This window comes from Bradyrhizobium sp. 17 (genome assembly GCF_023073515.1).
Lineage (GTDB): Bacteria > Pseudomonadota > Alphaproteobacteria > Rhizobiales > Xanthobacteraceae > Bradyrhizobium > Bradyrhizobium canariense_D.
Map to the genome: position 1 here is coordinate 1 of NZ_JADPJQ010000036.1, position 55,167 is coordinate 55,167.

The window sequence follows — 55,167 nt, forward strand, 5'->3', positions numbered from 1 at the left end:
GCCATTGGCCGAAAGGCGGGCAATCTCGCATCGATCGTCAAGGGAGAGCTGTTTGTAAGTCCGCCCCATGACAACACCTCCAGATGGAAGTGTTGCACTTCGTTTGTGAACTCAGGGGACCCATTACCCCAGCGTTTGTAGCGCGAGCTGGCCACCACAAGTCTTCGCCAAACGACTTCTGGGGTCATGGGTCCTGGATCTGCGCTGCGCTTGTCCAGGTCAATTGCCTATTGCCGCGGCGCTCGCCGCTTCTTCGTGGACTGCGTCGGGACGTCGGCCGGCTCGTCCTTGAGCGCGCCGATCTTGCGCAAGGCCGCGTCCGCGGCGCGCTCGCCGCTTTCCCAGGCGCCGTCGACGGTGCCCCAGAGCGTCTCGTGCGTGGCTTCGCCGGCGAGGAACATGTTGCCGATCGGCTCGGCGAGGATTCTTCGCGAGAACTGACCGCCGGGCGAGGCCGCCGACATCGCACCCATCACGAACGGCGAGGCGTTCCAGCGCGTCACGCTGGCTTTCTGCACGGCTGCGGCGACCTCGCTGCCGAACAGCTTCGTGATCCATTCTCTGGCGAAGGCCGTCATCGCCTTCTCGCCTTGCTGGGTGAGATCACGGCCGAACGAGCCGCCGACATCGATCGAGCACAGCGAGGAGCCGCCGATATTGGCGAACATCAGCGCCGTGCGCGTCGAGTTGCTCTGCTCGATCAGGATGTCGTCGCGCGACAGGCCGAGCGGATTGCCCGGTAGCTGCAGCACGATGTGATCGTAGCTCCCGAGCGTGAGCTTTGATGCGGCATCGAGCGTGCGCTTCGGAATGTCAGGCCCGAACTTGATCGCGCCCGAGGTCAGGACATTAGTCGAGACCGTAATGATGGCCGCGCGGGCGGCGATCCTGCCGGCCTGTGTCTCCACGCTGACGTCGCGATTGCTCCAGACGATCCGGCTCGCCGGTGTCGACAGTGCGACCGGCGCCTGCTCACCCAGTTTGGTGATCAGGGTCCCCAGGCCCTGGCGGCAGGCGATCGCGGCGTTGCGATCCTGTGCACGCGCCTTGTCGATCACAGACAGCTCCTTCAGGTCCTTGCCGGCGAAGCTCGCACCCAACATGAACTCGGCCGCCCCGGCCCAGTCGCCGAGATCCTTCGGCAGCACCGAGGCGCAGGCGGTATCGAGCTTGCCGCGCGCGGCCTCGTCGATGGCGCGGTTGGCCCGGACCAACGCCGCCAGGAACTCCTCGGTCTCGCCGGCCCGTGCGTTGCGGCGGCCGATGCGCATCTTCTGGCCTGAGGGCGCCGGCAGAACGTCGAGCCCGGCACTGCGCGCCAGCCGGATCATCGGATTGGTGTCGGGATTGTGCATCCAGCGCGCGCCGCGATCGAACGGCGTGTCGAAGGTGGTCGTATCCGTGATGCAGCGGCCGCCGATCTGCGACGCAGCCTCCACCACCACGACCTTGCGATTGGCCGCCATGATACGCCGCGCCGCGGCAATTCCCGCCGCGCCCGCGCCGATCACGACAATGTCAGCCTCGCGCGGCAGGGTCGCGGCGGTTGCGCGCAGGACCGGCATCGCGGCAAGGCCCGCCGACGCCGATAGGAAGCTGCGGCGCGTGATTGTCATGTCATGGTTTCCGGAGACTTGCGGCAAACGGGAACAGCTAGCGAACCTTGCCGTATCTGATGTTGCGCGGCAACCATCATGGTGAATCAATCGTGCTTGATGTCACAAATCGATGAACCGAATTGCAACACGTTCCGACCATGGTAGAGAAGAGAAAAAGACGGCCGGAAAAGGCCGTGGGGGAGTTTTGAAATGGGGACGGTCCTGGACTCAGTCGGCAAGCTGATTGCCGCGTACCTCTCGAAGGAGGTGCCGGGCTATGAGCCGTTCACGCCGAGCGACCCGGAGCATCTGCGCGGCGTCATCGAGCCCGGCGACGTGCTGCTGGTCGAGGGCAACAACCGCATCTCTGGCATCATCAAATATCTGACGCAGTCGACCTGGTCCCACGGCGCACTCTATGTCGGCCCGATCGAGGGTGCGGAAGAGCCCGACGGCGAGCCGCACGTGCTGATCGAGGCCAATATCGGCGAAGGCGTCACCTCCGCGCCGCTGTCGAAATATTTTCCCTATCACACCCGCGTCTGCCGCCCGGTCGGGCTGTCCTATGAGGACCGCACCACGGTCTGCCGCTATGCAATCAACCGCATCGGCTTCGGCTACGACACCAAGAACATCGTCGACCTGATGCGCTTTCTGTTTCCGCTGCCGATCCCGCAGCGCTGGCGGCGGCGCATGATCTCGATCGGCTCGGGCGATCCCACCAAGATCATCTGCTCGGCCCTGATCGCGCAAGCGTTCGACGCCGTGCGTTACCCGATCCTGCCCAAGATCACCAAGGCCGGCAGCCGTGCTGCCCGCCGCGAGATCCTGCACATCCGCGATTCCTCGCTCTACATGCCCCGCGACTTCGACATCTCGCCCTATTTCGAAGTCGTCAAACCCACCATCGTGCACGGCTTCGACTACACCGCCTTGCACTGGGCCGACAAGCAGAAGCCGCTCGAGGAGGTAGCCGGCACCTTCGGTGTGTTTCCAGAAACGTTCCGTGCGCCGCCGCTCGTTCCTGAAACGATTGACGAAGAGGCGCCGATTCCGGCTGAAGAAGTGAGCGCGCACCCAGCGGAGACGGTCGATCGCGTCACCGTCTCGGAGCGCTTCCGGCGGCTGAAGAAGCTGGCCATGGACCGCCCAAGGCGGCGCGGTCGGGCGCGCGAACGGGCGGCGTAGCCGTCGCTCCACTATCGTCATTGCGAGCGCAGCGAAGCAATCCAGGTCTCTGCCTGAGCAGTCTGGATTGCTTCGTCGCTACGCTCCTCACAATGACGGCGATCTACCGCTCCGCCCGCCCAATCACCGCCATCAGCTCCGCGATCTTCTCGCGCTGGTCCGCCTTGTCGCCGCTCGCGATCGCATGCTCGACGCAATGGGCGACGTGATCTTTCAGAACCTCTTCCTCGACCCGGCGCAGCGCGGCGCGCACCGCCGAGATCTGCGTGACGATGTCGATGCAATAGCGGTCTTCCTCGACCATTTTCGAGAGGCCGCGAACCTGCCCCTCGATCCGGCCGAGACGTTTTCCGACGGATGCCTTGATGTCCTTGCGCATGCGGACTATATACCCCCCTGGGGTATCACTTTGCAAGGCCGGAGCGTGGCAATGAACGACGCCGAACACGAGCACCATCGCAAGCCGGAAACACATTCCGGCTGCGGCTGTTCCAGTAAGGCTGTCCCGGTCGAGAAGCCCGCGGCTGCCTCATGCTGCGGCGCGCACGGCTATCACGCGCATGACCACCGCGCCGCGGCAAAAGTCCGCGATCCCGTCTGCGGCATGACGGTCGATCCCGCGACGTCCAAGCACCGCTTCGATCATCACGGCGCGACCTTCCATTTCTGCTCGGCCGGCTGCCGCAGCAAATTCGCCGCCGACCCCGCAAAATATCTCGCCAAGGACAAGACACCCGAGCCCGAGATGCCCGCAGGCACGATCTACACCTGCCCGATGCATCCGCAGATCCGCCAGGCCGGACCCGGCACCTGCCCGATCTGCGGCATGGCGCTGGAGCCGGAAGTGGCGAGCCTGGAGACCGGTCCCAATCCCGAGCTTGCCGACATGACGCGGCGGTTCTGGATCGGCGGCGCGCTGGCGCTGCCGGCCGTCGTGCTGGAGATGGGCGGCCATCTCGCGGGCCCGCACAATTGGATCGATGCGACGCTGTCGAATCGGATCCAGCTCGTCTTTGCAACGCCAGTGGTGCTGTGGGCCGGCTGGCCGTTCTTCGTCCGCGGCTGGCAGTCGCTGCTGACGCGCAACCTCAACATGTTCACGCTGATCGCGATGGGCACGGGCGTCGCCTATGTCTACAGCCTGATCGGCACCATCACGCCGCAGATTTTCCCGGCCACCTTCCGCGGCCATGAAGGCGCGGTCGCGGTTTATTTCGAGGCCGCGGCGGTCATCACCGTGCTGGTGCTGCTCGGGCAGGTGCTGGAGCTGCGCGCACGCGACGCGACCTCAGGTGCGATCAAGGCGCTGCTGCAGCTCGCTCCGAAGACCGCGCGCCGCGTCGATGCCGACGGTAGCGAGCATGAGGTCGAAATCGACGCCCTTCATGCCGGTGACAGCCTGCGCGTGCGGCCGGGCGAAAAAGTGCCGGTCGACGGCGTCATTCTGGAAGGCCGCTCCTCGCTCGACGAGTCGCTGGTAACAGGCGAATCCATGCCGGTCACCAAGGAGACGGGCGCGAAGGTGATCGCCGGCACGCTCAACCAGTCCGGCAGCTTCATCATGCGCGCCGAGAAGGTCGGGCGTGAGACGCTGCTGTCGCAGATCGTGCAGATGGTCGCGGACGCGCAGCGCTCGCGCGCGCCGATCCAGCGTCTCGCCGACCAGGTCGCGGGCTGGTTCGTGCCGGCGGTGATCGCCGTTGCCGTCATCGCGTTCGCAGCCTGGGCCTGGTTCGGACCGGAGCCGCGGCTGGCCTTCGGCCTCGTCGCCGCCGTCAGCGTGCTGATCATCGCCTGCCCCTGCGCGCTTGGCCTGGCGACTCCGATGTCGATCATGGTCGGCGTCGGCCGCGGCGCGCAGGCAGGCGTGCTGATCAAGAACGCCGAGGCGTTGGAACGGATGGAGAAGATCGACACGCTGGTGGTCGACAAGACCGGCACGCTGACCGAGGGCAAGCCGAAGGTGGTCGCGATCGTGCCGGCGGCCGGCTTTGCGGAAGATGACATCCTCCGCTTGGCCGCCAGCGTGGAGCGCGCCAGCGAGCATCCTCTGGCCGACGCGATCATGCGCGCGGCGAAGGAGAAGCAGCTCGCGCTGGGCCAGGTCGAGCAATTCGATTCGCCGACAGGCAAGGGCGCCACCGGCAAGGTCGACGCCAAAACCATCGTGCTCGGCAATGCCAAATATCTGATGTCGATCGGCATCGACACCAAAACGCTCGATGGCGAGGCCGAACGGCTGCGCGGCGATGGCGCGACCGTGATCAACATGGCCGTCGACGGCCGGCTCGCCGGCCTGTTCGCGATCGCCGATCCGGTCAAGGCTTCCACGCCGGAGGCGCTGAAGGCACTCGCGGCCGAAGGCATCAAGGTCATCATGCTGACCGGCGACAACCGCACGACGGCGGAGGCTGTCGCGCGCAGGCTCGGCATCGCCGATGTCGAGGCCGAGGTGCTGCCGGATCAGAAGAGCGCGGTGGTGACAAAGCTGCAGAAGGCCGGCCGCAGCGTCGCGATGGCTGGCGACGGCGTCAACGACGCGCCAGCGCTGGCCGCAGCCGAAGTCGGCATCGCCATGGGCACCGGCACGGACGTGGCGATGGAGAGCGCCGGCGTCACCTTGCTGAAGGGCGATCTGACCGGCATCGTGCGTGCGCGAAAATTGTCGCAGGCGACGATGAGCAACATCCGGCAAAACCTGTTCTTTGCCTTCATCTACAACGCCGCAGGCATTCCGATCGCGGCCGGAATCCTTTATCCAACGTTCGGCGTGCTGCTGTCGCCGATCATCGCCGCGGCCGCGATGGCGCTGTCCTCGGTCAGCGTCGTTGGAAACGCGCTGCGGCTACGGGCAACGCGGCTGTGAGCGAGCGCCTTCTCTCTCGCACCGTTCACGAAACGCGGTAAGATGCGCGTAGCCTGGACGAAGCGGAGCCGACGAAGGCACGCCAGCACGCGCACCGGCATGAGTAGATTTGCCGCGCAGGCGGTGCGTTCCCCTCTCCCCTTGTGAGAAAGGGTGGCTCGCCGCGAAGCGGCGAGACGGGTGAGGGGTATGTCTCCGCGACTACTTTCCTTCGAGCTTGCGGAGAGAGACCCCTCATCCGGCGCTTCGCGCCACCTTCTCCCGCAAGGGGGAGAAGGGAAGGGCGTTCCGCTTGCGGATTTAAGCCGCCTTCGCCGCGCTCCCACCCGGCAATCCCGCCCGAGCGAGGCCGCCGTAGAGCTGCTCGTTCGGCATCTCCTCGCGCAGGATCCTGCGCACCGTGATCAGCTTCTCCAAATCGATGCCGGTCGCAAAGCCCTTGCTCTCGCACAGGAACACGAGATCCTCGAACACGACATTGCCGGTCGCACCGGGGGCGAAGGGGCAGCCACCGAGGCCGCCGAGCGAGCCGTCGAGGATCCGCGCGCCTTCGTCGAGCGCCGCGGCCGCGTTCGCGATGCCCATGCCGCGGGTATCGTGTAGATGGATGCAGATCGGCTTCGACCCTGCGAGCTTCACCGCGGCGCGCGTCAGCTCCGCCACCTGCTTCGGCCCGGCATAGCCCACGGTGTCGGCGATGCCGACGAAATCGACACCGGCTTCGAGGCATTTGTCGACCAGCCGCAGCACTTCTGCAGGGTCGACCGCCCCGGTGATCGAGCAGCCCAGCGCCATCGAGATCGCCGCGTTGACGAGCGGCTTGTGGCTGGTGGCATCGCGCATCTCGCACAGGCGTTTCAGATTGGCGATGGCGGACTCGCGCGAGCGGTGCGCATTGGCCTGGCTGTGCTCTTCCGTCGCAGAGACCACGGAGGCGATTTCGCCGACGCCGGATTCCAGCGCCTCGTTCACGCCGCGTTCGTTGAGCGCAAGCGCGATGCCATGCGCGCCGGACAATGAAGCGACGGTCGCGACGACATCACGAACATCGACGAATTGCGGAAAAGTCTTCGCCGGCAGGAACGAGCCGACCTCGAAATGCCGCACGCCAGCGGCATATTCCTCGCGCACCCAGCGTTGCTTGGCGTCGGTGGACGGAATTTTCTTCACGAGCTGGAGCCCGTCGCGCAGGCCGACTTCGCGCAGGCTGACGCGTTCTGCGGGGTAAATCTCCTGAATCCGGCTCATCCGCGCCTCCCTGTTGTTTTTGACGTGACATCTTCATTTTCATTGTCGATCTCGGCGCGAACGGCCGCAGTGTCGGCGCCGAGCGGCGCGACCCTCAGGCCTTCGCCGATATGGCTGCCGTTCCATTCGATCGGCAGCGCCGGCACCCGGAACGGCTTGCCGTCGGCGGTGACATTGTTGACGAGCCCGCCCGGCCGCAGCACATGCGGATCGGTGAAGAGATCCTCGGGCCGGTTGATCGGCGAAAAGCAGATGTTGAGCGCATCGAGCCTCTCGGACAGTCTTGCCACGTCCCACTGCCTGATGATCCCGGCCGCGCGCGGAATGATCCGGCCACGCGCCAGGATGCGATCGGTCGTGGTGCGCAAGGCGGGATCATCGAGGAATTCAGTCAGGCCGAACTCGCGGCAAAAGCTCTGCCAATGGCCTTCGGTGACGACGCCGATGAAGATGCGCTCGCCGCCGGCGGTCTCGAAGATGTCATAGATTGGCCAGGCATGCTCGCGCTCCGGCATCGAGCGCGGCTTGTTCCCGGTCATCTCGTATTCGACCATGTGCTGGGCAACCAGAAACAGGCAGTTCTCGAACAGGCCGATGCGGATGTCGGCGCCGTCGCGTTTTCCTCCGCGCTTCTGATAGAGCGCCGCGAGGATCGCGATCACACCGAACATGCCGCCCATGATGTCGTTGGCGGACGAGCCGACGCGCTGGGGCTTTTCGCTGGTGCCGGTCATGGCGGCAAGGCCCGCCATCATCTGCACCACCTCGTCGAGCGCGGGGCGGTGCTCGTAGGGACCGGAGAGGAATCCCTTGTGGCCGGCAATGATCAGACCCGGATGCCGGCGGCGCAATTCGTCCGCGCCAAGCCCCTGCTTACCGAGCTGGCCGTCGCGAAAATTCTCAAGGAACACGTCGGCGGTCGCCAGCAGCCGGTGCATGGTGTCGCGATCCTCAGTCTTCTCGAAATCCAGCACCACGCTGCGCTTGCCGCGGTTGAACAATGGGAAAAAGGCGGTCCCCATGCCCCCCAAGCTCCGGGTCTTGTCGCCCGCAGGCGGCTCGACCTTGATCACGTCGGCTCCGAGCTGCGCCAGGATCATGCCGCAGGTCGGGCCCATGACCATGTGGGTCATCTCGACCACGCGCACGCCTGCAAGCGGCAATCCGTCCGCCGATTCTTCCATCGCCATATGCGCCTGTTCCTTTGCCGCGCTGGTTCCGCTTGTTGTCAAGCGGGTTGGTGGAGCAACGGTCTTGCCGAATTCATCGTGGCTTCGTTGATGCCAGCGGTCAATCCGGCCATAAGCGGTGCCGCCGATCTCCCTTGCCGAAGTGGCCCGGGGTGTCTACCTCTCGCGGGTGATTTCGTGAGAGGAACTCCCATGCTGGATGCCGCCGTCAAGGCGCTGTCACAAATGATCTCGCCGCCGATGCGCTCGATCCTGTGGCGGTCGATCGGCGTCGCACTGGTGCTGATCATCGTGCTGGCGATCGGCTTGCAGCGGCTGCTGAGCTGGTTTGCGACCTATGGCGAGGCGTGGCTGGAAGGCCTGCTCGGTCCGGGTTGGCACTCATCGCTCGAGGTGTTGTCCTGGATCATTTCGATCGCCGCGGGCCTCGGCGTCGTGTTCGGGGCTGTGTTCCTGATGCCCGCGATCACCTCCCTGGTTGCGAGCGTGTTCGTCGACGACGTCGCCGACATCGTCGAGCGCGAGCACTATCCGGCGGAGCGGCCGGGGATCGCGCTGCCGTTCAGCCAGGCGATCTACGAGGGCGTCAAGACCGCGCTGCTGACGATCCTGGTCTATCTGGTCGCATTACCGCTGGTGCTTTTCGCCGGCGCCGGTTTCCTGGTCTTCTTCCTCGCCACGGCCTGGCTGCTCGGCCGCGAATATTTCGAGCTCGCGGCGATGCGGTTTCGCTCGCCGGAGGAAGCCAAGGCGATGCGGCGCGACAACGCCGCCACCATCTTCACCGCGGGCCTGTTCATCGCAGCCTTCGTCTCGATCCCGATCGTCAATCTGGCGACGCCGATCTTCGCCATGGCCTTCATGGTTCACATGCACAAGCGGCTGTCAGGTCCGCGGCCCGAGCTGATCGAGCCGGCGCGGCAGATGCGGTAGGTCAAGCGGACTTGGCGGCGCGCTCGTACGACGCCCCCTCGTAGAGGCGCTCTGCGTCCCGCTTGTCTTGATTTTGCTCTCCGCCGCCGTAAGGTACGCAGCATGATTTTCATGTCCACATTCTTCCCGCTGATCTGAGCGACCAAGTCGTTCCGGCGTATCGCGCCAATCAGATCAAGACGGCTGCGCTGACGCGGTGGCCGAACGGAGAAATGTGCAATGCCCAAAACCGAGCGCATCGGCGTGACCTCTCATCGGGTCCTAAACTTCATCGACGACGGTTTCATCAAGATCGAGAACGCCTTCAGCACGCACCTTGCGGAACAATGCAGGGACGAATTGTGGGCGGATATTGGTCTATCGCCACACGAGCCCGAAAGCTGGACCCAGCCGGTCATTCGGGTGGGATCCAAGACCTCGCCACCATTCATTGAAGCCGCCAACACGCCGATCCTGCACGAAGCCTATGACCAACTCGCGGGTGACCGCCGCTGGATCGCGCCCAATGCGCTCGGAACTTTTCCGGTCCGCTTTCCCTCACCGGAATCCCCTGGTGATGATGGCTGGCATGTGGACATGAGTTTCGGCTTCGATAATCCGGATTTCATGCAGTGGCGCGTCAATGTGAAGAGCAGCGGACGCGCATTGCTAATGCTCTTCCTGTTCTCGGGCGTAGGCCCTGAGGATGCGCCAACGAAGATACGGAAAGGTTCGCACGCCACCATCGCCCGGGAGCTGCTGCCCTATGGCGATGCAGGCGCAACGCTGGAGCAGATCTCTGCCAACGGTTACGCTTCTACGGAAGATTGCGACGTTGAACTGGCAATCGGTGCGGCAGGGACCGTTTATCTCTGCCATCCATTCCTGGTTCACGCCGCGCAACCTCACCGGGGGAAGCGCCCGCGTTTCATGGCACAGCCGCCGCTGCTGCCAACAGGCGAGTTCGACCCGGCGTTGCCACCCTCGCCGGTTCAGATCGCCATCCGTCGGGCTTGTGGTCTGACGTTATAGTCAGAGCCAACCCGGACCGTCGCTCGGCGCGTGGGTCGTCTGGATCCTGAACCTACGTCAGGGGCACTCCGCATCTGCGCAACAGCATCCTGGCGAAGCCGAACGGCGCCGGCGTGAACGGGCCGGGCGGGGCACGGGTGACTAGGGCGACGACGCCGAGCGCCGCCATCGCGACCCAGAAGCACAGCCAGAAGCCGTCGATATAGGCGAGCACATTGGCCTCGCGCTGGACGAGGCCGGCGAGCGTACCGACCGCGCGTGCCTGTGCCGAGCCGGCACCATGGGCCGCAAAATGGTCGGCGAGCTGTTTCAGCATGCGGACCACGTCGACGTCGCCGACACCGAGATTCTGGCCGAGATAGAAGGAATGGATCTGCTCGCGGACGCGCAGCCACGTCCCCATCAACGCGACGCCGATCTCGGCGCCACCGAGCCGCATGATCTGGATATAGGCGGCAAACGAGGTCGCACGGCTCGGATCGGAGTTGGACAGCAGCGTGATGATCAGCGGCAGCAAGGTCAGCGACTGCCCGATCGCCTGGAGCAGCACGATGCCCGCGAAATCCTCGCGCGCCCAATCATGGCTGAGCTGCGTGCCCCAGAGATTGGCGGCGGCGAAACAGGCAAATCCCACGACCACCACCGTGCGCGTATCGAAATGCCGCAGCAGCCAGATCGAGAGCGGCACCAGCACGAACATTGGCAAGGCGCCATAGGTGAGCAGCAGCAAGCCACTCTGCTCCGGCCTGAGCAGGGCGATGGTGGCGAGGAAATTCGGCACCAGCGACGCGTTGGAGAGGCTGGTCAGCGTGTAGAGCAGGATCAGGACCAGCCCCAGGCCGATATTGCGCGAGAACAAGACGTTCACATGCGCCCAGGGCTGCCGCACCAGGGACTCGTTGACGAGGAAGCCCGCGACCAGCACCGCGCCGGCAATGATCAACGCCATCACAGTCCCCGACCCCAGCCAGTCCAGACGGTTGCCCTGGTCGAGCCCGGCATAGATCATCGAGACGCCGGCGCCGAGCAGCAGCATGCCGCCCCAATCGGCGTCGCGCAGCTTCACCGGCTCGTTCGGCGTGCCCCAATAGACCATCAGGCCCATCAGCGGCGCGATCAGGACGCTCTGCCAGTACAGCCATTGCCAGCCGAGATGGTCGACATAGAAGCCGACCAGCGAGCTCGATGTATCGAGCGCGAAGCCGACGCGGATCGAATAGATCGAGATCGCCGGAAGCCACCAGCGGATCGGTAAATTGCGGAACACGATCATCAGCGTCGCCGGCACGAAGGTGCCGAGCAGGAGGCCATGCACGACGCTGAGCGCGAGCAATGTCGGATAGTCGTGCACGAACGGGATGATCAGCGAGACCGCGGCATAGACGAGGCTGGGGATACCCAGCACGCGACGCAGGCCGAATACGGTGGCAAGCCAGGCCACCGCGGGCGCGATGAAGATCTGCGAGCCGATGCCCGCCGTGGAGAGCCATGCGCCTTCGTCGAACGAGAGCGAGAACGCGCCGCGCAGGTCCGGCAGGCCAATCGTGGTCAGCCGGCTGTCAAAATTGGCGAGGAACGAGCCGAGCAGCACCGCCGCCACCGCAAACAGCGGCTGCGGGGCGACGCCGCCGCGCGAGAGCGGTCCGCGACTGGAATCGTCATTTTCCGCCATTGCCGGCCTTGGTGTCGATGCTGGTGACGACCGACATGCCCGGCACCAGCCGCGCCAGCAGCGGCTGGTTGTCGTCGAACTGGATGCGCACGGGAATGCGCTGCACGACTTTGGTGAAGTTGCCGGTTGCGTTGTCCGGTGGCAGCAGCGCGACCTGCGCGCCGGTCGCGGGCGCAATGCGCTCGACCCGGCCGCGCAGCTTCTCGCGCGGGAAACTGTCGACGGTGATCTCGACCGGCTGACCCGGTGCGACGTGGGTAAGCTGGGTCTCCTTGTAATTCGCGATCACATAGACCTTCGGCAACGGCACGACGTTGATGAGGTTGGTGCCGATGTTGACGTAGTCGCCGGGCTGGACCTGTCGCTCGCCGACGACGCCATCGAACGGCGCGGATATCTTGGTGTAGCCGAGCTTTAGCTTCGCGCTCGCCAGCGTCGCCTTGGTCGCTTCGAGATCGGCCGCGCGCTGCTTCCTGGTGCCTTGCAGGACTTCGAGCTGATGCTGCTGGGCCGCGATCACGGCGCGGCTCGCGCGCACGTCGGCCTGCGCCTTGGCATAGCCTGCGACCGCCTGTTCGAAGCGCTGCCGCGTACCGGATTCGGTCTGCGACAGCGACTGCTGACGCTCCTGCTCCTGCCGCGCCTCGACCTCCACGGCTTCGGCCGAGAGCCGCGCGGCTTGCGCCTGCGCAATCGTCGCATATTGCAGCTCGATCTGGTTCGCCAGATTGTCGAGCACGGCCTGCGCAGCGGCGACCGCCGCTTCGGCCTGCGCGACTTGCGTCTCATAGTCGGCAGGATCGATCTGGATCAGGAGATCGCCGGCCTTGACGCGCTGGAAGTCGGTGACCCCGACGGTCAGCACTTCGCCGGAGACGCGACTGGCGAGCCGCGTCAGCTCGGCGCGCACATAGGCGTCGTTGGTGGTCTGGACCACCGAATTGCCGACCCATTCGTCGAAGCGCTGCGTTGCAAGCGCGACGAAGCCGAGCGCGACGATCACCGCGAACAGCGGAATCGCGAGCCGGCTCCAGAGCGAACTCGCCGGTGGCTGCGTTGGCTTCGGTGGCGGCGGCGGTGTAGCAGGAGGTGGCGATGGCGAGATTTGTTCCTGCTGACTCACGCTAGACTCCAAACCACTTTCCCGAACGCTATTTTCAGACCGTCTTTTCCGGCCACCGGCAGAGATCGTTGATCAGGCAAACCTCGCAGCGCGGCTTGCGCGCGAGGCAAGTATAGCGGCCATGCAGGATCAGCCAATGATGGGCATGCAGCATGAACTCGGCCGGGATCACCTTTTCGAGACCGAGCTCGACCTCCAGCGGCGTCTTGCCGGGCGCAAGTCCGGTCCGGTTGCCGACGCGGAAGACATGCGTATCGACCGCCATGGTGTGCTCGCCGAAGGCCATGTTGAGCACGACATTGGCGGTCTTGCGCCCGGCGCCGGGCAACGACTCGATCCCGACGCGCGTGCGCGGCACCTCGCCGCCGAACTCGCTGAGCAGCTTCGCCGACAGCGCGATGACGTTTCTGGCCTTGGTGCGATAGAGCCCGATGGTCTTGATGTACTCGCGCAGGCGTTCCTCGCCGAGGTCAAGCATCTTCTGGGGCGTGTCGGCGACCGCAAACAGCGCGCGCGTCGCCTTGTTGACGCCGGCGTCAGTCGCCTGTGCCGACAGCACCACGGCAACCAGCAGCGTGAACGGATTGACGTGCTCGAGCTCCCCCTTTGGCTCCGGGTTAGCCTTGCGGAAACGGCTGAAGGCCTCGCGGACTTCGGGCGGCGTCCAGGGTTTCATGGCTTTGAGAGATTTCTTGCCGGGGGCCTTGGGCTTCGCGGCGGCCACCTTCGCCTTTTTCTTCGGCACGGACGTTTTGCGGGGGGCCGGCGTGCGGGTGATTTTCGCCATGATCGGGATATACTGAGGGACGATGAGCACAGGCAATGAAATTGAGCGCGAACGATCTGCAAGCGAGGCTGAGCCTCAGATCTTTTCCGCGCGCCTGACGCCGCACCGCTCGCTGAACCGCACCGGCTTCCTCGCCGTGATGCTGTTCCTGAGCGCCGTCAGCTTCGTCACCGGCCTCGTCTTCCTGATGATGGGCGCCTGGCCGGTGTTCGGCTTTTTCGGCCTCGACGTGCTGGTGATCTGGTGGGCTTTCAAGGCCAATTTCCGTGCGGCGCGGGCCAGCGAGGAGATCGTGGTCACGCCATCTGAATTGCGCGTGCGGCGCGTCAGCCAGCATGGCCAGGTCGTCGAATGGACCTTCAATCCGCTCTGGGTTCGACTCGACATGGAAATCGACGAGGATTTTGGCATCGAGCACCTCTATCTGATCTCGCGAGGTCACCAGATCCAGATCGCCCGCTTCCTGGGGCCGGACGAAAAGGCAAGTTTCTACAAGGGTTTGGTTGAGGCCTTAAATGCCGCCAGGCGCGGTCCGACCTACAATCCGGTGACCTGATTTGCGGATCGGAAATCGGGTGGTTTCGTACCCCGCCCCCTCCTACATTTCCAGGCATGATGACACTCGCGATACATGACCAGCGCCTGGCCGGGCCGGGCTCCCAGAACGCCGCGATGCGCGACTATGATTCCGTGCGCCGGGCGATCGCCTTCATCTCCGAAAAATGGCGCACGCAGCCGACCATCGAGGCGATGGCGGATGCGGCCGGCGTCACCCCGGACGAGCTGCACCATCTGTTCCGCCGCTGGGCCTCGATCACGCCGAAGGCTTTTATGCAGGCGCTCACGCTCGATCACGCCAAGGGCTTGCTCAGGGATTCGGCGAGTATCCTCGACGCCGCGCTTGACTCCGGTTTGTCGGGTCCGGGCCGGCTGCACGATCTCTTCGTCACCCATGAGGCGATGTCGCCGGGCGAATGGAAGAACGGCGGCGCCGGCCTCACCTTGCGCTACGGCTTCCATCACTCACCGTTCGGCACCGCGATCGTGATCGCGACCGATCGCGGATTGTCGGGACTCGCTTTCGCCGATCCCGGTGAGGAACAGGTGGCGCTTGCCGATATGACGCGGCGATGGCGGAACGCAACTTACGTCGAGGATCACGAAGGTACCGCACCATTGGCGCAGCGCATCTTCGACACAAAACTCTGGCGGCCGGACCAGCCGCTGCGCGTGGTGATGATCGGTACCGATTTCGAGGTGCGGGTGTGGGAGACCTTGCTGAAGATCCCGATGGGCCGCGCGGTGTCCTATTCGGACATCGCCTGCAACATCAACAGCCCGAAAGCGTCACGCGCCGTCGGCGCCGCCGTCGGCAAGAACCCGGTGTCCTTCGTCGTGCCCTGCCACCGCGCGCTCGGCAAGAGCGGCACGCTCACCGGCTACCACTGGGGCATCACTCGCAAGCAGGCGATGCTGGGCTGGGAGGCCGGGCAGCTGGGGCTGCAGTAAGAGTTGCCACGCGTAAACTGCCCCACTTAGTCGTCCTGGCGAAAGCCAGGACGACACCGAGTGCTTGGCGGGACTCAGTCGCGCGCGAACGTCTTTATCCCGCCAGATCCAGCTTCGATGCCACCGTCGAATCCGCATTGAGCCGGTAGATGATCGGCACGCCGGTGGCGAGCTCGCGCTTCAAAATGCCTTCGGGCGAGAGCTTTTCCAGCACCATGATCAGCGCGCGCAGCGAATTGCCGTGAGCCGCGACCAATGTGCGCTTGCCGTTGAGCACGCCGGGCAGGATCTCCTGCACGTAATACGGCAGCGCGCGCGCCAGCGTGTCCTTCAGGCTTTCGCCACCGGGCGGCGGCACGTCGTAGGAGCGGCGCCAGATCAGCACCTGGTCCTCGCCCCATTTCTTGCGGGCGTCATCCTTGTTGAGACCGGAGAGATCGCCATAGTCGCGCTCGTTCAGCGCGAGGTTCTTCGTCGTCGACAGGCCCTTCTGGTCGAGCTCGCCGAGAATGAGATCGAGCGTGTGCTGTGCGCGCGTCAAGACCGAGGTGTATGCAACGTCGAACACGAGACCCTGCGCCTTCAGCTTGCGGCCGGCTTCCGAGGCTTCCTTGACGCCGAGCTCGGTGAGATCAGGATCCTTCCAGCCCGTGAAGAGGTTCTTCAGATTCCATTCGCTCTGGCCGTGCCGCACCAGCACGAGAAGACGTTCGCTCATCGACTGCTTTTCCGTTTCGTTCGTTGTTTAAGCATGATCTTGTCGGAAAACCGCTTCACACTTTTCCGGATCATGCTTCGTTCAGATGTCGGACAGGCCGAGTACGTCGGCCATGGAGTAGTGCCCCGGCTTCTTGCCATGCGCCCAGAGCGCGGCTTTCAGCGCGCCGTGGGCGAACAGCATGCGATCCTCCGCGTGATGCGACAGCGTCAGGCGCTCGAACGCGCCGAGGAAGCTCACGCTGTGATCGCCGGCCGCGGTGCCGCCGCGCAACGACGCAAAGCCGATGTCGCCGGGCTTGCGTGCGCCGGTGATGCCGTCGCGGCCGCGGTCTGCATGCTCGTCGAGCGCGATGCCGCGGCCGCTAGCTGCGGCCTGGCCCAGCATCAGTGCCGTGCCCGAGGGCGCGTCGATCTTCATGCGGTGATGGGTCTCGACGATCTCGATGTCGAAGCTCTCGTCGAGCGCCTTGGCGACTCGCTTGACCACAGCGGCAAGCAGATTGACACCCAGGCTCATATTGCCGGACTGCACCACGACGGCGCGGTTGGTGACGCTCTTGATCACGGCGTTGTCGGAGCCCGACAGGCCGGTCGTTCCGACCACGTGCACGAGGCCGCGCTCGGCGGCGATCGCGACATTGGCGAGGGTCGCCGCGGGCACGGTGAAATCCAGAATGCCGTCGGCGTCCTTCGACATCGCCCAGAGATCGCCGGAGAGTTTGATGCCATTGGCCGGCAGACCTGCCATCACGCCGGCATCCTTGCCGAGCAGCTCCGAGCCCGGCGCCTCCAGCGCGCCGGCCAGCACCGCGCCTTTGGTCTCGGCAATCGCCCGCGTCAGCGCCCGGCCCATCCGGCCGCCGGCTCCAGCAACGATCAAGCGCATATCGGACATGGTGCGATCCTCTCACGGCCGTTGTAGCGGGGGGATGCAGTTCCGGCAACCGAGGGGGATTAGGGGCAGGTCGCCTGCGGCCATCCTTCGAGACGCCCGCCTGTGGCGGCCCTCAGGATGAGGTCGCGTCTTGCGGCAAGATATCAGACCCTCATGGTGAGGAGCCCGCAAGGCGGGCGTTCCGGACGATGCTCTGCATCGCCGGGCGAACCATGCAGGCCGAGCATTTCGGCAAGAGTAATAAGAGGAGTTCGCGCCTCAGCCGTCTGACGATTGCGGGCCGTCATAGCCCTCGATGACGATGAGGTCGGCGACGGAGTGCGGCTGGCGCACCTTGATGTTGGCCTGGTATTCCGGCGAGTTGTAGCAGGCGATCGCGGTCTCGTAGTCCGGGAATTCGATCACGACATTGCGGGTGCGGCTGGCGCCTTCGACGGTGGTGAACTTGCCGGCGCGGACGACGAAGCGGCCACCCCATTTCTTGAAGATCGGACCATTGGCGACGGCATAGGGCTTGTAGCCCTCGTCACTGCTCACGTCGACGCGTCCGATCCAGTAGCCTTTTGCCATTGTTCTTCTCCCTGTGTTGGTAGTTAGCCGAGCGCTTGCGCGATCTCGGCCTGGATGGCCTCGGCGATCGCCCTGGAGTCCGTGGCTTCCACCACCGGCCGCCCGACCACGAGATAATCCGCGCCGGCCGCAATCGCGCGGCCCGGCGTCATGATGCGTTTCTGGTCGCCGCTCGCGGCGCCCGCCGGCCGGATGCCGGGGGTGACGAGGCTCATCTGGTGGCCGACGATCTTGCGCAAGGCTCCGACTTCCTCGGGCGACGATACCAGCCCGTCGATGCCGAGCACCTGCGCCTGCTGCGCGCGCGCTTCGACGAGCTCGGAGACGCCGAGCCGGAAGCCTGCCGCGTGCAGATCGTCCTCGTTGTAGGACGTCAGAACAGTGACGGCGAGGATCTTCAGGTTCGAGCTGCCGCGACCTTCGACGGCACCCTTCATGGTCTGCGGATAAGCGTGCACGGTGAGGAAGGTCGCGCCGAGCCTTGTGATGCTGTCGACGCCCTGCGCCACGGTGTTGCCGATGTCGTGCAGCTTGAGATCGAGAAAGACCTTCTTGCCCTGGTCGGCGAGCTTGCCGACCAGCGGCAAGCCGCCGGCATAAGCGAGCCGATAGCCGATCTTGTAGAAGGTGACGCTGTCGCCGAGCCGGTTGACCATAGCTTCCGCGGCATCAACGCTGGGCAGATCGAGCGCGACGATCAGGCGGTCTTTCGGGGCAATCTCGGCTGGCGTCATGTCACCTCACATCATGCGTTGGGAAACGTCGATCAACTGCCGCACCAGTTCCTTCAACGCGGCGATATCGCCCTCGTGCTTCAGCCTGTCCATATCGTCATAGGCCTGGTCGGCAAAGGCGAGCGTCAGCTGGCTGGCAATCACATTGGCGTGGCAGGAGGTCAGGATCAGCCGCAACGCCTGCAGCGCGCGAGCCGCGCCAAGCCGGCTCTGCGAGGCGCCGGCGAGCGCGAAGACGCGGTTGCGGAACACCTCGCCGCGCGGCTCGTGCAGCTCATGCACGCGGCTGACCCAGTCGATCGCGTTCTTCAGCAGCGGCGGCACCGAGGCGTTGTATTCGGGCGAGACGATCAACACGCCATGATGCGCGCCGATCATGCGCTTGAGATTGATCGCGTGCTTCGGCACACCGGATTTGGCCTGCAGGTCGCCGTCATAAATCGGCAGCGGAAAATCGGCGAGCGAGATCCGGGTGACGTCGACACCGGCCTGATCGAATGCATAGGCAGCGACCGCTGCCAGCTTCGCATTTTGCGAGCCGGTGCGCAGGGAGCCGGGAATGATCAGAATTTTCGGTGCGGACATCCGCTTCCATGCGTTCGGCGAAACGAGACCGCCACGCAAACAGGAATGCCGGCGGAATTAGTCCTTGCGATACACCCAGACGCGGGCCGGCGGAAGGTTCATCCAGATCCGTTCGGAGGCCTCTGTGGACACGCCGGGCAGCGATTTCGGAATCGGCGGCACCACCGCATAGGTGAACTGGACGAAGGGCGCACCGGGCGCCAGGGCCGTGAAGGCGTCGCGGATGAGCCGCAGCCGCGTCAGCATCGGTTTTGTGACCAGCGGCAGGCCGGAGACGACCGCGGAGGCCGGCGCGCTCAGCACGTTCCACAGGGTGTCGCGCAGACGATAGGCATCGCCCTGCACCACCTTGGCCTGCGGATAGCGGTCGCGCAGCAGGGCGCAGAAGCCCGGATTGTATTCGACGAGGACGAGACGTTTCTGATCGACGCCGCGCTCGACCAGGGCCGAGGTGATGGCGCCGGTGCCGGGCCCAAGCTCGACCACCGGTGCGTCCGAATTGACGTCGACGTAATGGGCCATGGTCCGGGCCAGCAGCTTGCCCGACGGCATCACCGCACCCATGTGCAGGGGCTTTTCGATCCATGACCGGAGAAAACGCACCTCGTCATCGAGACGGGGCTTCTTCAACGCACGCGCGGACGATGGCAATGGCATGTCGGGACCGGCCGGGACCGCGGGACCGCGGCGTGTCAGAAAATGGTCATAAAGACGTATAGGCCGAAAGCGGCACGGTCAAGACGCGTCAACTCGCCCGATTACCGAAGAAATCCTTGACCTTGGTGAAGAAACCCTCGGATTCCGGCTGGGTGTTGCCGGAGGAGAGTTTGTCGAACTCGGCCAGCAATTCCTGCTGCTTTTTGGTGAGATTTTGCGGGGTCTCGACCACGACCTGAACGTACATGTCGCCCATCTGGCGCGAGCGCAGCACCGGCATGCCTTTTGATGCGATGCGGAATCGACGGCTGGACTGGGTCCCCGCAGGGACCTTCACCTTGGTCTTGCCCTTCTCGATGGTCGGCACCTCGAACTCGCCGCCAAGCGCCGCCGTCACCATCGAGATCGGCACGCGGCAATGCAGATCGGCGCCGTCGCGCTGGAAGAACTGGTGCTGGGCCAGCGACAGGAAGATGTAGAGGTCGCCGGGCGGGCCGCCGCGGACCCCGGCCTCGCCCTCGCCGGCAAGCCTGATCCTGGTGCCGTCCTCGACTCCAGGGGGAATGTTGACCGACAGCGTCCGCTCGCGGGTGACGCGCCCCTGACCCGAGCAGGACGGGCAGGCGTCCTCGATCATCTGGCCGCGGCCCTGGCAGCCCGGACAGGTTCGCTCCAGCGTGAAGAAGCCCTGCGACTGCCGTACGCGTCCGGCGCCGCCGCAGGTCGAGCAGGTCTTCGGCTTGGTACCGGCCTTGGCTCCGATGCCCGAGCAGGCTTCGCAAGTGACCGAGACCGGGATCTCGATCTGCGCGGTCTTGCCGCCAAAAGCTTCCTCGAGCGTGATTTCCATGTTGTAGCGCAGGTCGGCGCCGCGCTCGCGGCCGCCACGGCCCCCGCGCTGTCCGGCCATGCCGAACAAATCTTCGAAAATGTCGGAAAAGGAGGAGGCGAAGCCCGCGCCGAAACCGGCGCCGCCACCGCCGCCCTGCTCGAAGGCGGCATGGCCGTAACGGTCATAGGCGGCGCGCTTGTCCTTGTCTTTCAGGACCTCGTAGGCCTCGTTGATTTCCTTGAACTTGACTTCGCTGGTGTTGTCCCCGGGATTACGGTCGGGGTGAAACTTCATCGCCAGCTTGCGGAACGACGATTTCAGCGCGGAATCGTCGGCATCGCGTTCGACTTCGAGGGTTTCGTAGTAGCAGCGCTTGGTGGACGTGGACATGATGAGCTCGGTCTATCCGATCGCGATTCAAGTCGGAGCGAAGCAACGTCGCCATGCAGCGATATAAGCACCCTTCCGCCTCGCGGCAGAGGATTGCACGGCAGTGTTCAGAATAACGGCTGGGAATTGATCGATCGTAACGGCCCCGATTTTATCAGTGCCGATTTTATCAGTGCCTTGGCTTGTCGAGCCCGACACGATGGCCTCCCCCGCGAGGGAGGAGGCCGTTGGCGTGTGGAGGGTCCAAGCCGTCCGCATCATCACCCTCGCGGGGTTCAGGCGGACTTCTTGTTGGTCTTGTCGTCGTCGACTTCGGTGAATTCCGCGTCGACGACGTCGTCCTTGGCCGCATCCTTCTTGGCGTCGGCCTCGGCCTGCTGCTTGTACATGGCCTCGCCGAGCTTCATCGAAGCCTGGGCCAGCGTTTGGGTCTTGGCCTTGATCGCTTCGGCATCGTCGCCCTTCAGCGCTTCCTTGAGGTCGCTGACGGCATCCTCGATGGCGCGGCGCTCGGTCTCGGCGACCTTCGAACCGTGCTCGGCCAGTGCCTTCTCAGTCGAATGCACCAGTCCATCCGCGTCGTTTTTGGCAGTCACGGCCTCGCGGCGCTTCTTGTCCGCCTCGGCATTGGCCTCGGCGTCCTTGACCATCTTCTCGATGTCGGCTTCCGACAGACCGCCGGAGGCCTGGATGCGGATCTGCTGCTCCTTGGACGTGGCCTTGTCCTTGGCCGAGACGTTGACGATACCGTTGGCGTCGATGTCGAAGGTCACCTCGATCTGCGGCATGCCGCGCGGGGCCGGCGGAATGCCCATCAGGTCGAACTGGCCGAGCATCTTGTTGTCGGCCGCCATTTCACGCTCGCCCTGGAAGACGCGGATGGTGACCGCGTTCTGGCTGTCCTCGGCGGTCGAGAACACCTGGCTCTTCTTGGTCGGGATCGTGGTGTTGCGGTCGATGATGCGGGTGAACACGCCGCCCAGAGTCTCGATGCCCAGCGACAGCGGGGTCACGTCGAGCAGCAGCACGTCCTTGACGTCGCCCTGAAGCACGCCGGCCTGGATCGCGGCGCCGATCGCCACGACTTCGTCTGGGTTGACGCCCTTGTGCGGCTCCTTGCCGAACAGCTGCTTCACGACTTCCTGGACCTTCGGCATGCGCGACATGCCGCCGACCAGCACCACTTCGCCGATCTCGGCGGCGGTGAGGCCGGCATCCTTCAGCGCCTTGCGGCAGGGCTCGACGGTCTTCTGAACGAGGTCATCGACCAGCGCCTCGAACTTGGCGCGGGTGAGCTTCATCGTCAGATGCTTCGGGCCGGTCTGGTCCGCGGTGATGAAGGGCAGGTTGATCTCGGTCTGCGTCGTCGACGACAGCTCGATCTTGGCCTTTTCGGCGGCTTCCTTTAGGCGCTGCAACGCGAGCTTGTCGTTGCGCAGGTTGATGCCCTGCTCCTTCTGGAATTCGTCGGCGAGATAGCCGACCAGGCGCATGTCGAAGTCTTCGCCGCCGAGGAAGGTGTCGCCGTTGGTCGACTTCACCTCGAACACGCCGTCGCCGATTTCGAGAATCGAGATATCGAACGTGCCGCCGCCGAGATCGTACACGGCGATCGTGCCGGCCTTGGTCTTGTCGAGGCCGTAGGCGAGCGCGGCCGCGGTCGGCTCGTTGATGATGCGCAGCACTTCAAGGCCCGCGATCTTGCCGGCGTCCTTGGTCGCCTGGCGCTGGGCGTCGTTGAAGTAGGCGGGCACGGTGATGACGGCCTGGTCGACCTTCTGGCCGAGATGGGCTTCCGCGGTCTCCTTCATCTTCTGCAGGATGAACGCCGAGACCTGCGAGGGCGAGTAGGTCTGGCCGTCGGCCTCGACCCAGGCGTCGCCGTTGGAAGCCTTCACGATCTTGTACGGAACGAGCTTCTTGTCCTTCTCGACCATCGGGTCGTCGTAGCGGCGGCCGATCAGGCGCTTCACTGCGAAGAACGTGCGCTCGGGATTGGTGACGGCCTGGCGCTTGGCCGGCTGGCCGACGAGGCGCTCACCGTCGTCCGTCACGGCGACGATCGAAGGCGTCGTGCGCATGCCTTCGGAATTCTCGATGACTTTGGCGTTCTTGCCATCCATTACGGCGACGCACGAATTCGTGGTGCCGAGGTCGATCCCGATGACCTTTCCCATGGTCCTGTATCCTTGTTTTTGCGGCAGGCTGGCTGGGCCCAGAAGGCACCCGAACCGAAACCCCCTAAGATCAAACATTCGCGATATTGCGATGGTTGGGGGTCATATAGGAGGGGGGGAGGTGCCTGCAAGGACCGAACGCAAGTTTCGGCCGTGAAAACATTGGGTTTTGGAAGAACATATCCGGGCTGCACCGCCCTTGCGGGTGAGGAATTATTAACAGGTCCGCGATTGGCCGGCATCCGCTACCGCATCCCGCCCCGCCCTGTTGCGGCCAGACCAAAACCGTTAAAGGCGGGCAGCCGGCCGGGCTCGTCCTCGGGCTGCCTCGCGCGACAAAGCGGCCGGCTGGCCACCATCGAACGGCCTCAATGTGAACCAATCAGAGTGCCCATGAAGCTGATCCGCCCCCTCGCCGCGCTCGCCCTCCTCGTCGCCTCTACGCTTCCGGCTCTGGCCGCCGACGCCGTTTTCCCACCCGGCTTGCGCCTCGGCATGGTGCCATTGGTCGGCCTCAGCACGGCCAAGACCTTTCCCGGCTTCGAGAGCGAGGACGGCAACGTCAAGGTGCTGATCACGGAGCTGCCGCCGGCCGCCTATGGCGAGGTCGTGAGCGCCTTCAACTCCAACCCGGCCGGCACCAACGGCGTCAAGCAGGACAAGATCGAGACGCCCGCGGGCGTGGCCTATTTCACCACGGAGAGCGGCAAGGCGGGCGAGACGCCAGTGCGGCGCTATTCGATGATCGTGCCGGGCGCCGGCTTCTCCGGCTACGTCGCGGTGCAGATTCCGGAGAATGCGATCAAGATCTACACCGACGAGGCGGTGCGGCAGATGTTCGCGAGCGTCGTCACCCGGAAGCAGGTCTCGGCCGAAGAGCAGATCGCACTGATGCCGTTCAAGATCACCGATCTCGCCGACTTCAAGGACGTCCGCACGCTGGCGCCGGGCTCGAGTATCATCCTGGCCGACGGCGACGAGAGCTCCGGCTATGAATCGAAGCCGTTTATCATCCTCGGCGTGATTGGCGCCACACCGCAAGCCGCCGACGACCGCGCCCGCTTCGCCCAAGAGGCGGCGCTCCAGATTCCCGGCGTGCGCGAGTCGCGCGTCACCATGTCCGAGCCGATCCGCATCAGCGGCCAGCAGGGTTTCGAGACCCGGATCGACGGCGTCAGCGGCAAGGACAAGACGCCGGTGACCGTGGTGCAGTGGATCCGCTTCAGCAGCGGCGGCGCCTCGCTGCGCATCATCGCCAGCGCCCCGCGCGAGCAATGGCCGGCCGCCTTCACCCGCTTCCGCGCGGTCCGCGACGGCATCCAGCCGAAGGGCTAGCAGCATCCGCAAGCGGGAGAGGTGCACCGAACCCGCGGCTCAAGCCCAACCACTCACCAAAGCCGGCTGCATTTTCGGGCTTCTGTTCGTATACGAACGGAACTAGGCTCCCCCTCCGTTGAGTTCATCCTGGAGGGAGGCGAATGATGCTGGATCGGCGACAAGTCTTGGCGGCGCTCGGGACGAGCGCGCTCGTGGCGCTCGCGCCAACCGCAATTCTGGCAGCGGCATCGATCAAGCCGGACGATGCATCCGCGCTGCTCGTGATCGACGTGCAGAATTGCTTCCTGCCCGGCGGCAGCCTCGCCGTGAAGGAAGGCGAGCAGGTGGTGCCCGTCATCAACAAGATCTCGAAAGCATTTTCGAACGTGGTGATGACGCAGGACTGGCACACGCAAGGCCATATTTCCTTCGCGTCAGTCCACGCCGGCAAGAAGCCGTTCGAGACCGTCGATCTTCCCTACGGCAAGCAGGTGCTGTGGCCCGACCATTGCGTGCAGGGCACCGACGGCGCCGCGCTGTCGAAAGACCTTGCGATCCCGCACGCCGAGCTCATCATCCGCAAGGGTTTTCACAAGGACGTCGACAGCTATTCGGCCTTCCTCGAAGCCGACGGCAAGACCTCGACCGGTCTCGCCGGCTATCTGAAGGCGCGCAAGATCAAGCGCGTCTTCGTCGCGGGGCTGGCGACGGATTTCTGCGTCGCCTGGACCGCGCTCGACGCGCGCAAGGCGGGCTTCGAGGTCTATGTGGTGGAAGACGCCTGCCGCGGCATCGACAATCAGGGTTCGCTGGCAAAAGCCTGGGCCGACATGGCAAAGGCCGGCGTGAAGCGGATTCAGTCCGCGGATATCGCGGCGAGCGCGTAGGCCCGGTCAAAAAACTGCAAGACCCTCAGCCTGAGGAGCGCGCTTCTTCGCGCGCGTCTCGAAGGATGAAGGCCGCGCTGCAGCAGCGCGGCCTGCATGGTTCGAGACGGCGCTGACGCGCCTCCTCGCCATGAGGATCGACTTAGTTGGCCGCGCCGTTCGGCTCGTTGCTGTTGGCAGCGGGCGCAGCCTTGGCGCCGCCCTTGGCGACACCGACCAAGGCGGGACGCAGCACGCGCTCGCCGATGGTGTAGCCGGCCTGCATGACCTGCACGACCGTGCCTGCGGGCACCGACGCATCGGGCACCTCGAACATCGCCTGCTGGAAGTTCGGGTCGAACTTCTGGCCCGAGGGGTCGAACTTCTTCACGCCGTGTTTTTCCAGCGCGCTGAGCAGCGAGCGCTCAGTCAGCTCGACGCCCTCGATCAGCGAGGCGAGGCCTGCATCGGCCGCCGCACGGGCTTCGGCCGGAACGGCATCGAGCGCGCGCTGCAGGTTGTCGGCGATGTCGAGCACGTCGCGGGCAAAGCCGGTGATGCCGTAGAGGCGGGCATCCGCGACCTCCTTGGTGGTCCGCTTGCGCAAATTCTCCATTTCGGCCAGCGTCCGCAGCATGCGGTCGCGCGCCTCGGCGACTTCCTTCTGCAGAAGCTCGACGGAGCCGGGCTCGGGATCGTCGGGCATGATGTAGGGTTTTGACACCACGGGCTCGCCGGCCGCAGCACTCGTGTCTTCGGGTTGCCGGTCTCGATCGGTCATCGGCTCTCTTTTCGCATTCGTCTCAGGGGGTTTCTGGCCCGGATATCGTGCTTCGGGCGGCGAAAATCAAGCGCCCGTGATCGGCCCGGCCGCCGGTCAGCCCCCCAAGAGCCGGCTGACGATGCGGGCAGCGTAGTCCACGGTGGGGATCACGCGGGCATAATTCAGCCGCGTCGGCCCGATCACGCCCAAAACGCCGACGATATGGCCGGCGGCGTCCCGATAGGGCGAGATGATGGTGGACGAACCCGACAGCGAGAACAGCTTGTTCTCACTGCCGATGAAGATCCGCACGCCTTCCGCGGTTTCGGCCCGGCCGAGCAGGTCGATCACGCCGCGCTTGGTCTCGAGATCGTCGAACAGCAGGCGAACGCGCTCGAGATCCTCCAGCGCATGCAAATCCTCGAGCAGATTGGCGTGGCCGCGGACGATGAGCTGACGATCCTCGTTCTCGCCGCCGGACCAGCTGGCGATGCCGGCCGAGATCACCTTGTGCGTCAGCTGATCGAGCTCGGTGCGCGCCTCTCCGAGCGCGGTCTCGAGCTCCAGCCGCGCCTCGGCCAGGGTCCGGCCCCGAATGCGGGCATTGAGGAAGTTGCCGGCTTCGGTCAACGCCGAGGATGGAACTCCCGGCGGCAGCGTCAACACGCGATTTTCGACCTGCCCGTCCTCGCCGACCAGGATCACCAATGCCTTTTCCGGTTCCAAGCGGACGAATTCGATATGTTTCAGCCGCGCATTGGATTTCGGCGTCAGCACGACGGCGGCGGCGCGGGTCAGGCCGGAGAGCCGCGTCAATGCCTCCTCGAGCGCAGCCTCCACCGATTGCGCGTGGCCGACGGAGGTCAACTGGCTCTGGATCGCCTGCCGTTCACTGTCATTGAGGTCGCCGACCTGCATCAGGGCATCGACGAAGAACCGCAGGCCAAGTTCCGTCGGCAATCGGCCGGCGGAGGTGTGCGGGGCGTAGATTAGGCCAAGCTGTTCCAGATCGGCCATGACGTTGCGGACCGAGGCCGGCGAAAGCGGCATGGCAATCAGGCGCGAAATATTGCGCGAGCCCACCGGCTCCCCGGTCGCGAGATAGCTTTCGACGATTTGACGAAAGATGTCGCGGGAACGCTCGTTGAGCTGGGCGAGGCCCGCGCGCGGCGCGATCAGATGGATCGGATCGTGATGGGCCACAGACGGTAACTCCTCTAAGACACAGGTAATTTGTCTATCCCGGATGCTTCTGACAAGCGTGGCGTTGGCGGATTGGAAATCGGGGGTGAAGAAGGCCTCGATCTTCCCCCTTGCCGCCCACCCTCACCCCCCCTACAAGCACCGCCAACAGCACTTTTTTGAGAGTTTTGGAGGATTTCCCATGCGGCCAAGCCGCCGTGCGCCCGACGAATTGCGCCCCGTGACGCTGGAGCGCGGCGTGGTCAAATATGCGGAAGGCTCGTGCCTGGTGAAATTCGGCGACACCCACGTGCTGGTCACCGCCACGCTGGAAGACCGCCTGCCGCCATGGCTGAAGGGCCAGGGCCGCGGCTGGGTCACCGCCGAATACGGCATGCTGCCGCGCGCGACCTCGGAACGCACCCGCCGCGAGGCCTCCGCCGGAAAGCAGAGCGGCCGCACCGTCGAAATCCAGCGCCTGATCGGCCGCTCGCTTCGCACCATCATCAATCTCGAAGCGCTCGGTGAGCGCCAGATCACGGTCGATTGCGACGTGCTCCAGGCCGACGGCGGCACCCGCACCGCCTCGATCACCGGTGCCTGGGTCGCGCTCGCCGATTGCGTCAGCTGGATGAAGGCGCGCAACATGGTCAAGGCCAATGTGTTGCGCGACAACGTCGCCGCGATCTCCTGCGGCATCTACAAGGGCACGCCCGTGCTCGACCTCGACTATGCCGAGGACTCCGAAGCCGACACCGACGCCAATTTCGTCATGACCGGCGATGGCCGCATCATCGAGGTCCAGGGCACCGCGGAACGCGAGCCATTCACGGAAGCCGAGTTCCTGGCGTTGATGGCGCTGGCGCGCAAGGGCGTCGCGCGTCTCGTGGACTTGCAGAAACTGGCGGTAGCGTAGTCAATAGCCCGATGCACCGCCGAATCACCGGAAAGCTGGTTATCGCGACCCATAATCCCGGCAAGCTCGCCGAGATGAAGGAGCTACTCGCGCCTTACGGCATCGAAGCAGTGTCGGCCGGCGAGCTCGGCCTTCCCGAGCCGGAAGAAACCGGAAACGATTTCCGCAGCAATGCCGCGATCAAGGCGATCGCGGCGGCGCAGGCAACGAAGCTGCCGTCTTTCGCCGATGATTCCGGCATCGTGGTCGACGCGCTCGACGGCGCGCCCGGCATCTACTCGGCGCGCTGGGCCGGCCCGAACAAGGATTTTGCCGCAGCGATGGCGCAGATCGAGCGTCTGTTGCAGGAGCGCGGCGCGACCACGCCGGCCAAACGCAAGGCGCACTTCGTTTCCGCGCTCTGCGTTGCATGGCCCGACGATCATCTCGAAGAGGTCGAGGGGCGCGTCGACGGCACGCTGGTGTGGCCGCCGCGCGGCACCGCCGGCTTCGGCTACGACCCGATGTTTTTGCCCGACGGCCATAGCCGCACCTTCGGCGAGATGGAGAGCATCGAGAAGCACGGCCTGCCGCCGCTCGGTCTCGGCCTGTCGCATCGTGCCCGCGCCTTCGTGAAACTGGCGGAGATCTGCCTTGAGCCGCGCTAAGGAAGCCTTCGGCGTCTACGTGCACTGGCCGTTCTGCCTGTCGAAGTGCCCCTATTGCGACTTCAACAGCCACGTTCGCCACGCCCCGATCGACGAGCCGCGGTTTGCGTCAGCATTCGCGCGCGAAATCGCTGCGACCGCCCAGCGCGCGCCCGGACGCGAAGTCACCTCGATCTTTCTCGGCGGCGGTACGCCCTCGCTCATGCAGCCTGCAACCGTCGGCGCTGTGCTCGACGCCATCGGCAAGCACTGGACCGTGGCGAAAGACGTCGAAGTCACGCTGGAGGCAAACCCGACCAGCGTCGAGGCTACGCGCTTCGCCGGCTATCGCGCCGCCGGCGTCAACCGCGTCTCGCTCGGCGTGCAGGCGCTCGACGATGCCTCGCTGAAAGCGCTCGGCCGCATGCACAGCGCGCGCGAGGCCCTCGATGCCGTCGCTATCGCGCGCCGCTCGTTCGATCGCTATTCGTTCGACCTGATCTACGCCCGTCCCGACCAGACGCCGGCGATGTGGGCCGATGAATTGCGTCTCGCGATCGGCGAGGCGGCCGAGCATCTGTCGCTCTATCAATTGACGATCGAAGAAGGCACGCCGTTCTTCGGCCTACATCAAGCCGGCAAGCTGAAGACGCCGGATGAAGCGGTCGCACGCGCGCTCTACGACGTCACGCAGGAGACCTGCGACAGGCTCGGCCTGCCCGCCTACGAGATTTCAAATCACGCGCGGCGCGGCGCCGAGTGCCGGCACAATCTGGTCTACTGGCGCGGCGAAGAATATGCCGGCATCGGCCCCGGCGCCCATGGCCGCCTCGACATCGACGGTATCAGGCACGCGACCGCCACCGAGAAGCGCCCCGAAGCCTGGCTGATGCGGGTCGAGACCAACGGCCACGGCGTCGTCACCGACGATCTCCTCAACAGCGAAGAGCGCGCCGACGAATTCCTGCTTATGGGATTGCGCCTCGCCGAGGGCATCGACCCCGAGCGTTACAAAGCGCTCTCCGGCCGCTCACTCGATCCCAAGCGCATCACGCTGCTGAGCGAAGAAGGTGCAATCACGGTGGATGCAACGGGACGGCTGCGCGTGACGAGCAGCGGTTTTCCGGTGCTGGACGCGGTGGTCGCGGATCTCGCGGCGTAAAGTCTCTCCATCGTCGTCCTGGCGAAAGCCCGACGACGTCGAGGAAACAGCTACGCCCCAAAGCTCTTCGGCGAGCCCGCGACCGCAACGCCGCCGCCGGTCGTGACCTTCATCACCGCCAAGCCCCGCTCATTGGTGCCGTCGGCGCGAAAGCGGAACAGGCCGTCGATGCCGGCAAAGCCGGAGGGATTGGTGAGCACGTCCGACGAAAAGCGCGTCGTGCCCTGCGTACGCGCCAGCGCGGCCACCAGGGCGACCGCATCATAGGCAAGCGTGGCGGTGCGCACGGGCTCGGCGCCATATTTGGTGCGATAGCGGCCGGAGAAGGCGCGGAAGCCGGCCGGGTCCGGCGCGGCGTAGAGGCCGCCTTGCAAGTTGGAGCTGGCATAGACGCGCGGACTATCCCACAGGCCGGTGCCGAGCAGCTGGATATTGCGCAGATTCGCACCCGCCGCGCTCATCGCATCGGCGACCGAGACGACGGCGTCGCCATCATCGGCGATGAACAGCGCATCGGCGCTGCCGAGCTGCTGCGCCACGGTCCGGGCCGGCGTGGCGCGATCGGCGCCGTATTTCTCGAACGCGACGATGCGCCCTCCGCGGCGCGGCACCGCCGCCTTCACCGCGGCCTCGACCACATTGCCATAGGCATTGTCGGGCACGAGCACGGCGACGGAGCGCTTCCCGATGCTGGCGGAATATTCGACGATGCGGTTGACGTCGGACTCCGGCAGGAAGCTCAGCAGATAGACACCGCGGCCGGCGATGCTGGAATCGGTCGAGAACGCCATCACCGGGATGCCGCGCGTGCGCGCGATCTGCGCCACCGCAGGCACCGACTGCGCGAATAGCGGCCCCAGGATGATCTCGGCGCCCTCATCGACCGCCTGCTGCGCACTGGCCTGCGCGCCCTGCGGGCTACCATTGTCGTCCTTGATCAGGAGCTGGATGTTGGGATTCTGGAACTCGGCCAGCGCCATCTCGGCGGCGTTGCGCATCGACTGCGCGGCAAGGCCGGCATTGCCAGATGCCGACAGCGGCAGGATCACGGCAACCTTCACCCCGCCGGTGCCGGCGGTCGTCGCCTGTTGCGGCGGGCCGGCCGGCTGGGCCGGAGGCGGGGAGGAACTGCTGAACGGATTGGAGAACTGGCTCAGGCTCTGCTGCACGCCGGCGCAGGCCGACAGCAGCGGCGCGCCGAGCAACAGACCGAGCGCGCTTCGCCGCGTCGCCCCTGACATCAGGGGCCCCTGAACGGGAGACTCCTCCGAAAAGGAGGATCTGGGATCACGTGGGCCCGTCATGACAGTTTCTCTTCCGACCGACCGTCGCCAGCCGGTCACGACATTCTTTCCACGACACCGGCCATGGATTCAGGCATATTGTCGGCAAATAGTTAACTCAAACAAAAGGATAATGCCCGCTTAACGCGGCTTCCTTTCAAGTTCTGGCTAGCTGTCCGCCGTCCGTCACCCAGCATCAAGGCGGCGTTTCCGCCGCGAATATGGCGCTGACGCTTCATTCCCTGGGGAATGTGATGCCGAATGGATCACATTCCAGTCCTGCCTCGCCCCTTGCCTCGCCCAGGCACGATCTTTTTCCGGGGACCGGTTCCCAGCCCCGGGGATCATACCTAAGTTCGTCTGATTATGCGCGCAAAGCCGTCCCCGACAAACACACCTGAGACGACGGAGGCCGCCTCGCGCGGTTTCTCCGTCGACGCCCATCGGCTTGTCGCGCCGAAGGCCGCGCCTGGCCTGCACCTGGTGGCGACCCCCATCGGCAATCTCGGTGACATCACGCTGCGGGCGCTGCAGACCCTCGCCGGGGTCGACGTCATCGCCTGCGAGGACACCCGCATCACGCGGCGTCTGACCGAGCGCTACGACATCTCTGCGCAGCTCAAGCAGTATCACGAGCACAACGCTGAAGCGGCCCGTCCGAAGATCCTGGAGCGGCTTTCGCAGGGCGGCTCGATCGCGCTGGTGTCGGATGCCGGCACGCCGTTGATCTCGGACCCCGGCTACAAGCTGGTGCGCGAGGTCTGCGCCGCCGGCCACGCGGTCTACGCGCTGCCCGGCCCGTCCTCGGTGCTGGCGGCGCTATCGGTCGCAGCGCTGCCGACCGACCGCTTCTTCTTCGAAGGCTTTCTGCCTTCGAAATCCGCCGCGCGAAAGTCGCGCGTGGCCGAGCTTGCGCGCATCGATGCGACGCTGGTGATGTTCGATTCCGGCAACCGCGTGCAGGACACGCTCGCCGAGCTCGCCGAGATCATGGGGACCCGGGAAGCCGCGATTTGCCGCGAGCTGACCAAACTGCACGAGCAGATTTCGCGCGCGACGCTGCGTGAGCTGGCGCGCGATGCCGACACGCTGGAGACGCGCGGCGAATTCGTGCTGGTGATCGCTCCGCCTGCGGCGGATGCCGAGATGCTGACATCGGATGCGCTCGACGACGTCCTGCGTGAGCAGCTTGCCGCGAACAGCGTCAAGGATGCGGTGGCGCATGCGGTCGCCCTCTCGGGCCGGCCGCGCCGCGAGGTCTATGCCCGCGCGCTTGAGCTTGCCAAAGATCTGCGGGGCGGCGATGGCGAAGACTGACGTCCCGTCGGAACCGAAAATCGCCTCGCCCGAGCGCGTCGCCGCGTTCCACACCGGCATCTCTGCGGAAAGCCGCGCTGCGGCTTATCTCATGGCCAAGGGCTACCGCATCCTCGCCAAACGTTACCGCACGCCGCATGGCGAGATCGACATCGTGGCGCGCCGCCGCAATTTGATCGCCTTCGTCGAGGTCAAGGCGCGCGCGACGCTGGACGACGCCGCCTTCGCCGTGACGCCGCGCCAGCAGCAGCGCATCATCGATGCCGCGCAAGGCTGGCTCGTCGCGCATCCCGAGCATGCGGAATTTGAAATGCGATTCGATGCCATGCTGATTGCGCCGAAACGACTTCCACGCCATGTGTTGGCGGCATTCGACGCCTCGACCTGAAAGGCAGACCATGAAACTGAACGTCGCCGTCCAGATGGACCCCATCGCCCGCATCAACATCAAGGGCGATTCCACCTTTGCGCTGCTCCTGGAGGCGCAGAAGCGCGGCCACGGCCTGTCCTATTACACGCCCGACAAGCTCTCGATGGTCGGCGAGGAAATCGTCGCTCCGGTTCAGCTGCTCACCGTGCGCGACGAGCCCGGCAATCATTTCACCCTGGGCGAACCCAGGCGCGAGGCGCTCAACAGCTTCGACGTGGTGTTGCTGCGCCAGGATCCGCCGTTCGACCTCGCCTACATCACCTCGACGCACCTTCTCGAACGCATCCATCCGAAGACACTCGTCGTCAATGACCCCGCATCGGTGCGCAACGCGCCGGAAAAGCTGTTCGTGATGAACTTCCCGCAGCTGATGCCGCCGACGCTGATCTCGCGCGATCTCGACGAGATCAACGCCTTTCGCGACAGGCATGGCGCCGTCGTCATGAAGCCGCTGCACGGCCATGGCGGCGCTGCGGTGTTCCGCGTGATGCCGCAGGACATGAATTTCGGCTCGCTGTTCGACATGTTCTCGGTGACATTCAAGGAAGCCTGGGTGATCCAGCAGTTCATCCCCGAGGTGAAGCACGGCGACAAGCGCATCATCCTGATCAACGGCGAGTTCGCGGGCGCGGTGAATCGTGTCCCGGCCGCCGACGACCTCCGCTCCAACATGGTGCGCGGCGGCGCTGCGCAGGAGACCGAGCTCACGCCGCGCGAGCGCGAGATCTGCGCTACCGTCGGCCCGGCGCTGCGCGAGCGCGGGCTGTTGTTCGTCGGCATCGACGTCATCAACGGCAACCTCACCGAGATCAACGTGACCTCGCCGACCGGCATCCGCGCCATCGCGCGGCTCGGCGGACCGGACGTTGCCGCAAAGCTCTGGGACGTGATCGAGCAAAAGCGCGCGAAGTAGCCGCCGGCCCGTAGCCCGGATGGAGCGCAGCGAAATCCGGGATGCCACATCATGTTCAGCGGCCCCGGATTGCGCTTCGCTCCATCCAGGCTACGTAATGCATGCGCGGCATCACCCCACACACCACTAACCACCCATTCATCATGACGCCGCGCGCATCATTCGAACGCAGTGGCCGCACTGCGTGAAACTACGGGGCCGGTGGCCGACCGGCTAACGCGACGTTCACCATCTGCCGAAAGACCACAGCGCGGCCGTCGATCACATTCGGCCTCGCAACACCGCTTATACTTTTGCTGCCTACTCATCGATGTCGGGGAGCCCGCCAGGTGCGGTTCGAGTGCCCCGCGTAGAGTAGAAGCGTATGAACACCGCACGCATTGTCGTTCTCGTCATCGCACTGGGCGCCGGCGGCGTCGCTGCGTATCTGGCGAGCGGCTATGACAACAAGCCCGCGCCCGTTCTCCCCGTCGCCGAGAAGCTGCCGACGGTCGAGGTCCTGGTCGCCAAGAACGACATCCAGCTCGGTCAAGCCGTGAAGCCCGAGGACCTGCAATGGCAGCTCTGGCCGGCGGCGACCGCGAGCAGCGCCTTCATCCGCCGCGACAACAGGCCCGAGGCGCAGATCCAGATTGCAGGCTCGATCGCACGCGTGCCGTTGATGCAGGGCGAGCCAATCCGCGAGCAGAAGCTGGTCAGGGCCGACGGCTCCGGCTTCATGGCCGCGATCCTGCCGTCGGGCATGCGCGCCGTCTCCACCGAGATTTCAGCCGAGACTGCCGCCGGCGGCTTCATCCTGCCGAATGACCGCGTCGACATCATGCTGACCCGCCGCCTGAAGAATCCTGACGGGGCCGCCGGTAACGACCTCATCCTATCCGAAGCGATCCTGACCAATATCCGCGTGCTCGCGATCGACCAGGCGCCGAAGGAAAAGGACGGCCAGAACGCCGTCGTCGGCAGGACCGTCACGCTCGAGCTTAAACCCGACCAGGTCGCCGCGCTATCGGCAGCGCGCCAGGGCGGCACGCTGACACTCGCGCTGCGCAGCATCGTCGATGCCAACTCGGTCGACAGCACGCCCGAGGACCAGGCGAGCAAGCGGTCCGGCGGGGTCAACGTGATCCGCTACGGCGTACAGGCGCGGCAACTGACGTCACAGAAGTGATGGGGACATGATGAACTACGGGGATGATCGGACGGGCATGCGCATTCGGGGGAATCGCGCGCGCTCGTTCTGGACGGGGACGATGCTGACCCTGGGGCTCCTCGCAGCCCCCGATGTCGTCAGCGCCGCAGATGCGCCGGTCGGCGACCAGGCGCCGATGCAGGCAGCCGATCTCGATGTTTCGCCGGTCGGGACGATCGCGCCGGCGAAGACGCGCTTCCTGTCGCTCGGCGTCGGCAAGTCCGCCGTCATCGACCTGCCGCGCGACGTCAAGGACGTGCTGGTCGCCGATCCCAAGATCGCCAATGCCGTGATCCGCTCGGCCCAACGCGCCTATATCATCGGCGGACAGGTCGGCCAGACCAACGTCGTGTTCTTCGCCGCAGACGGCCAGCAGGTCGCCGCCTACGATATCGCGGTGAAGCGCGATCTCAACGGCATGCGCACGGCGCTGCGCCAGTCGCTGCCGGGCGTGCAGATCGAAGGCGTCGGCGACAGCGTGATGCTGACAGGCTCGGTATCGAGCCCGGTCGAGGCCCAGCAGGCCGGCGACGTCGCCGCGAAACTGGTCGGCGGCTCCGACAAGGTGGTCAATAACATCATCGTGCGCGGCCGCGACCAGGTGATGCTCAAGGTCGTCGTCGGCGAAGTGCGCCGCGATATCGTCAAGCAGTTGGGCGTCGATCTCAGCGCCAGTCTGAACGCCGGCACCGCGGTGGTGAACTTCAACAATTCCAACCCGTTCTCGGTCAGCGGCGGACCGATCGTCAGCAACAACGGATTAGGTGTCGCCGGTCTCACCAAAGGCTTCGCGACCGTCAGCGCCACGATGCGCGCGATGGAAAGTGCCGGTGTCATGCGCACGCTCGCCGAGCCGAGCCTGACCGCGATCTCCGGCGAATCCGCCACCTTCATCGCCGGCGGCGAATTCCCCATTCCCTCGGGCTATGCCTGCGATCCCGTCACCCACGTTTGCACCACCCAGATCACCTACAAGAAGTTCGGCATCTCCCTGAACTTCACCCCGGTCGTGCTGAGCGAGGGACGGATCAGCCTGCGGGTGATGACCGAGGTGTCCGAGCTGTCGAACCAAAGCGCCATCACGGTGACCCAGGCGCTGTCGTCGAGCTCGACCAACTCGATCACCATCCCCTCGATCCAGACCCGCCGCGCCGAAACGACGCTGGAAATTCCCTCGGGCGGCTCGATGGCCATGGCCGGCCTGATCCAGCAGCAGACCAAACAGGCGATCAACGGCCTGCCCGGCGTCGACCAGGTGCCGATCATCGGCGCGCTGTTCCGCAGCCAGGACTTCGTCAACAACGAAACCGAGCTGATGGTGATCGTGACGCCCTATGTGGTGCGCGCGGTGGCTCAGAAGGAGCTGTCCCGCCCCGACGACGGCTTCGCCCCGGCGTCTGACGCCCAGACGGCGCTGCTCGGTCGCATGAACCGCCTCTATGGCGTCGCGCGCCGCGTCGATCCGATCGCGGGCACGCCCGGCGATTTCGGCTTCATCATCGACTGACGACGAACGGACAGGTTGGGGAACGGGGCAAGAGACGGGGCACGAGGGGATGAAGCGATGACGAAGACCATGGCCGATCGACGTCGCGGGTTGAGCGTCGCGCTGGCACTGACGGGGCTCTCCGTCATGCTGGGCGCCTGCAACACCACCGGCGAGATCGTCACCCAGACGGTGCCGACCGACTATCGCCAGCGTCACCCGATCGCGGTCGAGGAAGCCAAGAAGTCGATCGTGATCTTCGTCGGCAAGGCTCGCGGCGGCCTCTCGGCCGCGCAGCACGCGGACGTCGCCGGCATTGCCCGGGACTGGGTGCGCGAAGGCACCGGCTCGGTCGTGGTCGACGTCCCGGTCAACGCGGCGAATTCGCGCGCGGCGGCGGCGACCTATCACGAGATCCGTTCCGTGCTCGCATCCGTCGGCGTGCCATCGCGTGCCATCGTCCAGCATCCCTATCGGCCCGAGGATCCAGGGCTGCTGCCCACCATCCGCCTGAGCTATTCCCGGATCGCCGCGGTCGCCGGCCCCTGCGGGCTGTGGCCGGAAGATATCGGCCCCTCCATCCTCGACCCCGGCTACAACGAGAACCGGCCCTATTTCAATCTGGGCTGCGCCAGCCAGCGCAACCTCGCGGCCATGATCGACAATCCGGCCGACCTGGAGCAGCCGCGGTCCGAGACGCCGGTCTATAACGCACGGCGTGACATGGCCTTCGAGCGCTATCGCAAGGGCACGCCGATCGCGAGCAGCAATCCAGACGCCGACAAGGCCAAACTCAGCGATACAGGCAGATGACACGCGTCCACGACGAAGAAGCGGACGATCCGCAGCACCCCGAGGAACACATTGCGCCGGTTCCTCGCATCTCCGTGCAAGCCTTTTGCGAGACCGCGCAGACGCTCGCCGCGGTGACCGCGGCCGGGCAGGATCGCCGTCTCGCCAAGGCGCATCTCACGGCCAAGGACGGTGGCCTCGCGGCGGCAATCGAAGTCTATGAAACGATGCCGACGCCGAACGTCATCGTGATCGAATCCGACGGCACCCGCGACATCCTCGAGGGCCTCGACGACCTCGCCGGCGTCTGCGATCCCGGCACCCGTGTGGTCGTGATCGGCAATCCCAACGACACCGCGCCCTATCGCGAGTTGGTCCGCCGCGGCGTCAACGACTATGTGGTGGGACCGGTCGAAACGCTCGACGTCGTCCGCTCGATCTGCAGCCTGTTCTCGGCGTCCGAAACCATCATCACCGGCCGCGTCATCGCGGTGGTCGGGGCCAAGGGCGGTGTCGGTGCCTCCACCGTCGCGCACAATGTGGCCTGGACCATCGCCCGCGACCTCGCGCTCGATTCCGTCGTGATCGATCTCGACCTCGCCTTCGGCACCGCGGGTCTCGACTACAACCAGGACCCGGTGCAAGGCATCGCCAATGCGGTGCTGTCGCAGGATCGGCCGGACACGGCCCTGATAGAGCGTCTGCTCTCCAAATGCACCGAGCGTCTCAGCCTGCTTGCTGCGCCCGCCACCCTTGACCGCGTCTACGATTTCGGCGCGGAGGCCTTTGACGCGGTGTTCGACACGCTGCGCATGACCACGCCCTGCATCGTGCTCGATGTTCCCCATCAATGGTCGGGCTGGACCCGTCGCGCGCTGGTCAACGCGGACGACATCGTCATCGTGGCCGAGCCCGATCTTGCGAACCTGCGCAACACCAAGAACATGCTGAACGTCTTGAAGGCGGCGCGGCCGAACGACCGGCCGCCGCTCTACTGCATCAACCAGGTCGGCATGCCCAAGCGGGCGGAGATCGAGGTCAAGGCCTTCGCCAAGACCATGGAGAGCCAGCCGATCGCGGTGATCCCGTTCGATTCGAAGCTGTTCTCGACCGCGGCCAACAACGGCCAGATGATCGCGGAGGTCTCCAAGAGCCACCGCACCACCGAGCTGTTCCAGAACATGGCGAACCGCCTCGCCGGGCGGGGCGAAGTGAAGAAGCCGAAGCGCTCGCTGCTCGGGCCGCTGCTGAAGAAGCTGAAGGGCAGGTCGGGTCGCGGGTCAGCCCCGCATCGCAAGGCATCCTGAGCAAGGCGTTCTGAGCAAGGCGTTCGGACCAAGGCTTCCTGACACGGCATCCTGACGCGCGCGAGCGAGTTACTTCTCCGCCCGCTGCTGCTTCTTCACCAGCAACTGCCGCAGCGCCGTGACCTTGGCCGCCGCCTGATCCGGCGGCAGGTCCGCCTTCACGATGGCTTCGGCCTCGGCCTGCTTTCCTTCGAGTCCCAGCACGAGCGCGAGATTGGCGCGCACGCGGAAATCGGCGGGATTGCGCTCGTGCGCCCGGCGCATCGTTTCCTCAGCCCGCGGCAGATTGTTCTGCAGCATGTAGGACAGTCCGAGATTGGACAGCACCGACGGCTCGTCCGGCACGATCTTCAGCGCGGCGGCGTAATATTGCTGCGCCTCCTCGTTGCGACCGAGCTGATCGAGCGCGGCGCCTTGCGCCGACAGGATATGCCAGTCGGGATCCTCGGGCGAATGCGCGCGGCCGAGGACGTCGAACGCCTGCTGGAAACTGCCGCTGTCGGCGAGCGCACGGCCGTAGCCGGCGAGCAGCGCCTTGTTGCTGGAATGGGCGAGCACGGCCTGCTCCAGCACCGCGAGCGCCTGCGCGCGCTGGCCGGTCTGGCGCAACGCCTTGCCGTATTCGAGCGCGACGTTGGGATCGCCAGGCTTGGCGCGATAGCGCTCGCGCAGCGCATCCATGTCCGGCTTCACGTCCGGCTTGGCCTCGGCCCTGCCAGCCGTGTCCGACTTTCCGCCGAGCGCGCCGGTGATGTCCTCGATGCCGGTTGTCTGACAGCCGCCGAGGGCCAGGATCAGAAGCGCGGAAAACAGATATCTCGCCGGAAGAGAGGCGACGGACAAACGCTTGGACATACTCTGATCACTCGGCGACTGATCAGAGATGCTTACCGATTAACGCTAAAGTCCCGTTAAGGCGGGGCGCTTCCGAAAGCTCAGTCGGTGAATTCAGCGCCGAACTCGCAGCCGATGCGCCAGCGCAGGCGGCACTGCCGGGAATAGTCGGGCGCGAAGATGATGGTGAATTGCGGCGGCACTTCCAGAAATTCCGCCACGACTTTCACGCCGCCATCCGAAATATCCGTGATCGTGCAGTCCCGCGGCAGCGAACCCGCGCCAAAATGAATCTTGGCGAGCCGCGTGCACATCCGTCGTTCGCTTCTCCGGCGATTTGCAAGCATTTGAATTGTTCACCCGTTAGACCACGGCCCATCCCGCACCCCTAGGAGTAGCGGACATTCGTTGGAATGTGCTGAGCAGAGCAGCTTGCATTCGAGGCGTAGTGTCTTCGTCGTGTTTACGATTGGTTAGGACCTTCCGGCGCCCCTCGACCCGTTCCTGTATTGTTCTTGCAAGAATTGGCCCGCTCTGCTACCCCGAATTGTGCAAAAGGGCAGGCTGGTTCGGGCATGGTTCAGCGGGTTTCTACCGTCGCCTTTGAGGGGATCGAGGCCCGCGCGGTCGACGTGCAGGTGCAGGTCGCGCCCGGTCTGCCGGCCTTCGCGATCGTCGGTCTCCCGGACAAGGCGGTGTCGGAGGCGCGCGAGCGGGTCCGCTCGGCGCTGATCGCCTCGGGGCTGGCGCTGCCGGCGCGGCGGATCACCGTCAATCTCGCGCCCGCCGATTTGCCCAAGGAGGGCAGCCATTATGACCTGCCGATCGCGCTCGGCCTGATGGGGGCGATCGGCGCGATCCCTCCGGATGCGCTGTCCGGCTTCACCGTTCTGGGCGAGCTTGGCCTCGACGGATCGATCGCGCCGGTGGCCGGTGTTCTTCCCGCCGCGATCGGCGCCAATGTGCGCGAGGAGGGGCTGATTTGTCCGGCGGCTTGCGGCTCGGAAGCGGCATGGGCGAGCCCGGACATCCAGATCATCGCCGCAAGTTCGCTGATCCAGATAGCCAACCATTTCAAGGGAACGCAGGTGCTGTCGCGGCCTGTGCCGAAGGTGCATGAAGCAGCAAGCTCGCCGCTCGACCTGCGCGACATCAAGGGCCAGGAGAGCGCCAAGCGGGCGCTGGAGATCGCGGCCGCCGGCGGCCATCACCTGCTGATGATCGGCGCGCCCGGCGCCGGCAAATCGATGCTGGCGGCACGCCTGCCCTCGATCCTGCCGCCGCTGTCACCGGGCGAGTTGCTCGAGGTCTCGATGATCGCCTCTGTTGCCGGCGAGATCGAGGGCGGCGCACTGACGGCGCGGCGGCCGTTTCGCTCGCCGCATCATTCCGCCAGCATGGCTGCGCTCACCGGCGGCGGCATGCGCGCCCGGCCCGGCGAGATCTCGCTCGCGCATCAGGGCGTGCTGTTCCTCGACGAGCTCCCCGAATTCGATCCGCGCGTGCTGGATTCGCTGCGCCACCCGCTGGAGAACGGCGAGGTCTCGGTGTCCCGCGCCAATCACCGCGTCACCTATCCCGCACGCTTCATGCTGGTCGCGGCGATGAATCCCTGCCGCTGCGGCAATGCGTTCGAGCCCGGCTATGCCTGCAAGCGCGGCCGCATCGATCGCTGCACGGGCGACTACCAGGCCCGCATCTCGGGGCCGCTGATGGACCGCATCGATTTGCGCATCGAGGTTCCCGCGGTGACCGCGGCCGATTTGATCCTGCCGCCGCCCGCAGAGGGCTCGGCCGAAGTCGCCGCGCGCGTGGCGGCGGCGCGGGATATCCAGCTCGCCCGCTACGCGGACGCCGGCCTGCCGAAGGTTCGCACCAATGCCGAAGCGCCGGCCTCGGTGCTGGAGGAGATTGCCAAACCGGATGCGCAAGGCCAGAAGCTGCTGCGCGACGCCGCCGAGACCATGCGGCTGTCGGCGCGCGGCTATCACCGCGTGTTGCGGGTGGCGCGCACGCTGGCCGATCTCGATCATGCGGACAGGATCGGCCGGCTGCATCTCGCCGAGGCCTTGTCCTACCGCGCACTCGCGGAGGATGTGCGCCAGATCGCCTGACCGATACGCCCGCGGCATCTTCCTGACGAACAGCACGTTCCCCGAGAGTGAAGCTATGACCGACGCCAATGCCTGCACCATCAGATTTGTTCGTGCGTCCCAATACGCTGATTGGCTGAGGTCATACGAGCTGTGGGTCAACGGGACCAGCGTTGGGAAGCTTGCGCGCAACGGCGTGTTGGAGATCACGCTGCCGGCCGGCGCCTGCACGATCGAGGCGACCATTGATTGGGGCAGGAGCCAGCCGCTCGTCGTTCGCACCACTCCCGGCCAAACCGTCGAGATCGAGGTCAGGAACAGGTGGGGTGCCTGGGCGGCGCTGTGGGCGATCAGCTTCGGCAAAAACAGCTATTTGGTTCTCACTGAAGTCGAGCGAAAAACGAACAGAAGCGCCTGACCGACTGAGATCCTCATCCCCGGATACCGGCATCAACCCGGCGGTAACGAGTTTCCTTTACGCTCTGCAAACCATAAGGCCCATCAGTTCCCCGTACCGGGCCCGGCGAGTAGCGCGTCATGTTGCGTTTCAAGATCCTGGCGTCGGTTGTTCCCCTGTTGGCGGCCGCGGTGTTTGCCCGAAGCGAGATCGGATCGGTCTCGCATCCCTGCATCGCCCTCGGCGACACCTCGGTCGAGCTGACGTCGCTGTTCTGGACCGCCGGCGTGCATGTCGCCTTCACCGATGATCCCGCGCGCGCCACGGTGCGGGTTCAGATCACCGAGGATGCGGACGCGGCCGACTTCGCCGTCGTCGAGGACGGCCTCGGCTCGGAATCGGAGTCCTGCCAGGCCAACCCCTCGACTCGCCTGATCTCGATTGCCGCGCAGCCCGTCGACGGCGGTCAGGTGATCTATCTCTCCACCGAGGGGCCGGCGGATTACCGTGTCTATGTGCGCTCGAAAACCTTCTCGCAGCGCGAGGCGGCGGCGCTGATCGTCGGCGCCCGCGGCGGCCACCGCCGTCTCCAGGCCGCCTCGCTTTGAGCCGCGTCGCTTTGCGCCGTTAACGCCTCGTCAACCCTGTTTGGAGGCGGTCGCAGGGCCTCAAACTGTTCGCAAGGTCGGCGGCACATCGTCGTTTACAGCGAGCGTAGCGTTTTAAGAAAACAGTCGGGTCGGTGGCGATGGGTCGGACGTTCCGGATCAAGGTGCGCATGCGCCGCTTCAGGCGACAGCACCCCCGAATCGCCTTTGCGATCCGCTCCTTCATGATCTTCTCGGCGACCTTCGGCGGCGCCTATGGGTTTGTCTCCGGCAGCCGGTCCGAGACGTCCGGCTACGATCCCAATGCATTTGCGATCGGCGTCAGCTTCCTGTTCGCGCTCGCCTGCCTCGGCCTCGCCACGCTCAGCATGCGCCTGCGCTTCGTCAACAAGCGGATGCGGGCGCTGGCTGCCCACAACGAAACGCTGATCGACCGCAATTGGGAGCTGAAGGAAGCGGAAGAACGCGCCCGCAGCCTGTTCGAACAGCAGGGCGATCTGATCGTGCTGCGCGACACAAATGGCTGCATCACCTTCGCCAACGACGCCTATTGCGCGCTTGCCGGACAGGCGCGCGGCGCGCTGGTCGGCACGCGCTTTGATTTCGCCATGCTGGAGCAGGGCGACAGCGCCCGCGAGAGCAACGGCACGCGCATTCACGACCAGAAGATCACAACCCCGCTCGGCGCGCGCTGGATCGCCTGGCGCGAAGGCTATGTTCGCCTCGACGCCGGCCAGCCCGCCGAATTGCAGAGCGTCGGACGCGACGTCACCGACCGCACCGAGACCGAGCGCGCGCTGTCCGACGCCCGCGATCAGGCCGACGCCGCCAACCGGGCCAAATCGCGCTTCCTGGCGATGGCGTCGCACGAGATCCGCACGCCGCTGAACGGCATCATCGGTATGGGCGGGCTGCTGCTCGACACCACGCTGACGCCTGAGCAGTCGACCTACGCCAAGGCCGTGAAGACCTCCGGCGAAGCGCTGATGGCGCTGATCGAGGAGTTGCTCGACTATTCCAAGATCGAAGCCGGCAAGCTCGATCTCGAGCAGCGTCCCTTTTCGCTCTCGGCCCTGATCGAGGACATCACCGAGCTGCTCGCGCCGCGCGCGCAGGCGAAGCAGCTCGAGATCGCCGCCTATGTCGACGAGCGGCTGCCGCTCGAAGTGGTCGGCGACGCCGCGCGGCTGCGCCAGGTGCTGCTCAACCTCGCCGGCAACGCCATCAAGTTCACTGCGAGCGGCGGCGTCGCGCTGATCGTCGAGCTCGGCATCTGGCCGAACGAGATCAGTTTTCTGGTGCGCGACACCGGCATCGGCATCGCAGCCGACGCGCAACAGCGCATCTTCCGCGAATTCGAGCAGGCCGACGAACGCGTCGCCCGCACCTATGGCGGCACCGGCCTCGGTCTCGCCATCAGCGAGCGCATCGTCAAGCGCATGGGCGGCCGCATCACGCTCACGAGCGAGCCGGGCAAGGGTTCGACCTTCGAGGTCGCGATTCCGCTCGCGCCAGCGCACGCTGGCGCAGAACAGACGGCGTTCCCCGTCCCCGATCTCACCGGCAAGTCGATCCTGCTGATCGCCGACGGCATCGAGGCCTCCTTGATCGCGCGCCGGCTGGAGCGCTGGGGCGGCCAGACCTGCATGGTGACGGACGTCGCGGTGGCGGAAGCGCTGCTGCCGGAACGCTCATGGCATTCGGTCCTGATCGATCGCGCGCTCGGCGCTGCCACCGCCGACCGCCTCGGCGAAGCCGCACGCAGTCATGCGACGCAACGCCTCGTGCTGCTGACGTCCGGCTCGCGCCACGAGAAACTTTCGCCGGCCTTCACGGGCTTCCTGGTGAAGCCGCTGCGCGCGGCCTCGCTCGCCGCACGCCTCACGCTACCCCCGGAGGTCGCCTCGCCCGATCTCGCGCCGGAGCCCTCGGCCCCATCCACCGCCGCGGTACCGGCGAAAGGCCTGTCGGTTCTCGTCGCCGAGGACAACGAGATCAACGCGCTGTTGATGCGCTCGCTGCTGACGAAACTCGGCCACCGCGTCGTCATCGCGATCAATGGCGAGGCCGCGCTGGAATCCTGGCTCGGCGCGGCATCGGCCGGCACGCCCTATGATCTCGTGCTGATGGACATCCAGATGCCGCAGCTTGACGGCATCGAAACGACAAAGCGAATCCGTGCGCATGAGGCAGCTAGAGGCGGCCATCACACGCCGATCCTCGCGCTCACCGCCAATACGCTGGTGGAAGATCGCTACGCCTGCTTTGAAGCGGGCATGAACGGGTTTCTGATCAAGCCGCTCGATCGCGAGAAGCTGGAAGAGGCGCTGGCCGGACTGGCGGCGGCGCGGCAGCTCGCGGTTTGATTCGGATTTCATAGGAACCTGATCTCGGCCGGTAATCGACAATTGAAATCGACCGCGTCGCACGTCACCATCCTCTGGGGCATTTAAACAGAGGATTTCGCATGAACGTGCTTTGCCGCCTCGCTTTCGTGATCCTTCTCTGTGGTTCCACTCAAGCCGCCGCGGCCGATAGCTCGCAACTGATCGCCTCGCTCAAGCAAGGCGGCTACGTGCTGGTGTTTCGCCACACCGCTACCGACGACAGCCAAAAGGATGTCTACCCTTTCAAATTCGACGACATGAGCGCCCAGCGTCAGCTCAGTGAAAAGGGCCGGGACATGGCGCGCCAGATCGGGACGGCCATCAAGGAACTCGCGATCCCGATCGGCGACGTCTACACCAGCCGGCTGAACCGCGCGATCGAGGCCGGCAGACTGATCTCCGGCCGCGAGATCAAGCCGGTCGACGCATTGACGGACAGCAGTAACGCGAGTGCGTCGGGCATGGCAAATCCGACCGGTGCAAATGCAAAGGCGGGCCAGGCCGTGCGGCAGTTCGTCGATGCGCCGCCCAAGGCCGGCACAAACACCTTCCTGGTCACCCACAAGACCAACATCGCCGATGCCTTCGGCAAGGAGGCCGGGGACGTGCAGGAAGGTGAAGCCTTCGTCTACAAGGCCGGCGGCTCGGGTCCCGCAACCTTTGCAGGACGCATCAAGCCTGCGGATTGGATCGCGAAGGCAGGCAAGTGAGCCACCTGCCGGCGACGCACGTCAGCTTGGGTGCGGAGCAGGCCGGGAGCCCGGCATCACTGCGCGCTCCGACGGGATGAACCGTTATGCGGCATAAGCCATAAACCGCGGCGCAGACAGCTTGTCATGCGGCGCCTGGCCTCCCCTGAACATGGTGTCTACCTGGGCGGCGCGCTTGCAATGCGGACACACGAAGAGATGCGCGATGATCGGGGTCGGCTCGTCCGCGAGCAGTTCGGAGCGGAACCACTTCATCTCGATATGGCAGTCCGGGCAGGTCGGTGCTTCGAGATGCTCGGCGGCGCTTCTGAGACGATCAACCATGGGGCCCGTTTGCGTTTCCGAAAGCCATAACCAAATACCCCTCGCCGGTCTGCAACAAAAGATACTCAGCCCGAAATTTGACAAAGGGCGCCGTCCATCAAGGCTGCTACAGCCGCCTGAGCGCCACGCTCGCCACCGTGTGATCGGCGCCCTTCTTCAGGATCAGGGTCGCGCGGGGACGAGTCGGCAGGATGTTGTCCTCGAGATTTGCGAGGTTGGTGCGTTCCCAGATCGCGATCGCGGTGGCGGTGGCTTCCTCGTCCGACAACAGCGCGTAGCGATTGAAGTAGGATTTTGGATTGGTGAACGCGGTGTCGCGCAGCGACAGGAAGCGCCTGATGTACCACTGCCGCAGCGCCGCCTCGTCCGCGTCGATATAGACCGAGAAATCGAAGAAGTCGGACACCACGGGCACGGCCTTGCCGTCACGCGGCAGCTTGCCGGTCTGCAGCACGTTGACGCCCTCGACGATCAGGATGTCGGGCTGGTCGATCTCGGCCCACTGGTTCGGCACGATGTCGTAGGTCAAATGCGAATAGACCGGCGCGCGCACATGGCGGCGGCCGGCCTTGATGTCGGAGAGGAAGCTGAGCAGCAGCGGCAGGTCGTAGCTCTCCGGAAAGCCCTTCTTCTGCATGATGCCCTGCCGCTCCAGCACGGCGTTGGGATACAGAAATCCGTCGGTGGTGATCAGCTCGACCTTGGGACGCGGCGACCAGCGCGCCAGCAGCGCCTGAAGCACGCGGGCCGTGGTGGATTTTCCAACCGCGACCGAACCGGCGACGCCGATGATGTAGGGCATCTTGCGGTCGCGGATGTTGAGGAACTGGCGCTCCGCGTAATAAAGCCGCTGCATCGCATCGACATAAATCGACAGCAGGCGCGACAGCGGCAGGTAGATGTCCTCGACCTCCTGCAAATCGAGGCGGTCGTGCAGCGAGCGTAGCCGGTCGAACTCGCCCGGCTCCAGCGTCATCGGCGTGTCGTCGCGCAGTCGCGACCACTCCTCGCGCGTATAGACGCGGTACGGATTATACTGCTGCTCGGGTGCGCGGATATCCATGACGCGACTCTCCACCTCGGCTAGCTGCCGCCCTTACGCGACGCCTTTTCTTCCAACCCTGACATATTGGTCCGCTTGTCCAATGCGGCCTCGACCTCTTCCAGCTTTACGCCGCGGGCCTTGAGCAGCACAAGGAAATGATAGAGCAGGTCGGCGCCTTCGGCGATCAGATGCGCGCGATCGTTTTCGACTGCTGCGATTACGGTTTCGACTGCCTCCTCACCGAACTTTTTGGCGCAATGTTCGGCGCCCTTGTCGAGGAGCTTGCGGGTATAGGACGCCTCGCCACCCGCTGCCGCGCGGGCGTCGATGGTCTCGGCCAGATCGTGGATGGTGAAACGCGGCATACAAATACTCGGAAAACGCGCCTTGGCCGATGATTGGCCGGTTTCTGACGGGATAAGCCGGTTCCCGCCGATGATTTAGCATTTTTAGGAACGGGAGTCGTCAGGCATCGAGGCGCATGGGCAGCCCGCGCCGGGACATGTGCTCCTTGGCTTCGCGGATGGTGAATTCCCCGAAATGGAAGATCGAGGCGGCCAGCACGGCGGTGGCGTGGCCGTCGCGAATACCGTCGACGAGGTGATCGAGATTGCCGACGCCGCCCGAGGCGATCACAGGAACGGGAATGCTGTCGGCGATCGCCCGGGTCAGCGGGATGTCAAAACCCTGCCGCGTGCCGTCGCGGTCCATCGAGGTGAGCAGGATTTCACCGGCACCGAGCGAGACCACTTCCTGGGCATATTCGATGGCATCGATGCCGGTCGAGTTGCGGCCGCCATGCGTGAATATCTCCCAGCGCTCTCCGCCACCGGCGCGCTTGACCCGCTTGGCGTCGATCGCGACCACCACGCACTGCCCGCCGAATTTCTCGGCGGCTTCCTTGACGAACTCGCGCCGCGACACCGCGGCGCTGTTGATCGAGACCTTGTCCGCACCGGCGCGCAGCAGGGTCTTGATGTCGTTCACCTCACGCACGCCGCCGCCGACGGTGAGGGGCATGAAGCAGGCTTCCGCGGTGCGCTGGACCACGTCCAGCATGATGCCGCGATTCTCATGGGTCGCGGTGATGTCGAGAAACGTAAGTTCGTCCGCGCCGGCGGCGTCATAGGCGATCGCCGCTTCGACGGGGTCACCGGCATCGCGCAAATCGACGAAGTTGACGCCCTTGACGACCCGGCCGTCCTTGACGTCGAGGCAGGGGATCACGCGCACCTTGAACATCGGAGGTCTCCTAGGCAGCGCCTGCGTTACGGATCAGGGCGAGGGCGGACGCAGGATCGAGCCGGCCGTCATAGAGCGCGCGGCCGGCGATCGCGCCGGCGAGTTTTTTCGCGCGCGGCGTCAGCATCGCCTTGACGTCCTCGATCGAGGCGAGGCCGCCGGAGGCGATCACGGGAATCGAGATCGCATCCGCCAGCGCAATGGTCGCATCGAGATTCAAGCCTTTGAGCAGGCCGTCGCGCGCGATGTCGGTGAAGATGATGGCGGCAACGCCGGCATCCTCGAAACGCCGTGCGATCTCCAGCACCGTCACCTGCGAGGTCTCGGCCCAGCCTTCGACCGCGACCTTGCCGCCACGTGCATCGAGCCCGACCGCGACGCGGCCGGGGAATTTCCTGGCGGCAGCCTTCACCAATTCGGGGTCGCGCACCGCGGCGGTGCCGATGATGACGCGGGTGATGCCCTTTTCGAGCCAGGCTTCGACAGTCGCGAGATCGCGAATGCCGCCACCGAGCTGCACCGGAATCGTGATCGTCTTCAGCATCGCCTCGACGGCCTGCGCGTTCACAGGCTTCCCGGCAAACGCGCCGTCGAGGTCGACGACGTGGAGATACTCAAAGCCTTGCGCGACGAAGCTCGCCGCCTGCGCAGCGGGATTGAGGTTGAACACGGTCGCGCGCGCCATGTCGCCCTGTTCGAGGCGCACGCATTGGCCGTTCTTGAGGTCGATCGCGGGAAAGAGAATCACGGTTTCCATCGCAAAAAATTCGAGATCAGGGCGAGGCCGAAGCGCTGGCTCTTCTCGGGGTGAAACTGCGTCCCGATCGCGGTGTCCTTGCCGACGATCGCGGTGACGGGCCCGCCGTAATCGGCGCGCGCGAGCACGTCCGCCTCGTTGGTGGCGTTGAGGTGGTAGGAGTGCACGAAATAAGCGTGCTGGCCCTTGGGGCCGAGCGGCAGCCTGTCCAGCACCGGATGCTCGCGCAGCACATCGAGCGTATTCCATCCCATGTGCGGGATCTTCAGCCTCTCGTCGTTCGGCGTGATCTTCTCGACGTCGCCGCCCATCCAGTTCAGCCCTTGCGTGATCACATGCTCCTTGCCGCGGGTGGCGAACAGCTGCATGCCGACGCAGATGCCGAACATCGGCCGCGCCTTGACGCGCACCGCTTCGGTGATCGCCTCGACCATGCCGTTGACGGCATCGAGCCCGCGCCGGCAATCAGCGAAGGCACCGACGCCCGGCAGTACCAGACGGTCGGCGCTGTAGGCCTGGTCTGGATCGCTGGTGACGAACACCTTTTGCGGGTTGTCCATGCCGCGCGCGGCGCGCTCGAACGCCTTGGCGGCCGAATGCAGATTGCCGGAACCGTAATCGATGATGGCGACGCTCATCTTGACCCTCCCGGTTCTGGAAACAAACCAATGATGCCACCTGCCGGCATTGGCGGCGGGTTGGAGAATTGCTGACCCGGCACGTTGCGGGTCGGCGGCGGGCCACCGCGATCGACGGCCCATTGATCGTTGACGATGCCGCGCTGCTTCTGGCTCCAGCGCTCGAAGAAGCGGCGCTCGGCGGTGTCCTCGTCGTCGGAAATCACCACGTCGAGCTGTCGCCATTTACCGCGCGAGAGCGTCCAGCGGCGCAGGCTGGAGGCCTCGAATCCCATCAGCAGCGCGACGATGATGTCGGCGAAAAAGATCGACGAACGGCCGACACCGAGGCTGGACAGCCCGACGTTGAAGGCGGCAACGAAGATCACCCAGCCGATCAGCGCCAGCCACAGCCGATTCCACAGCAGCCAGAGCGGTCCGAAGATCATCGCCCAGAAATGGAAGCCGTCGCGCACGAAGACGAACTTGTCGGTCGCGCGCAGATCGGATCCTGCGGGGGAGGGAGCATGAACTGTGTAGACGGACATGGCGATGCCCCGTTCCCTAGGAATTCAGTGATACCGCAAACGGCGCGGGCCGCGGGCCGAAAGATGTCAGCCGCCGAGCGAGCCCTTGGTGGACGGGATTTCGCCCACCGCCTTCGGATCGATCGCGACGGCGGTGCGCAGCGCCCGTGCCAGACCCTTGAAGCAGGACTCGGCGATATGGTGGCTGTTATCGCCATATAGGGTCTCGACGTGAAGAGTCACGCCGGCGTTCATGGCGAAGGCCTGGAACCACTCGCGCACCAATTCGGTGTCGAACTCGCCGATCTTGTCGCGGGGGAAGTCGACCTTGAACACCAGGACCGGGCGGCCCGAGATGTCGATGACCACGCGTGACAGCGTCTCGTCCATGGGCATGTGCACGCCGGCATAGCGGGTGATGCCCGCCATGTTGCCGAGCGCCTGCTTGACGGCCTGGCCGAGCGCGATGCCGGTGTCTTCGGTGGTATGGTGATGATCGATGTGCAAATCGCCGACCGCCTTGACCGTGAGGTCAATGCGGGAATGGCGGGCGAGGAGATCGAGCATATGGTCGAAAAAGCCGATGCCGGTCGCGATATTGGACACGCCGGAGCCATCGAGGTTCACGGTGACCTCGATGTCGGTTTCCTTGGTCTTGCGCTTGATCGTCGCGGTGCGCATCAAAACACGCTTCCATCCTAGTTCGGGCCGAAAACGCCGGTCTTTTAACAGCCAAATGACGCCTTCGCTACTGCGGCAACGGCTGGCCGGGCCTCTACTTCTGCCTATGGTGAGCAAATTGGGCCCGGAGCGGCCCGTTGTGCCCCCGCTCCCGACCGCCTAAATCAGCCCGGTCAACGAGGATCATTCATGCAGGACTCCCCAAACAGCTCGCCGGGCTGGCACGGCACCACGATTTTGACGGTCCGCAAGGGCGGCAAGGTGGTGGTCGGCGGCGACGGCCAGGTCTCGATCGGCCAGACCGTGATCAAGCACAACGCCAGGAAGGTCCGGAAACTCGGCAAGGGCGACGTCATCGGCGGCTTTGCCGGCGCCACCGCCGACGCCTTCACGCTGTTCGAGCGTCTGGAAGCCAAACTCGAGCAATATCCGGGGCAATTGACCCGGGCCGCCGTCGAGCTCGCCAAGGACTGGCGCACCGACCGTTATTTGCGGCGGCTGGAGGCCATGATGATCGTCGCCGACAAGGACGTCTCCCTGGTGCTGACAGGCACCGGCGACGTGTTGGAGCCCGAAGCCGGCGTCATGGCGATCGGCTCCGGCGGGAATTACGCGCTGGCGGCCGCCCGCGCCCTACTGGACACCGACAAGGACGCCGAGACCATCGTCCGCCGCTCCCTCGACATCGCCGCCGATATCTGCGTCTACACCAACCGCAATGTGACCATCGAAGCGCTGTCGGCCGGGTAGGCCATGGCCCTCGCCTACACCTTCCGCCCGATGACCGCGGCCGTTCTGCCGCTGATTCGGCGATGGCTGGGCGAAGCGCATGTGCGGGAATGGTGGGGCGATCCGGACGAGCAGTTCGCGCTCGTGAGCGGCGATCTCGGCGAGCCGGCAATGGACCAGTTCATCGTGTTGGCCGAAGGCAAGCCGTTCGGCTATCTTCAATGCTACCGCCTGACCGCCTGGAATACGGGTGTTGGGCCGCAACCGGAGGCCACCCGTGGCATCGATCAGTTCATCGGCGAAAGCGACATGATCGCGCGCGGGCACGGTTCGGCATTCATCCGGCAATTCGCCGACGCGCAGTTGCGGCAGGGCCTGCCGCGCATCGTCACTGATCCTGATCCGCTCAACGCGCGCGCCGTGCGCGCCTATGAGAAGGCCGGCTTTGTCCGCGACCGCATGGTCGAGACGCCCGACGGGCCCGCACTCCTGATGGTGCGCGAGCCATGACGCTGGCAACCACGCATGAGAGCAAGGCCGCGTTTCCGCCGCTCGCCTGGGTCGGCATCGCGCTGCTGCTGCTGGCGATGCAGGCCTCGATCCTGCTTGCGATGGGCCGGGTGCCGATCTGCACCTGCGGCTATGTCAAGCTGTGGCATGGCGTGGTGAACAGCTCGGAGAATTCGCAGCACATCGCCGACTGGTACACCTTCTCGCACATCCTGCACGGCTTCCTGTTTTACGGGCTGACCTGGCTGCTGTTCGCGCGGCTGCCGTTCGTGTCTCTGTCCTGGCCCGCCCGCCTGATCATCGCCATTCTGATCGAAGGTGCCTGGGAGATCGTCGAGAACTCGCCCTTCATCATCGAACGCTACCGCGCCGGCACGATCTCGCTGGATTATTTCGGCGACAGCATCGTCAATTCGATCTCTGACAATTTGTCCATGATGCTGGGCTTCCTCGTAGCGCGCCTGCTGCCTGTATCAGTGACCATCCTGCTTGGGCTCGCCTTCGAAATCATGCTGGCGCTGCATATTCGCGACAATCTGACGCTCAATATCCTGATGCTGATCCATCCGATCGAGGCCGTGAAACTATGGCAATCGGGTCCGCCGATCATCTGACGGCCAAAAAAAGCGGCTTGTCCCGCCCCGCATCTGATCCTAGCTAAGGTCCCATGACAGACTTCTCCCCCCGCGAAATCGTTTCCGAACTCGACCGTTTCATCGTCGGCCAGGCCGATGCCAAGCGCGCCGTCTCGATCGCGCTGCGCAACCGCTGGCGGCGGCAGCAGCTCGAAGGCTCCTTGCGCGAAGAGGTGCTGCCGAAGAACATCCTGATGATCGGCCCGACCGGGGTCGGCAAGACCGAGATCGCGCGGCGGCTCGCCAAGCTTGCCAACGCGCCGTTCCTGAAGGTCGAGGCGACGAAATTCACCGAGGTCGGCTATGTCGGCCGCGACGTCGAGCAGATCGTGCGCGATCTCGTCGAGGTCGCGATTTCTCAGGTCCGCGAGCGCAAGCGCAAAGACGTGCAGGCACGTGCGCAGCTCGCCGCTGAGGAGCGCGTACTTGATGCCCTGGTCGGCGCCAATTCCAGCGCCGCGACGCGGGACTCCTTCCGCAAGAAGCTGCGCGCGGGCGAGCTCAACGACAAGGAAATCGAGATCGAGACGCAAGGCGGCGGCAGCGGCTTTCCGATGTTCGAGATCCCGGGCATGCCTGGCGCGCAGATGGGCGCGGTTTCGATCGGCGACATCTTCGGCAAGCTCGGCGGACGCAGCAAGACGCGGCGGCTGACGGTGGAGAGCTCGCACGAGATCCTCATCAACGAGGAATCCGACAAGCTGCTCGACAGCGATCAGTTGACGATGGAGGCGATCAGTGCGGTCGAGAACAACGGCATCGTGTTCCTGGACGAGATCGACAAGATCTGCGCCCGCGAAGGCCGCGCCGGCGGCGACGTCTCGCGCGAGGGCGTGCAGCGCGACCTGCTGCCGCTGATCGAGGGCACCACCGTCTCGACCAAGCACGGCGCGGTGAAGACCGACCACATCCTGTTCATTGCCTCAGGCGCCTTCCACGTCGCAAAACCGTCCGATTTGCTGCCGGAATTGCAGGGCCGCCTGCCGATCCGCGTCGAGCTGCAGGCGCTGACCCGTGACGACATGCGCCGCATCCTGACCGAGCCGGAGGCTTCGCTGATCAAGCAATATGTCGCGCTGATGCAGACCGAAGGCGTCACGCTCGACATCACCGACAACGCCATCGACGCGCTTGCGGACGTCGCGGTGGCCGTGAATTCCACCGTCGAGAACATCGGCGCGCGGCGGCTGCAGACCGTGATGGAGCGGGTGCTGGACGAGATCTCCTTCACCGCCCCAGATCGCAGCGGCGAGACCGTCAGGGTCGACGCCGATTTCGTGCAGAAGCACGTCGGCGACCTCGCCAAGAACGCGGATTTGAGCCGGTTCATTTTGTAATTCCGGACGGTCGCGCTATGGATGCGGCGTGACCGCACGCTTCCTGCAAAACCCCTGGCGCCTGCTGCTCGCGATCAACGCGGCAATCATCGTTGGCGTCTTCGTTCACAAGATCCAGCTGCCGCCTTACGTCCCCTACATCCACCTCCTCGTCGATTACCATTTTGGCTTCATCAAGCGCGCGCTGATCGGGACGATCGTCGCGCTGTTCACCGACAAGGTGCCGCTATGGCTGGTGTTCGCGCTCGGCGGCGCTACATGGCTGGTGACGCTCGGGCTGTACGCAAGACTATTCCAGACAACGTTCGGCTTCACCGCGAAGACATTGCCGACGTTCGTCTTCATCGCGGGCTCGCCGTTCTTCCTCAAGAACTTCATGCACACGCTCGGCCATTTCGACATCTATGGCTGCGCGCTGGCGATCGTCCTGCTGCTGGTGCCGGCCGGCTCGCTGCTGTTCGTGGCGCTGGCTGCGCTGTTCTCGATCGTTCTCGTCCTGATCCACCACATCCATCTCTTGATGTATGTGCCGACCATCATCACCATCGTCGTGATCAGGCATTATCTAGCGCATGGCTGCGATCGCACCAATGTCGCGTTCGGCATCATGGCCCTGCTGGCCGTCTCCGCGCTGTTCTTCGCCGCGCAGTTTTGGGGAACGATGCCGGTCCCGGAGGCGGATTTCGTCGCCGATCTGAAGAGCCGGATGGCCGATCCGTCGCGGACCGACCTGCTGCAGTTTGCCTACATCTGGTATCAGCCGTTGGCGAAGGAGATTTCCGACACCTGGGGCCGCCTGCCGCACAACATCCTCGGCGTGCCCGTGTTCGCGCTGCTGATCTGGCTGCACACACCGCTGTGGCGCTATTTTGCGAATTTGATCGGCGCGCTCGCAAGCGACACGCATCGCCGCCTCGTCATTGCGGCGCTGATCGGCGTCAGCCTCGCCTATGTCGTGATGTTCGCGATGGTATTCGACTATTCGCGCTGGATCTCGAACTGGGCAGTCTGCATGTTCCTGATCCTGCACGCGGTGAAGATGCTGCCCGCCGCACGCGAGACGCCGCTGATTTCGGCGGAAGATCAGACGACAAATATCTTCGGCCTGATTGTCACATTGATCCCGCGCGTCGGAATCGTGCGGCCGTTCTAATATCTCGCCCGCCTGATCCGCACGTAGAGCGCGCCCTCGCCGCCATGGCCGATACCGGCCTCTTCGAATCCGACGACGAAGGCCCGGAATTCCGGCAGGCTCAGCCATTCCGGCACCTGACGGCGCAGCACGCCGCTTTCGCCGCCGCTTCGGCCCTTGCCGGTGATGACCAGCACGAAGGTCAGGCCGTCATGATGGGCGCGGTGCAGGAAGCCGCTCAGCGCGCGGTGGGCACGCATCTGGGTCATGCCGTGCAGATCGAGCCGCGCCTCGATCTCGCTGCGCCCGCGCGACAGCTTTGTGCGCTCGCGCTTGCCGAGCGGCGCCAGCGGCGGCACCGCCGGCTT

Annotated in this window: 57 protein-coding genes (1 of these 57 only partly in view); 28 read left to right on the top strand and 29 right to left on the bottom strand. The window is 65.1% G+C overall.

The genetic code is table 11. From position 1 onward, the window contains the following. Positions 1-227: 227 nt before the first annotated feature. Complete coding sequence (locus IVB13_RS06590) at positions 228-1,616, bottom strand: FAD-dependent oxidoreductase (RefSeq protein ID WP_247295839.1); 1,389 nt, start codon at positions 1,614-1,616, stop codon at positions 228-230. Positions 1,617-1,808: 192 nt separating this feature from the next. On the opposite strand from IVB13_RS06590, the gene IVB13_RS06595 reads away from it, so the two are divergent. After that, positions 1,809-2,786: a YiiX/YebB-like N1pC/P60 family cysteine hydrolase gene (locus IVB13_RS06595; protein ID WP_018459587.1), complete on the top strand. Its 978-nt coding sequence runs from the start codon at positions 1,809-1,811 to the stop codon at positions 2,784-2,786. A gap of 103 nt (positions 2,787-2,889) precedes the next feature. On the opposite strand, the gene IVB13_RS06600 is transcribed toward IVB13_RS06595, so the two are convergent. Further along, the gene (locus tag IVB13_RS06600; RefSeq protein ID WP_007598521.1) at positions 2,890-3,165 is read right to left on the bottom strand and encodes a metal-sensitive transcriptional regulator; all 276 of its coding nucleotides are present in this window, start codon (positions 3,163-3,165) and stop codon (positions 2,890-2,892) included. A 51-nt stretch (positions 3,166-3,216) separates the two neighbouring features. On the opposite strand from IVB13_RS06600, the gene IVB13_RS06605 reads away from it, so the two are divergent. Beyond that, on the top strand, positions 3,217-5,652 hold the full coding sequence (locus IVB13_RS06605) for a heavy metal translocating P-type ATPase (protein ID WP_247295837.1): 2,436 nt from the start codon (positions 3,217-3,219) through the stop codon (positions 5,650-5,652). A 300-nt stretch (positions 5,653-5,952) separates the two neighbouring features. On the opposite strand, the gene IVB13_RS06610 is transcribed toward IVB13_RS06605, so the two are convergent. Further along, positions 5,953-6,900, bottom strand: a complete 948-nt coding sequence (locus tag IVB13_RS06610) for a hydroxymethylglutaryl-CoA lyase (RefSeq protein ID WP_018459589.1) — start codon at positions 6,898-6,900, stop codon at positions 5,953-5,955. After that, positions 6,897-8,090 carry a CoA transferase gene (locus IVB13_RS06615; RefSeq protein ID WP_018459590.1) on the bottom strand — a complete coding sequence of 398 codons (1,194 nt, stop codon included), beginning with the start codon at positions 8,088-8,090 and terminating at the stop codon, positions 6,897-6,899. The genes IVB13_RS06610 and IVB13_RS06615 overlap by 4 nt, the downstream gene beginning before the upstream one ends. Positions 8,091-8,282: 192 nt before the next feature. On the opposite strand from IVB13_RS06615, the gene IVB13_RS06620 reads away from it, so the two are divergent. Both IVB13_RS06620 and IVB13_RS06625 read left to right on the top strand, forming a co-directional pair. Next, on the top strand, positions 8,283-9,023 hold the full coding sequence (locus IVB13_RS06620; protein ID WP_018459591.1) for a sulfate transporter family protein: 741 nt from the start codon (positions 8,283-8,285) through the stop codon (positions 9,021-9,023). 219 nt (positions 9,024-9,242) lie between these two features. Next, the gene (locus IVB13_RS06625) at positions 9,243-10,034 is read left to right on the top strand and encodes a phytanoyl-CoA dioxygenase family protein (RefSeq protein WP_018459592.1); all 792 of its coding nucleotides are present in this window, start codon (positions 9,243-9,245) and stop codon (positions 10,032-10,034) included. A gap of 52 nt (positions 10,035-10,086) precedes the next feature. On the opposite strand, the gene IVB13_RS06630 is transcribed toward IVB13_RS06625, so the two are convergent. From IVB13_RS06630 to nth, 3 genes are read right to left on the bottom strand one after another with little or no spacing between them, the layout of a single operon-like run. Continuing rightward, positions 10,087-11,706 (bottom strand): MFS transporter, encoded by a 1,620-nt coding sequence (locus IVB13_RS06630; protein WP_247488061.1) that lies wholly within the window; start codon positions 11,704-11,706, stop codon positions 10,087-10,089. Continuing rightward, the gene (locus IVB13_RS06635) at positions 11,693-12,829 is read right to left on the bottom strand and encodes an HlyD family secretion protein (RefSeq protein ID WP_026233848.1); all 1,137 of its coding nucleotides are present in this window, start codon (positions 12,827-12,829) and stop codon (positions 11,693-11,695) included. The genes IVB13_RS06630 and IVB13_RS06635 overlap by 14 nt, the downstream gene beginning before the upstream one ends. Before the next feature lie 34 nt (positions 12,830-12,863). Further along, on the bottom strand, positions 12,864-13,616 hold the full coding sequence (gene nth / locus IVB13_RS06640; RefSeq protein ID WP_026233849.1) for an endonuclease III: 753 nt from the start codon (positions 13,614-13,616) through the stop codon (positions 12,864-12,866). Between the two features lie 22 nt (positions 13,617-13,638). Between nth and IVB13_RS06645 the strand changes: the two genes are divergently transcribed. Beyond that, complete coding sequence (locus IVB13_RS06645; protein WP_018459597.1) at positions 13,639-14,172, top strand: DUF2244 domain-containing protein; 534 nt, start codon at positions 13,639-13,641, stop codon at positions 14,170-14,172. A gap of 56 nt (positions 14,173-14,228) precedes the next feature. After that, the gene (locus tag IVB13_RS06650) at positions 14,229-15,125 is read left to right on the top strand and encodes a bifunctional helix-turn-helix domain-containing protein/methylated-DNA--[protein]-cysteine S-methyltransferase (RefSeq protein WP_018459598.1); all 897 of its coding nucleotides are present in this window, start codon (positions 14,229-14,231) and stop codon (positions 15,123-15,125) included. Positions 15,126-15,219: 94 nt separating this feature from the next. Here the strand turns inward: IVB13_RS06650 and IVB13_RS06655 are convergent, their stop codons facing one another. The 8 genes from IVB13_RS06655 to dnaK all read right to left on the bottom strand — a co-directional run bounded on the left by IVB13_RS06655 (position 15,220) and on the right by dnaK (position 22,685). Further along, a complete protein-coding gene (locus IVB13_RS06655; RefSeq protein ID WP_018459599.1) occupies positions 15,220-15,843 on the bottom strand; it encodes a 2,3-bisphosphoglycerate-dependent phosphoglycerate mutase in 624 nt (207 codons plus the stop codon). Positions 15,844-15,924: 81 nt separating this feature from the next. Next, on the bottom strand, positions 15,925-16,740 hold the full coding sequence (gene dapB, locus IVB13_RS06660) for a 4-hydroxy-tetrahydrodipicolinate reductase (protein ID WP_247488064.1): 816 nt from the start codon (positions 16,738-16,740) through the stop codon (positions 15,925-15,927). Positions 16,741-16,998: 258 nt separating this feature from the next. After that, the gene (locus IVB13_RS06665) at positions 16,999-17,310 is read right to left on the bottom strand and encodes a DUF1330 domain-containing protein (RefSeq protein ID WP_247488066.1); all 312 of its coding nucleotides are present in this window, start codon (positions 17,308-17,310) and stop codon (positions 16,999-17,001) included. Positions 17,311-17,333: 23 nt separating this feature from the next. Then, complete coding sequence (gene pyrF, locus IVB13_RS06670) at positions 17,334-18,044, bottom strand: orotidine-5'-phosphate decarboxylase (RefSeq protein WP_018459602.1); 711 nt, start codon at positions 18,042-18,044, stop codon at positions 17,334-17,336. A 6-nt stretch (positions 18,045-18,050) separates the two neighbouring features. Next, on the bottom strand, positions 18,051-18,629 hold the full coding sequence (locus tag IVB13_RS06675) for an NAD(P)H-dependent oxidoreductase (RefSeq protein WP_026233850.1): 579 nt from the start codon (positions 18,627-18,629) through the stop codon (positions 18,051-18,053). Positions 18,630-18,686: 57 nt separating this feature from the next. Then, positions 18,687-19,286 carry an rRNA adenine N-6-methyltransferase family protein gene (locus tag IVB13_RS06680; RefSeq protein WP_007598495.1) on the bottom strand — a complete coding sequence of 200 codons (600 nt, stop codon included), beginning with the start codon at positions 19,284-19,286 and terminating at the stop codon, positions 18,687-18,689. A gap of 88 nt (positions 19,287-19,374) precedes the next feature. Continuing rightward, a complete protein-coding gene (dnaJ, locus tag IVB13_RS06685) occupies positions 19,375-20,508 on the bottom strand; it encodes a molecular chaperone DnaJ (RefSeq protein WP_018459605.1) in 1,134 nt (377 codons plus the stop codon). Positions 20,509-20,783: 275 nt separating this feature from the next. Further along, positions 20,784-22,685 (bottom strand): molecular chaperone DnaK, encoded by a 1,902-nt coding sequence (gene dnaK, locus IVB13_RS06690; protein ID WP_007598490.1) that lies wholly within the window; start codon positions 22,683-22,685, stop codon positions 20,784-20,786. A gap of 393 nt (positions 22,686-23,078) precedes the next feature. On the opposite strand from dnaK, the gene IVB13_RS06695 reads away from it, so the two are divergent. Both IVB13_RS06695 and pncA read left to right on the top strand, forming a co-directional pair. After that, complete coding sequence (locus IVB13_RS06695; protein ID WP_018459606.1) at positions 23,079-24,020, top strand: hypothetical protein; 942 nt, start codon at positions 23,079-23,081, stop codon at positions 24,018-24,020. Positions 24,021-24,166: 146 nt separating this feature from the next. Next, positions 24,167-24,889, top strand: coding sequence for a bifunctional nicotinamidase/pyrazinamidase (gene pncA / locus IVB13_RS06700; protein WP_026233851.1), 723 nt, complete (start codon positions 24,167-24,169; stop codon positions 24,887-24,889). 142 nt (positions 24,890-25,031) lie between these two features. Here pncA and grpE read toward each other — a convergent pair whose 3' ends face one another. After that, positions 25,032-25,649, bottom strand: coding sequence for a nucleotide exchange factor GrpE (grpE, locus tag IVB13_RS06705; RefSeq protein WP_085349936.1), 618 nt, complete (start codon positions 25,647-25,649; stop codon positions 25,032-25,034). A gap of 96 nt (positions 25,650-25,745) precedes the next feature. Next, a complete protein-coding gene (hrcA, locus tag IVB13_RS06710; RefSeq protein WP_007598483.1) occupies positions 25,746-26,834 on the bottom strand; it encodes a heat-inducible transcriptional repressor HrcA in 1,089 nt (362 codons plus the stop codon). 181 nt (positions 26,835-27,015) lie between these two features. Between hrcA and rph the strand changes: the two genes are divergently transcribed. Genes rph through hemW form a run of 3 tightly spaced genes read left to right on the top strand, consistent with a single transcriptional unit; the run spans position 27,016 to position 29,517 of the window. Further along, on the top strand, positions 27,016-27,729 hold the full coding sequence (gene rph / locus IVB13_RS06715; protein WP_007598482.1) for a ribonuclease PH: 714 nt from the start codon (positions 27,016-27,018) through the stop codon (positions 27,727-27,729). An 11-nt stretch (positions 27,730-27,740) separates the two neighbouring features. Beyond that, the gene (rdgB, locus tag IVB13_RS06720) at positions 27,741-28,376 is read left to right on the top strand and encodes an RdgB/HAM1 family non-canonical purine NTP pyrophosphatase (protein WP_018459609.1); all 636 of its coding nucleotides are present in this window, start codon (positions 27,741-27,743) and stop codon (positions 28,374-28,376) included. Further along, positions 28,363-29,517, top strand: a complete 1,155-nt coding sequence (hemW, locus tag IVB13_RS06725; RefSeq protein WP_247488068.1) for a radical SAM family heme chaperone HemW — start codon at positions 28,363-28,365, stop codon at positions 29,515-29,517. The genes rdgB and hemW overlap by 14 nt, the downstream gene beginning before the upstream one ends. A gap of 50 nt (positions 29,518-29,567) precedes the next feature. Here the strand turns inward: hemW and IVB13_RS06730 are convergent, their stop codons facing one another. Continuing rightward, positions 29,568-30,758, bottom strand: coding sequence for a penicillin-binding protein activator (locus tag IVB13_RS06730; protein WP_018459611.1), 1,191 nt, complete (start codon positions 30,756-30,758; stop codon positions 29,568-29,570). 408 nt (positions 30,759-31,166) lie between these two features. Here IVB13_RS06730 and rsmI point away from each other — a divergent pair, with 408 nt between their 5' ends. The 7 genes from rsmI to IVB13_RS06765 all read left to right on the top strand — a co-directional run bounded on the left by rsmI (position 31,167) and on the right by IVB13_RS06765 (position 38,234). Continuing rightward, positions 31,167-32,117, top strand: coding sequence for a 16S rRNA (cytidine(1402)-2'-O)-methyltransferase (gene rsmI / locus IVB13_RS06735; protein ID WP_018459612.1), 951 nt, complete (start codon positions 31,167-31,169; stop codon positions 32,115-32,117). Continuing rightward, on the top strand, positions 32,104-32,505 hold the full coding sequence (locus IVB13_RS06740) for a YraN family protein (protein WP_018459613.1): 402 nt from the start codon (positions 32,104-32,106) through the stop codon (positions 32,503-32,505). The genes rsmI and IVB13_RS06740 overlap by 14 nt, the downstream gene beginning before the upstream one ends. Before the next feature lie 10 nt (positions 32,506-32,515). Further along, the gene (gene gshB / locus IVB13_RS06745) at positions 32,516-33,460 is read left to right on the top strand and encodes a glutathione synthase (RefSeq protein ID WP_018459614.1); all 945 of its coding nucleotides are present in this window, start codon (positions 32,516-32,518) and stop codon (positions 33,458-33,460) included. Positions 33,461-33,824: 364 nt separating this feature from the next. Further along, positions 33,825-34,628 carry a Flp pilus assembly protein CpaB gene (cpaB, locus tag IVB13_RS06750; protein ID WP_018459615.1) on the top strand — a complete coding sequence of 268 codons (804 nt, stop codon included), beginning with the start codon at positions 33,825-33,827 and terminating at the stop codon, positions 34,626-34,628. 10 nt (positions 34,629-34,638) lie between these two features. Continuing rightward, positions 34,639-36,156 (top strand): type II and III secretion system protein family protein, encoded by a 1,518-nt coding sequence (locus IVB13_RS06755; RefSeq protein WP_026233853.1) that lies wholly within the window; start codon positions 34,639-34,641, stop codon positions 36,154-36,156. Positions 36,157-36,213: 57 nt separating this feature from the next. Then, positions 36,214-36,948, top strand: a complete 735-nt coding sequence (locus IVB13_RS06760; RefSeq protein WP_018459617.1) for a pilus assembly protein CpaD — start codon at positions 36,214-36,216, stop codon at positions 36,946-36,948. Further along, positions 36,945-38,234: an AAA family ATPase gene (locus tag IVB13_RS06765; RefSeq protein WP_018459618.1), complete on the top strand. Its 1,290-nt coding sequence runs from the start codon at positions 36,945-36,947 to the stop codon at positions 38,232-38,234. The genes IVB13_RS06760 and IVB13_RS06765 overlap by 4 nt, the downstream gene beginning before the upstream one ends. A gap of 69 nt (positions 38,235-38,303) precedes the next feature. Here the strand turns inward: IVB13_RS06765 and IVB13_RS06770 are convergent, their stop codons facing one another. Both IVB13_RS06770 and IVB13_RS06775 read right to left on the bottom strand, forming a co-directional pair. Further along, positions 38,304-39,089: a tetratricopeptide repeat protein gene (locus tag IVB13_RS06770; RefSeq protein ID WP_018459619.1), complete on the bottom strand. Its 786-nt coding sequence runs from the start codon at positions 39,087-39,089 to the stop codon at positions 38,304-38,306. Positions 39,090-39,169: 80 nt separating this feature from the next. Next, on the bottom strand, positions 39,170-39,415 hold the full coding sequence (locus tag IVB13_RS06775; protein ID WP_007598461.1) for a PilZ domain-containing protein: 246 nt from the start codon (positions 39,413-39,415) through the stop codon (positions 39,170-39,172). Positions 39,416-39,643: 228 nt separating this feature from the next. Between IVB13_RS06775 and IVB13_RS06780 the strand changes: the two genes are divergently transcribed. The 5 genes from IVB13_RS06780 (at position 39,644) to IVB13_RS06800 (ending at position 45,263) form a co-directional block, all read left to right on the top strand. Then, positions 39,644-41,182, top strand: a complete 1,539-nt coding sequence (locus IVB13_RS06780; RefSeq protein ID WP_247488070.1) for a YifB family Mg chelatase-like AAA ATPase — start codon at positions 39,644-39,646, stop codon at positions 41,180-41,182. Positions 41,183-41,237: 55 nt separating this feature from the next. Further along, positions 41,238-41,579 carry a hypothetical protein gene (locus IVB13_RS06785; protein ID WP_018459621.1) on the top strand — a complete coding sequence of 114 codons (342 nt, stop codon included), beginning with the start codon at positions 41,238-41,240 and terminating at the stop codon, positions 41,577-41,579. 119 nt (positions 41,580-41,698) lie between these two features. Then, positions 41,699-42,166: a hypothetical protein gene (locus tag IVB13_RS06790; protein ID WP_247488072.1), complete on the top strand. Its 468-nt coding sequence runs from the start codon at positions 41,699-41,701 to the stop codon at positions 42,164-42,166. A gap of 140 nt (positions 42,167-42,306) precedes the next feature. Then, positions 42,307-44,532, top strand: a complete 2,226-nt coding sequence (locus IVB13_RS06795; RefSeq protein ID WP_247488074.1) for a PAS domain-containing hybrid sensor histidine kinase/response regulator — start codon at positions 42,307-42,309, stop codon at positions 44,530-44,532. Positions 44,533-44,633: 101 nt separating this feature from the next. Next, a complete protein-coding gene (locus tag IVB13_RS06800; protein ID WP_018459624.1) occupies positions 44,634-45,263 on the top strand; it encodes a histidine phosphatase family protein in 630 nt (209 codons plus the stop codon). Positions 45,264-45,347: 84 nt separating this feature from the next. On the opposite strand, the gene IVB13_RS06805 is transcribed toward IVB13_RS06800, so the two are convergent. The 8 genes from IVB13_RS06805 to hisB form a co-directional block, all read right to left on the bottom strand. Next, a complete protein-coding gene (locus tag IVB13_RS06805; RefSeq protein ID WP_018459625.1) occupies positions 45,348-45,587 on the bottom strand; it encodes a hypothetical protein in 240 nt (79 codons plus the stop codon). Between the two features lie 106 nt (positions 45,588-45,693). Further along, positions 45,694-46,650, bottom strand: a complete 957-nt coding sequence (gene coaA / locus IVB13_RS06810) for a type I pantothenate kinase (protein WP_007598451.1) — start codon at positions 46,648-46,650, stop codon at positions 45,694-45,696. 20 nt (positions 46,651-46,670) lie between these two features. Then, positions 46,671-46,997 carry a phosphoribosyl-ATP diphosphatase gene (locus tag IVB13_RS06815; protein ID WP_007598445.1) on the bottom strand — a complete coding sequence of 109 codons (327 nt, stop codon included), beginning with the start codon at positions 46,995-46,997 and terminating at the stop codon, positions 46,671-46,673. 100 nt (positions 46,998-47,097) lie between these two features. Continuing rightward, positions 47,098-47,874: an imidazole glycerol phosphate synthase subunit HisF gene (gene hisF / locus IVB13_RS06820; RefSeq protein ID WP_018459626.1), complete on the bottom strand. Its 777-nt coding sequence runs from the start codon at positions 47,872-47,874 to the stop codon at positions 47,098-47,100. Between the two features lie 10 nt (positions 47,875-47,884). Then, positions 47,885-48,631 (bottom strand): 1-(5-phosphoribosyl)-5-[(5-phosphoribosylamino)methylideneamino]imidazole-4-carboxamide isomerase, encoded by a 747-nt coding sequence (gene hisA / locus IVB13_RS06825; RefSeq protein ID WP_018459627.1) that lies wholly within the window; start codon positions 48,629-48,631, stop codon positions 47,885-47,887. Continuing rightward, complete coding sequence (gene hisH / locus IVB13_RS06830) at positions 48,619-49,269, bottom strand: imidazole glycerol phosphate synthase subunit HisH (protein ID WP_247488076.1); 651 nt, start codon at positions 49,267-49,269, stop codon at positions 48,619-48,621. Before hisH ends, hisA begins: the two co-directional genes overlap by 13 nt. Beyond that, positions 49,266-49,796 (bottom strand): DUF2628 domain-containing protein, encoded by a 531-nt coding sequence (locus IVB13_RS06835; protein ID WP_018459629.1) that lies wholly within the window; start codon positions 49,794-49,796, stop codon positions 49,266-49,268. Before IVB13_RS06835 ends, hisH begins: the two co-directional genes overlap by 4 nt. Before the next feature lie 66 nt (positions 49,797-49,862). After that, positions 49,863-50,456: an imidazoleglycerol-phosphate dehydratase HisB gene (gene hisB / locus IVB13_RS06840; protein WP_007604059.1), complete on the bottom strand. Its 594-nt coding sequence runs from the start codon at positions 50,454-50,456 to the stop codon at positions 49,863-49,865. Between the two features lie 189 nt (positions 50,457-50,645). Between hisB and hslV the strand changes: the two genes are divergently transcribed. The 5 genes from hslV to IVB13_RS06865 are packed head-to-tail and all read left to right on the top strand — an operon-like array spanning position 50,646 to position 54,820. Next, the gene (gene hslV, locus IVB13_RS06845) at positions 50,646-51,206 is read left to right on the top strand and encodes an ATP-dependent protease subunit HslV (RefSeq protein ID WP_018459630.1); all 561 of its coding nucleotides are present in this window, start codon (positions 50,646-50,648) and stop codon (positions 51,204-51,206) included. A gap of 3 nt (positions 51,207-51,209) precedes the next feature. Next, positions 51,210-51,695, top strand: a complete 486-nt coding sequence (locus IVB13_RS06850; protein WP_018459631.1) for a GNAT family N-acetyltransferase — start codon at positions 51,210-51,212, stop codon at positions 51,693-51,695. After that, entirely contained in the window at positions 51,692-52,309 is a 618-nt protein-coding gene (locus IVB13_RS06855; RefSeq protein WP_018459632.1) for a DUF2585 domain-containing protein, read from the top strand. Before IVB13_RS06850 ends, IVB13_RS06855 begins: the two co-directional genes overlap by 4 nt. A gap of 53 nt (positions 52,310-52,362) precedes the next feature. Next, positions 52,363-53,667: an ATP-dependent protease ATPase subunit HslU gene (hslU, locus tag IVB13_RS06860; RefSeq protein WP_018459633.1), complete on the top strand. Its 1,305-nt coding sequence runs from the start codon at positions 52,363-52,365 to the stop codon at positions 53,665-53,667. Positions 53,668-53,695: 28 nt separating this feature from the next. Further along, positions 53,696-54,820, top strand: coding sequence for a hypothetical protein (locus IVB13_RS06865; RefSeq protein WP_018459634.1), 1,125 nt, complete (start codon positions 53,696-53,698; stop codon positions 54,818-54,820). On the opposite strand, the gene IVB13_RS06870 is transcribed toward IVB13_RS06865, so the two are convergent. After that, a protein-coding gene (locus tag IVB13_RS06870) for a Smr/MutS family protein (protein ID WP_018459635.1) crosses the window boundary here: on the bottom strand, positions 54,817-55,167 show its 3' portion. 240 nt of this gene lie beyond the right edge of the window; only the last 351 of its 591 coding nucleotides appear in the window; its start codon lies beyond the right edge, outside the window — the gene reads right to left on this strand; the stop codon is at positions 54,817-54,819. The genes IVB13_RS06865 and IVB13_RS06870 overlap by 4 nt on opposite strands.

Excerpts from the sequence above, each read along its gene's own strand:
- IVB13_RS06590 (WP_247295839.1), bottom strand. The coding sequence starts at position 1,616 with ATGACAATCACGCGCCGCAGCTTCCTATCGGCGTCGGCGGGCCTTGCC.
- IVB13_RS06595 (WP_018459587.1), top strand. The coding sequence starts at position 1,809 with ATGGGGACGGTCCTGGACTCAGTCGGCAAGCTGATTGCCGCGTACCTC.
- IVB13_RS06600 (WP_007598521.1), bottom strand. The coding sequence starts at position 3,165 with ATGCGCAAGGACATCAAGGCATCCGTCGGAAAACGTCTCGGCCGGATC.
- IVB13_RS06605 (WP_247295837.1), top strand. The coding sequence starts at position 3,217 with ATGAACGACGCCGAACACGAGCACCATCGCAAGCCGGAAACACATTCC.
- IVB13_RS06610 (WP_018459589.1), bottom strand. The coding sequence starts at position 6,900 with ATGAGCCGGATTCAGGAGATTTACCCCGCAGAACGCGTCAGCCTGCGC.
- IVB13_RS06615 (WP_018459590.1), bottom strand. The coding sequence starts at position 8,090 with ATGGCGATGGAAGAATCGGCGGACGGATTGCCGCTTGCAGGCGTGCGC.
- IVB13_RS06620 (WP_018459591.1), top strand. The coding sequence starts at position 8,283 with ATGCTGGATGCCGCCGTCAAGGCGCTGTCACAAATGATCTCGCCGCCG.
- IVB13_RS06625 (WP_018459592.1), top strand. The coding sequence starts at position 9,243 with ATGCCCAAAACCGAGCGCATCGGCGTGACCTCTCATCGGGTCCTAAAC.
- IVB13_RS06630 (WP_247488061.1), bottom strand. The coding sequence starts at position 11,706 with ATGGCGGAAAATGACGATTCCAGTCGCGGACCGCTCTCGCGCGGCGGC.
- nth (WP_026233849.1), bottom strand. The coding sequence starts at position 13,616 with ATGGCGAAAATCACCCGCACGCCGGCCCCCCGCAAAACGTCCGTGCCG.
- IVB13_RS06645 (WP_018459597.1), top strand. The coding sequence starts at position 13,639 with ATGAGCACAGGCAATGAAATTGAGCGCGAACGATCTGCAAGCGAGGCT.
- IVB13_RS06650 (WP_018459598.1), top strand. The coding sequence starts at position 14,229 with ATGATGACACTCGCGATACATGACCAGCGCCTGGCCGGGCCGGGCTCC.
- IVB13_RS06655 (WP_018459599.1), bottom strand. The coding sequence starts at position 15,843 with ATGAGCGAACGTCTTCTCGTGCTGGTGCGGCACGGCCAGAGCGAATGG.
- dapB (WP_247488064.1), bottom strand. The coding sequence starts at position 16,740 with ATGTCCGATATGCGCTTGATCGTTGCTGGAGCCGGCGGCCGGATGGGC.
- IVB13_RS06665 (WP_247488066.1), bottom strand. The coding sequence starts at position 17,310 with ATGGCAAAAGGCTACTGGATCGGACGCGTCGACGTGAGCAGTGACGAG.
- pyrF (WP_018459602.1), bottom strand. The coding sequence starts at position 18,044 with ATGACGCCAGCCGAGATTGCCCCGAAAGACCGCCTGATCGTCGCGCTC.
- IVB13_RS06675 (WP_026233850.1), bottom strand. The coding sequence starts at position 18,629 with ATGTCCGCACCGAAAATTCTGATCATTCCCGGCTCCCTGCGCACCGGC.
- IVB13_RS06680 (WP_007598495.1), bottom strand. The coding sequence starts at position 19,286 with ATGCCATTGCCATCGTCCGCGCGTGCGTTGAAGAAGCCCCGTCTCGAT.
- dnaJ (WP_018459605.1), bottom strand. The coding sequence starts at position 20,508 with ATGTCCACGTCCACCAAGCGCTGCTACTACGAAACCCTCGAAGTCGAA.
- dnaK (WP_007598490.1), bottom strand. The coding sequence starts at position 22,685 with ATGGGAAAGGTCATCGGGATCGACCTCGGCACCACGAATTCGTGCGTC.
- IVB13_RS06695 (WP_018459606.1), top strand. The coding sequence starts at position 23,079 with ATGAAGCTGATCCGCCCCCTCGCCGCGCTCGCCCTCCTCGTCGCCTCT.
- pncA (WP_026233851.1), top strand. The coding sequence starts at position 24,167 with ATGCTGGATCGGCGACAAGTCTTGGCGGCGCTCGGGACGAGCGCGCTC.
- grpE (WP_085349936.1), bottom strand. The coding sequence starts at position 25,649 with ATGACCGATCGAGACCGGCAACCCGAAGACACGAGTGCTGCGGCCGGC.
- rph (WP_007598482.1), top strand. The coding sequence starts at position 27,016 with ATGCGGCCAAGCCGCCGTGCGCCCGACGAATTGCGCCCCGTGACGCTG.
- rdgB (WP_018459609.1), top strand. The coding sequence starts at position 27,741 with ATGCACCGCCGAATCACCGGAAAGCTGGTTATCGCGACCCATAATCCC.
- IVB13_RS06730 (WP_018459611.1), bottom strand. The coding sequence starts at position 30,758 with ATGTCAGGGGCGACGCGGCGAAGCGCGCTCGGTCTGTTGCTCGGCGCG.
- rsmI (WP_018459612.1), top strand. The coding sequence starts at position 31,167 with ATGCGCGCAAAGCCGTCCCCGACAAACACACCTGAGACGACGGAGGCC.
- IVB13_RS06740 (WP_018459613.1), top strand. The coding sequence starts at position 32,104 with ATGGCGAAGACTGACGTCCCGTCGGAACCGAAAATCGCCTCGCCCGAG.
- gshB (WP_018459614.1), top strand. The coding sequence starts at position 32,516 with ATGAAACTGAACGTCGCCGTCCAGATGGACCCCATCGCCCGCATCAAC.
- cpaB (WP_018459615.1), top strand. The coding sequence starts at position 33,825 with ATGAACACCGCACGCATTGTCGTTCTCGTCATCGCACTGGGCGCCGGC.
- IVB13_RS06755 (WP_026233853.1), top strand. The coding sequence starts at position 34,639 with ATGAACTACGGGGATGATCGGACGGGCATGCGCATTCGGGGGAATCGC.
- IVB13_RS06760 (WP_018459617.1), top strand. The coding sequence starts at position 36,214 with ATGACGAAGACCATGGCCGATCGACGTCGCGGGTTGAGCGTCGCGCTG.
- IVB13_RS06765 (WP_018459618.1), top strand. The coding sequence starts at position 36,945 with ATGACACGCGTCCACGACGAAGAAGCGGACGATCCGCAGCACCCCGAG.
- IVB13_RS06770 (WP_018459619.1), bottom strand. The coding sequence starts at position 39,089 with ATGTCCAAGCGTTTGTCCGTCGCCTCTCTTCCGGCGAGATATCTGTTT.
- IVB13_RS06775 (WP_007598461.1), bottom strand. The coding sequence starts at position 39,415 with ATGCTTGCAAATCGCCGGAGAAGCGAACGACGGATGTGCACGCGGCTC.
- IVB13_RS06780 (WP_247488070.1), top strand. The coding sequence starts at position 39,644 with ATGGTTCAGCGGGTTTCTACCGTCGCCTTTGAGGGGATCGAGGCCCGC.
- IVB13_RS06785 (WP_018459621.1), top strand. The coding sequence starts at position 41,238 with ATGACCGACGCCAATGCCTGCACCATCAGATTTGTTCGTGCGTCCCAA.
- IVB13_RS06790 (WP_247488072.1), top strand. The coding sequence starts at position 41,699 with ATGTTGCGTTTCAAGATCCTGGCGTCGGTTGTTCCCCTGTTGGCGGCC.
- IVB13_RS06795 (WP_247488074.1), top strand. The coding sequence starts at position 42,307 with ATGGGTCGGACGTTCCGGATCAAGGTGCGCATGCGCCGCTTCAGGCGA.
- IVB13_RS06800 (WP_018459624.1), top strand. The coding sequence starts at position 44,634 with ATGAACGTGCTTTGCCGCCTCGCTTTCGTGATCCTTCTCTGTGGTTCC.
- IVB13_RS06805 (WP_018459625.1), bottom strand. The coding sequence starts at position 45,587 with ATGGTTGATCGTCTCAGAAGCGCCGCCGAGCATCTCGAAGCACCGACC.
- coaA (WP_007598451.1), bottom strand. The coding sequence starts at position 46,650 with ATGGATATCCGCGCACCCGAGCAGCAGTATAATCCGTACCGCGTCTAT.
- IVB13_RS06815 (WP_007598445.1), bottom strand. The coding sequence starts at position 46,997 with ATGCCGCGTTTCACCATCCACGATCTGGCCGAGACCATCGACGCCCGC.
- hisF (WP_018459626.1), bottom strand. The coding sequence starts at position 47,874 with ATGTTCAAGGTGCGCGTGATCCCCTGCCTCGACGTCAAGGACGGCCGG.
- hisA (WP_018459627.1), bottom strand. The coding sequence starts at position 48,631 with ATGGAAACCGTGATTCTCTTTCCCGCGATCGACCTCAAGAACGGCCAA.
- hisH (WP_247488076.1), bottom strand. The coding sequence starts at position 49,269 with ATGAGCGTCGCCATCATCGATTACGGTTCCGGCAATCTGCATTCGGCC.
- IVB13_RS06835 (WP_018459629.1), bottom strand. The coding sequence starts at position 49,796 with ATGTCCGTCTACACAGTTCATGCTCCCTCCCCCGCAGGATCCGATCTG.
- hisB (WP_007604059.1), bottom strand. The coding sequence starts at position 50,456 with ATGCGCACCGCGACGATCAAGCGCAAGACCAAGGAAACCGACATCGAG.
- hslV (WP_018459630.1), top strand. The coding sequence starts at position 50,646 with ATGCAGGACTCCCCAAACAGCTCGCCGGGCTGGCACGGCACCACGATT.
- IVB13_RS06850 (WP_018459631.1), top strand. The coding sequence starts at position 51,210 with ATGGCCCTCGCCTACACCTTCCGCCCGATGACCGCGGCCGTTCTGCCG.
- IVB13_RS06855 (WP_018459632.1), top strand. The coding sequence starts at position 51,692 with ATGACGCTGGCAACCACGCATGAGAGCAAGGCCGCGTTTCCGCCGCTC.
- hslU (WP_018459633.1), top strand. The coding sequence starts at position 52,363 with ATGACAGACTTCTCCCCCCGCGAAATCGTTTCCGAACTCGACCGTTTC.